Annotated in this window: 49 protein-coding genes and 6 pseudogenes (2 of these 55 only partly in view); 33 read left to right on the top strand and 22 right to left on the bottom strand. The window is 61.0% G+C overall.

The window, feature by feature from the left end; translation table 11 throughout:
* The 4 genes from hydA to R9B84_RS20985 form a co-directional block, all read left to right on the top strand.
* Nucleotides 1-1,180 carry the 3' portion of a dihydropyrimidinase gene (gene hydA / locus R9B84_RS21000; RefSeq protein WP_423760271.1) on the top strand. It extends 278 nt beyond the left edge of the window, so the window shows 1,180 of its 1,458 coding nt (coding positions 279-1,458); its start codon lies beyond the left edge, outside the window; the stop codon is at nucleotides 1,178-1,180.
* 348 nt (nucleotides 1,181-1,528) lie between these two features.
* Nucleotides 1,529-2,803 (top strand): NupC/NupG family nucleoside CNT transporter, encoded by a 1,275-nt coding sequence (locus R9B84_RS20995; RefSeq protein ID WP_423760270.1) that lies wholly within the window; start codon nucleotides 1,529-1,531, stop codon nucleotides 2,801-2,803.
* A gap of 39 nt (nucleotides 2,804-2,842) precedes the next feature.
* Nucleotides 2,843-4,159, top strand: coding sequence for a thymidine phosphorylase (gene deoA / locus R9B84_RS20990; RefSeq protein WP_423760269.1), 1,317 nt, complete (start codon nucleotides 2,843-2,845; stop codon nucleotides 4,157-4,159).
* Nucleotides 4,160-4,288: 129 nt separating this feature from the next.
* A complete protein-coding gene (locus R9B84_RS20985) occupies nucleotides 4,289-4,678 on the top strand; it encodes a cytidine deaminase (RefSeq protein ID WP_423760268.1) in 390 nt (129 codons plus the stop codon).
* A gap of 49 nt (nucleotides 4,679-4,727) precedes the next feature.
* On the opposite strand, the gene R9B84_RS20980 is transcribed toward R9B84_RS20985, so the two are convergent.
* The 4 genes from R9B84_RS20980 to msrB all read right to left on the bottom strand — a co-directional run bounded on the left by R9B84_RS20980 (nucleotide 4,728) and on the right by msrB (nucleotide 9,304).
* Nucleotides 4,728-5,843: a Rieske 2Fe-2S domain-containing protein gene (locus tag R9B84_RS20980; RefSeq protein ID WP_423760267.1), complete on the bottom strand. Its 1,116-nt coding sequence runs from the start codon at nucleotides 5,841-5,843 to the stop codon at nucleotides 4,728-4,730.
* A 221-nt stretch (nucleotides 5,844-6,064) separates the two neighbouring features.
* Nucleotides 6,065-6,808 carry a peptide-methionine (S)-S-oxide reductase MsrA gene (gene msrA, locus R9B84_RS20975; protein ID WP_423760266.1) on the bottom strand — a complete coding sequence of 248 codons (744 nt, stop codon included), beginning with the start codon at nucleotides 6,806-6,808 and terminating at the stop codon, nucleotides 6,065-6,067.
* A 73-nt stretch (nucleotides 6,809-6,881) separates the two neighbouring features.
* Nucleotides 6,882-8,738: a cytochrome c biogenesis protein DipZ gene (locus R9B84_RS20970; RefSeq protein ID WP_423760265.1), complete on the bottom strand. Its 1,857-nt coding sequence runs from the start codon at nucleotides 8,736-8,738 to the stop codon at nucleotides 6,882-6,884.
* 35 nt (nucleotides 8,739-8,773) lie between these two features.
* Complete coding sequence (gene msrB, locus R9B84_RS20965; protein ID WP_423760264.1) at nucleotides 8,774-9,304, bottom strand: peptide-methionine (R)-S-oxide reductase MsrB; 531 nt, start codon at nucleotides 9,302-9,304, stop codon at nucleotides 8,774-8,776.
* A 974-nt stretch (nucleotides 9,305-10,278) separates the two neighbouring features.
* Here msrB and R9B84_RS20960 point away from each other — a divergent pair.
* Together R9B84_RS20960 and R9B84_RS20955 are read left to right on the top strand one after the other, a co-directional pair.
* Nucleotides 10,279-11,312, top strand: a pseudogene (locus R9B84_RS20960) (PDDEXK nuclease domain-containing protein).
* A complete protein-coding gene (locus tag R9B84_RS20955; protein WP_423760263.1) occupies nucleotides 11,312-11,740 on the top strand; it encodes a hypothetical protein in 429 nt (142 codons plus the stop codon). Before R9B84_RS20960 ends, R9B84_RS20955 begins: the two are co-directional and overlap by 1 nt.
* Here R9B84_RS20955 and R9B84_RS20950 read toward each other — a convergent pair.
* Together R9B84_RS20950 and R9B84_RS20945 are read right to left on the bottom strand one after the other, a co-directional pair.
* Nucleotides 11,671-12,402: pseudogene (locus R9B84_RS20950) on the bottom strand (IS3 family transposase); the annotation flags it as partial. The gene R9B84_RS20955 and the pseudogene R9B84_RS20950 sit on opposite strands and share 70 nt — an antisense overlap.
* Nucleotides 12,403-12,459: 57 nt before the next feature.
* A pseudogene (locus R9B84_RS20945) lies at nucleotides 12,460-12,891 on the bottom strand (transposase); the annotation flags it as partial.
* 299 nt (nucleotides 12,892-13,190) lie between these two features.
* Between R9B84_RS20945 and R9B84_RS20940 the strand changes: the two are divergent.
* The 15 genes and pseudogenes from R9B84_RS20940 to R9B84_RS20870 all read left to right on the top strand — a co-directional run bounded on the left by R9B84_RS20940 (nucleotide 13,191) and on the right by R9B84_RS20870 (nucleotide 30,015).
* A complete protein-coding gene (locus R9B84_RS20940) occupies nucleotides 13,191-14,141 on the top strand; it encodes an IS110 family transposase (RefSeq protein ID WP_423761012.1) in 951 nt (316 codons plus the stop codon).
* A 588-nt stretch (nucleotides 14,142-14,729) separates the two neighbouring features.
* The gene (locus tag R9B84_RS20935; protein WP_423760262.1) at nucleotides 14,730-15,191 is read left to right on the top strand and encodes a cupin domain-containing protein; all 462 of its coding nucleotides are present in this window, start codon (nucleotides 14,730-14,732) and stop codon (nucleotides 15,189-15,191) included.
* Between the two features lie 46 nt (nucleotides 15,192-15,237).
* Nucleotides 15,238-15,402, top strand: coding sequence for a hypothetical protein (locus tag R9B84_RS20930; RefSeq protein ID WP_423760261.1), 165 nt, complete (start codon nucleotides 15,238-15,240; stop codon nucleotides 15,400-15,402).
* A gap of 140 nt (nucleotides 15,403-15,542) precedes the next feature.
* A complete protein-coding gene (locus tag R9B84_RS20925) occupies nucleotides 15,543-16,004 on the top strand; it encodes an MEKHLA domain-containing protein (protein WP_423760260.1) in 462 nt (153 codons plus the stop codon).
* A 276-nt stretch (nucleotides 16,005-16,280) separates the two neighbouring features.
* Nucleotides 16,281-16,914, top strand: a pseudogene (gene folE / locus R9B84_RS20920) (GTP cyclohydrolase I FolE).
* Nucleotides 16,871-17,170 (top strand): transposase domain-containing protein, encoded by a 300-nt coding sequence (locus tag R9B84_RS20915; RefSeq protein ID WP_423760259.1) that lies wholly within the window; start codon nucleotides 16,871-16,873, stop codon nucleotides 17,168-17,170. The pseudogene folE and the gene R9B84_RS20915 overlap by 44 nt, the downstream one beginning before the upstream one ends.
* A 211-nt stretch (nucleotides 17,171-17,381) precedes the next feature.
* Nucleotides 17,382-18,551 (top strand): LacI family DNA-binding transcriptional regulator, encoded by a 1,170-nt coding sequence (locus R9B84_RS20910; protein WP_423761011.1) that lies wholly within the window; start codon nucleotides 17,382-17,384, stop codon nucleotides 18,549-18,551.
* Nucleotides 18,552-18,692: 141 nt separating this feature from the next.
* A complete protein-coding gene (locus R9B84_RS20905) occupies nucleotides 18,693-20,525 on the top strand; it encodes a hypothetical protein (RefSeq protein WP_423760258.1) in 1,833 nt (610 codons plus the stop codon).
* A gap of 50 nt (nucleotides 20,526-20,575) precedes the next feature.
* Entirely contained in the window at nucleotides 20,576-22,666 is a 2,091-nt protein-coding gene (locus tag R9B84_RS20900; protein ID WP_423760257.1) for a hypothetical protein, read from the top strand.
* Between the two features lie 45 nt (nucleotides 22,667-22,711).
* A complete protein-coding gene (locus R9B84_RS20895) occupies nucleotides 22,712-23,863 on the top strand; it encodes an ABC transporter ATP-binding protein (RefSeq protein ID WP_423760256.1) in 1,152 nt (383 codons plus the stop codon).
* Between the two features lie 43 nt (nucleotides 23,864-23,906).
* Nucleotides 23,907-25,145, top strand: a complete 1,239-nt coding sequence (locus R9B84_RS20890) for an ABC transporter substrate-binding protein (protein WP_423760255.1) — start codon at nucleotides 23,907-23,909, stop codon at nucleotides 25,143-25,145.
* Between the two features lie 25 nt (nucleotides 25,146-25,170).
* The gene (locus tag R9B84_RS20885) at nucleotides 25,171-26,085 is read left to right on the top strand and encodes a carbohydrate ABC transporter permease (RefSeq protein WP_423760254.1); all 915 of its coding nucleotides are present in this window, start codon (nucleotides 25,171-25,173) and stop codon (nucleotides 26,083-26,085) included.
* The gene (locus R9B84_RS20880) at nucleotides 26,086-26,937 is read left to right on the top strand and encodes a carbohydrate ABC transporter permease (protein WP_423760253.1); all 852 of its coding nucleotides are present in this window, start codon (nucleotides 26,086-26,088) and stop codon (nucleotides 26,935-26,937) included. It begins immediately after the preceding gene.
* 4 nt (nucleotides 26,938-26,941) lie between these two features.
* Nucleotides 26,942-29,083, top strand: a complete 2,142-nt coding sequence (locus tag R9B84_RS20875) for an alpha-galactosidase (RefSeq protein ID WP_423760252.1) — start codon at nucleotides 26,942-26,944, stop codon at nucleotides 29,081-29,083.
* A gap of 239 nt (nucleotides 29,084-29,322) precedes the next feature.
* A complete protein-coding gene (locus tag R9B84_RS20870; RefSeq protein ID WP_423760251.1) occupies nucleotides 29,323-30,015 on the top strand; it encodes a response regulator transcription factor in 693 nt (230 codons plus the stop codon).
* 93 nt (nucleotides 30,016-30,108) lie between these two features.
* Here R9B84_RS20870 and R9B84_RS20865 read toward each other — a convergent pair whose 3' ends face one another.
* Nucleotides 30,109-30,264 (bottom strand): transposase, encoded by a 156-nt coding sequence (locus tag R9B84_RS20865; RefSeq protein ID WP_423760250.1) that lies wholly within the window; start codon nucleotides 30,262-30,264, stop codon nucleotides 30,109-30,111.
* A gap of 429 nt (nucleotides 30,265-30,693) precedes the next feature.
* Between R9B84_RS20865 and R9B84_RS20860 the strand changes: the two genes are divergently transcribed.
* The gene (locus R9B84_RS20860) at nucleotides 30,694-30,978 is read left to right on the top strand and encodes an H-NS family nucleoid-associated regulatory protein (RefSeq protein ID WP_423760249.1); all 285 of its coding nucleotides are present in this window, start codon (nucleotides 30,694-30,696) and stop codon (nucleotides 30,976-30,978) included.
* An 81-nt stretch (nucleotides 30,979-31,059) separates the two neighbouring features.
* On the opposite strand, the pseudogene R9B84_RS20855 reads toward R9B84_RS20860, so the two are convergent.
* The 15 genes and pseudogenes from R9B84_RS20855 to sctU form a co-directional block, all read right to left on the bottom strand.
* A pseudogene (locus R9B84_RS20855) lies at nucleotides 31,060-31,170 on the bottom strand (IS3 family transposase); the annotation flags it as partial.
* A gap of 14 nt (nucleotides 31,171-31,184) precedes the next feature.
* Nucleotides 31,185-31,304, bottom strand: a pseudogene (locus tag R9B84_RS20850) (IS1096 element passenger TnpR family protein); the annotation flags it as partial.
* Between the two features lie 151 nt (nucleotides 31,305-31,455).
* Nucleotides 31,456-35,376, bottom strand: coding sequence for a hypothetical protein (locus R9B84_RS20845; RefSeq protein ID WP_423760248.1), 3,921 nt, complete (start codon nucleotides 35,374-35,376; stop codon nucleotides 31,456-31,458).
* Nucleotides 35,377-36,009: 633 nt separating this feature from the next.
* On the bottom strand, nucleotides 36,010-37,125 hold the full coding sequence (locus R9B84_RS20840) for a hypothetical protein (RefSeq protein ID WP_423760247.1): 1,116 nt from the start codon (nucleotides 37,123-37,125) through the stop codon (nucleotides 36,010-36,012).
* 264 nt (nucleotides 37,126-37,389) lie between these two features.
* Nucleotides 37,390-37,845, bottom strand: a complete 456-nt coding sequence (locus R9B84_RS20835; protein WP_423760246.1) for a CesT family type III secretion system chaperone — start codon at nucleotides 37,843-37,845, stop codon at nucleotides 37,390-37,392.
* A 110-nt stretch (nucleotides 37,846-37,955) separates the two neighbouring features.
* Entirely contained in the window at nucleotides 37,956-38,243 is a 288-nt protein-coding gene (locus tag R9B84_RS20830; protein WP_423760245.1) for a hypothetical protein, read from the bottom strand.
* Nucleotides 38,244-38,368: 125 nt separating this feature from the next.
* Entirely contained in the window at nucleotides 38,369-38,617 is a 249-nt protein-coding gene (locus R9B84_RS20825; protein WP_423760244.1) for a type III secretion protein, read from the bottom strand.
* Nucleotides 38,618-38,672: 55 nt separating this feature from the next.
* Complete coding sequence (locus R9B84_RS20820) at nucleotides 38,673-39,722, bottom strand: secretion protein (RefSeq protein WP_423760243.1); 1,050 nt, start codon at nucleotides 39,720-39,722, stop codon at nucleotides 38,673-38,675.
* Between the two features lie 141 nt (nucleotides 39,723-39,863).
* Nucleotides 39,864-40,784, bottom strand: coding sequence for a hypothetical protein (locus R9B84_RS20815; RefSeq protein WP_423760242.1), 921 nt, complete (start codon nucleotides 40,782-40,784; stop codon nucleotides 39,864-39,866).
* A 37-nt stretch (nucleotides 40,785-40,821) separates the two neighbouring features.
* On the bottom strand, nucleotides 40,822-41,085 hold the full coding sequence (gene sctS, locus R9B84_RS20810) for a type III secretion system export apparatus subunit SctS (RefSeq protein WP_423760241.1): 264 nt from the start codon (nucleotides 41,083-41,085) through the stop codon (nucleotides 40,822-40,824).
* A gap of 22 nt (nucleotides 41,086-41,107) precedes the next feature.
* Entirely contained in the window at nucleotides 41,108-41,758 is a 651-nt protein-coding gene (gene sctR / locus R9B84_RS20805; RefSeq protein ID WP_174418844.1) for a type III secretion system export apparatus subunit SctR, read from the bottom strand.
* Nucleotides 41,742-42,821, bottom strand: coding sequence for a type III secretion system cytoplasmic ring protein SctQ (gene sctQ, locus R9B84_RS20800; RefSeq protein ID WP_423760240.1), 1,080 nt, complete (start codon nucleotides 42,819-42,821; stop codon nucleotides 41,742-41,744). Before sctQ ends, sctR begins: the two co-directional genes overlap by 17 nt.
* A 221-nt stretch (nucleotides 42,822-43,042) precedes the next feature.
* Nucleotides 43,043-43,717 carry a type III secretion system protein SctP gene (gene sctP, locus R9B84_RS20795; protein WP_423760239.1) on the bottom strand — a complete coding sequence of 225 codons (675 nt, stop codon included), beginning with the start codon at nucleotides 43,715-43,717 and terminating at the stop codon, nucleotides 43,043-43,045.
* Between the two features lie 9 nt (nucleotides 43,718-43,726).
* Nucleotides 43,727-45,844, bottom strand: coding sequence for a type III secretion system export apparatus subunit SctV (gene sctV / locus R9B84_RS20790; RefSeq protein ID WP_423760238.1), 2,118 nt, complete (start codon nucleotides 45,842-45,844; stop codon nucleotides 43,727-43,729).
* A gap of 15 nt (nucleotides 45,845-45,859) precedes the next feature.
* Nucleotides 45,860-46,918 (bottom strand): type III secretion system export apparatus subunit SctU, encoded by a 1,059-nt coding sequence (gene sctU, locus R9B84_RS20785; RefSeq protein ID WP_423760237.1) that lies wholly within the window; start codon nucleotides 46,916-46,918, stop codon nucleotides 45,860-45,862.
* Nucleotides 46,919-47,204: 286 nt separating this feature from the next.
* Between sctU and R9B84_RS20780 the strand changes: the two genes are divergently transcribed.
* The 11 genes from R9B84_RS20780 to R9B84_RS20730 form a co-directional block, all read left to right on the top strand.
* Nucleotides 47,205-47,774, top strand: a complete 570-nt coding sequence (locus R9B84_RS20780) for an HrpB1 family type III secretion system apparatus protein (RefSeq protein WP_423760236.1) — start codon at nucleotides 47,205-47,207, stop codon at nucleotides 47,772-47,774.
* Between the two features lie 35 nt (nucleotides 47,775-47,809).
* A complete protein-coding gene (locus tag R9B84_RS20775; protein ID WP_423760235.1) occupies nucleotides 47,810-48,196 on the top strand; it encodes a type III secretion protein HrpB2 in 387 nt (128 codons plus the stop codon).
* 36 nt (nucleotides 48,197-48,232) lie between these two features.
* On the top strand, nucleotides 48,233-49,057 hold the full coding sequence (gene sctJ / locus R9B84_RS20770) for a type III secretion system inner membrane ring lipoprotein SctJ (RefSeq protein ID WP_423760234.1): 825 nt from the start codon (nucleotides 48,233-48,235) through the stop codon (nucleotides 49,055-49,057).
* Between the two features lie 14 nt (nucleotides 49,058-49,071).
* Nucleotides 49,072-49,839 carry a type III secretion protein HrpB4 gene (locus R9B84_RS20765; protein ID WP_423760233.1) on the top strand — a complete coding sequence of 256 codons (768 nt, stop codon included), beginning with the start codon at nucleotides 49,072-49,074 and terminating at the stop codon, nucleotides 49,837-49,839.
* A 20-nt stretch (nucleotides 49,840-49,859) separates the two neighbouring features.
* Nucleotides 49,860-50,693: a type III secretion system stator protein SctL gene (sctL, locus tag R9B84_RS20760; protein WP_423761010.1), complete on the top strand. Its 834-nt coding sequence runs from the start codon at nucleotides 49,860-49,862 to the stop codon at nucleotides 50,691-50,693.
* Nucleotides 50,690-52,039 carry a type III secretion system ATPase SctN gene (gene sctN / locus R9B84_RS20755; protein ID WP_423760232.1) on the top strand — a complete coding sequence of 450 codons (1,350 nt, stop codon included), beginning with the start codon at nucleotides 50,690-50,692 and terminating at the stop codon, nucleotides 52,037-52,039. The genes sctL and sctN overlap by 4 nt, the downstream gene beginning before the upstream one ends.
* Nucleotides 52,039-52,566 (top strand): type III secretion protein HrpB7, encoded by a 528-nt coding sequence (locus tag R9B84_RS20750; protein WP_423760231.1) that lies wholly within the window; start codon nucleotides 52,039-52,041, stop codon nucleotides 52,564-52,566. Before sctN ends, R9B84_RS20750 begins: the two co-directional genes overlap by 1 nt.
* Nucleotides 52,567-52,583: 17 nt before the next feature.
* Complete coding sequence (sctT, locus tag R9B84_RS20745; RefSeq protein WP_423761009.1) at nucleotides 52,584-53,381, top strand: type III secretion system export apparatus subunit SctT; 798 nt, start codon at nucleotides 52,584-52,586, stop codon at nucleotides 53,379-53,381.
* Nucleotides 53,382-53,555: 174 nt separating this feature from the next.
* Complete coding sequence (locus R9B84_RS20740; RefSeq protein WP_423760230.1) at nucleotides 53,556-55,007, top strand: helix-turn-helix domain-containing protein; 1,452 nt, start codon at nucleotides 53,556-53,558, stop codon at nucleotides 55,005-55,007.
* A 42-nt stretch (nucleotides 55,008-55,049) separates the two neighbouring features.
* On the top strand, nucleotides 55,050-56,816 hold the full coding sequence (gene sctC / locus R9B84_RS20735; protein ID WP_423760229.1) for a type III secretion system outer membrane ring subunit SctC: 1,767 nt from the start codon (nucleotides 55,050-55,052) through the stop codon (nucleotides 56,814-56,816).
* Nucleotides 56,817-57,089: 273 nt separating this feature from the next.
* Nucleotides 57,090-57,671, top strand: partial view of a hypothetical protein gene (locus R9B84_RS20730; protein WP_423760228.1) — the 5' end (the start) only. The gene runs 762 nt beyond the window's last position; only the first 582 of its 1,344 coding nucleotides appear in the window; its start codon is at nucleotides 57,090-57,092; its stop codon lies off the right edge, out of view.

Below are 57,671 nucleotides of genomic sequence, written 5' to 3'. Positions count from 1 at the left end.
CATCATCGACTTCGTGATCCCGAGCCCGAAGCAGCCGCTGATGGACGCGTTCCGCGAATGGCGCGGCTGGGCCGAGAAGGCGGCGGCCGACTACGGCTTCCACGTGGCCGTGACGTGGTGGGACGAAAGCGTGCACCGCGACATGGGCACGCTCGTGCGCGAGCATGGCGTGTCGAGCTTCAAGCACTTCATGGCGTACAAGAACGCGATCATGGCCGACGACGAGGTTCTCGTGAACAGCTTCTCGCGTTCGCTCGAACTCGGCGCGCTGCCGACCGTGCACGCGGAGAACGGCGAGCTCGTGTTCCAGTTGCAGAAGGCGCTGCTCGCGCGCGGGATGACGGGGCCGGAGGCGCATCCGCTGTCGCGGCCGCCGGAGGTTGAAGGCGAGGCCGCGAACCGCGCGATCCGCATCGCGCAGGTGCTCGGCGTGCCCGTGTATATCGTGCACGTATCGTCGAAGGACGCGGCCGATGCGATCGCGCGCGCGCGCAGCGAGGGGCTGCGCGTGTTCGGCGAAGTGCTGCCGGGCCATCTGGTGATCGACGAGGCCGTCTATCGCGACCCGGACTGGACGCGTGCGGCCGCGCACGTGATGAGCCCGCCGTTCCGCTCGGCCGAGCATCGCGAAGCGCTGTGGCGCGGGCTGCAGGCGGGGCAACTGCATACGACGGCGACCGATCATTGCGTGTTCTGCGCGTCGCAGAAAGCGATGGGCCGCGACGATTTCACGAAGATCCCGAACGGTTGCGGTGGCGTCGAGGATCGCATGTCGGTGCTGTGGCATCACGGCGTGAATCACGGCCGCATCACGCCGAACGAGTTCGTGCGGATCACGTCGACGAACGCCGCGCAGATCTTCAACCTGTATCCGCGCAAGGGCGCCGTGCAGGTGGGCGCCGATGCCGACCTCGTCGTGTGGGATCCGGCCGCGACCAAGACGATCTCGGTGAAGACCCACCACCAGCAGGTCGACTTCAACGTGTTCGAGGGGATGACCGTGCAGGGCATCGCGACGCACACGCTCACGCGCGGCGCGCTCGTCTGGGCCGACGGCGACCTGCGCGCGGTGCGCGGCGCGGGCCACTATCTGAAACGGCCGCCGGCGGCCGGTTACTACGAGGCCGCACGCATTGCGAACCGGCTGCGCGAACCGCATCCGGTCGAGCGCGCGGGCTGAACGGCGCGTGTCGCGCGGGGCGTGTCCGTTCCAACGGTACGCCCCGCGCGCTTGCATTTGTCTTCCCATGCGTACGGGCACCGCTTCTGCGGGATCCCGCCTCCTCTCTGCATCTCGTCAATTCTCTTAATATTTGGGACTGCTCGTAGCGCGATCTCGTCTTTTCGATCTCCAGGTATGTAGAAGAACTGAGCAAGTCGACGAAAAACGCCACGTCGCTCGAACGCGGCCATTTTGTTTGCGTTGTCGGCGTGCATGCCGACGAGTAATATCCACCGACGGCGTTTCGCAGGCGTGCCGGGCCTGCCCGCCGAACAGTCCAATAACATTGAGAGAAAGGAGCACAAGGTGGATATTCTGCGCAGTCTCCTGGGCATGTCGTTCCTGCTGCTGGTTGCCTATCTGCTGTCGAACAACCGGCGTGCGGTGAGCGGCCGGACCATGATCGCCGCGCTGCTCACGCAGCTCGCGATCGGCGCGCTGGTGCTGTTCGTGCCGTCGGGTCGCGCGGCGCTGGCAGCGGCCGCGAACGGCGTCAATCGCGTGCTCGACATGGGCAATCACGGCATCGCGTTCGTGTTCGGCGGGCTGGTCGACAGCCGGATGTTCCAGCTGTTCGGCGACGGCGGGTTCGTATTCGGCCTGCGCGTGCTGCCGATGATCATCTTCGTCACCGCGCTGATCGCGGTGCTGTACTACATCGGCGTGATGAAGTGGATCGTTGCGATCCTCGGCGCCGGGCTCGCGAAAGTGCTCGGCGTGAGCCGGATCGAGGCGTGCTCGGCCGTCGCGACGATCTTTCTCGGGCAAAGCGAGATGCCCGCGCTCGTGAAGCCGTTCGTGAGGAACATGACGAGCGCCGAGATCTTTACGGTGATGGCGAGCGGCATGGCGTCGGTCGCGGGCTCGGTGCTGGTCGGCTACGCGGGCCTCGGCGTGAAGATGGAGTATCTGCTCGCCGCGTCGTTCATGGCGGTGCCGGGCGGGCTGCTGTTCGGCAAGCTGTTGTTTCCGACCGTCGAGCCGAGCCGCGTCGTGGTCGACGGTCTCGATTTCGACGACAAGCGGGCCGCCAACGTGATCGAGGCGGCGGCGTCCGGCGCGTCGGTCGGCCTGCGGATCGCGATCAACGTCGGCGCGATGCTGATCGCGTTCGTGGGGCTCATCGCGCTGATGAACCTCATCGTCGGCGGCGTGGCCGCGTTCGCGGGCTTTCCGCAGATCACGCTGCTGGGCATTCTCGGCCACCTGTTCGCGCCGCTGGCGTGGATCATCGGCGTGCCGTGGCACGACGCGACGCTGGCCGGCAACTTCATCGGCGAGAAACTGATCTTCAACGAGTTCGTCGCGTACGGCGACCTGTCGCCGTACCTGAAGGGCAGCGAACACGTCACGGCGGCCGGCCTGCAAGTGCTCGACCCGAAGACGCTCGCGATCGTGTCGTTCGCGCTGTGCGGCTTCGCGAATTTCTCGTCGATCGCCATTCTCGCGGGCGGCTTCAGCGCGGTCGCGCCGGAGCGTCGGTCGGAAGTCGCACGGCACGGCTTGCGCGCGCTGACGGCCGCGACACTGTCAAACCTGATGAGCGCCGCGATTGCCGGCCTGTTCTTCTCCCTGCATTGAACCGCGCAGCGGCCCCTGACCGATCGAGGAGATGCAACGATGTTTCTACCGCAGGAATTCATTCGCCAGAAGCGCAATCGGCAGCCGCTCGATCGCGACGGGATAACCGCGTTCGTGCGCGGCGTGACCGACGGCAGCGTGACCGAGGGCCAGGTGGCGGCGTTCGCGATGGCCGTGTATTTCAACGACTTGAGCGTCGACGAGCGTGTTGCGCTGACGATCGCGCAGCGCGACTCGGGCGACGTGCTCGACTGGCGCGCGCTCGATCTCGACGGACCGGTGATCGACAAGCATTCGACCGGTGGCGTCGGCGATGTCGTGTCGCTGATGCTCGGGCCGATGGTGGCCGCATGCGGCGGGTACGTGCCGATGATCTCGGGGCGCGGGCTCGGCCATACCGGCGGCACGCTCGACAAGCTCAGCGCGATCCCCGGTTACGACGTGACGCCCGATACGGATGCGTTTCGCCGCACGGTGCGCGACGTCGGCGTCGCGATCATCGGGCAGACCGCGCGGCTGGCGCCTGCCGACAAGCGCATCTATGCGATTCGCGACGTGACGGCGACCGTCGAGTCCGTCGCGATGATCACCGCGTCGATCCTGTCGAAGAAGCTTGCGGCAGGACTCGACGGGCTCGTGATGGACGTCAAGGTCGGCTCCGGTGCGTTCATGCCGACTGTCGAGCAATCGGCGGAACTGGCGCGCAGCATCGTCGACGTCGGCAACGGCGCCGGCATGAAGACGACCGCGATTCTCACCGACATGAGCCAGTCGCTCGCGCCGTGTGCGGGCAATGCGCTCGAAGTGGGATGCGCGATCGACTACCTGACGGGCACGTCACGTCCGGCCCGGCTGCATGACGTCACGATGGCGCTTGCAGCGCAGTTGCTCGTCACCGGCGGGCTGGCACGCGATGCCGCGCAGGCGCGTGCGATGCTGCAGCGCTCGCTCGACTCGGGCGCGGCGGCGGAACGCTTCGCGAGAATGGTCGTGGCGCTCGGCGGCCCCGCGGACCTGGTCGATGCGCACGGGCGTCATCTCGCGCGGGCGGCGGTGATCGTGCCGGTTCCGGCGCACGCGAGCGGCGTCGTGCAGCGGGTCGATTGCCGCGCGCTCGGGCTGGCGGTCGTCGCGCTCGGCGGTGGCCGCACGCGCGTGGCGGATGCGATCGACACCAGTGTCGGCCTGTCGGAGCTTGCGGAGATCGGGCAGCGTGTCGAGGCCGGCCAACCGCTCGGTTGCGTGCACGCCCGCGACGCCGCCGCGGCGGCGCGCGCGGTGGACGCGGTCCAGCGCAGCTACGTGCTGGGCGAGACGGGCGATGCGCCGCCGACCATTCACCAGCAGATCGGTTGACCGGTCGCCCGTGCCGGCACGGACGGAGCGTGCGGGCATCGGCGGCCGCTTCACATTACGGGAGTATCGTGCGTGCCGGGATGCGGTCGCGTCGATGCATCCCGGCACACCACCGGAGGCACCATCGAGATGGAACGAGACGAATTGCTCGAACAGGCAAAGGCGGCGCGCGAACGCGCGTATGCGCCGTATTCGCGCTTCAAGGTCGGCGCGGCGCTGCAGGCGCGCGACGGGACGATTTTTCACGGCTGCAATGTCGAGAACGCGTCCTACGGATTGTGCAATTGCGCGGAGCGCACGGCGATGTTTTCGGCCATCGCCGCCGGCTATCGTCCGGGGGACTTCGCGCGGCTTGCGGTCGTCGGCGACACGGACGGGCCGATCGCGCCGTGCGGTGCGTGCCGTCAGGTGATCATCGAGCTCGGCATGCCCGACATCGAAGTGATCCTGGGCAACCTGAAAGACGATGTCGAGGTCACGACGGCACACGCGTTGCTGCCGGGCGCGTTCCGGTTGTAGCGGAGCGCGTCGCGGCGCGCCTGCGACGTCGTGCGGCGCGCCGTACGTATCACGCGCCGTCGCGCGCTTCGCGGATCGGAATCACGGTGCGCGCGCCGCACTGGCGCAGCAGGTCGCGCAGCTCGTTGATGACCGGAAACACCTCGTGGTTCCAGTCGGCGCCCTGGCGATCGTGCGCTTCCTGCTCGCGTTCGACGATCCAGCGATCCTCGCGGAAGATGCGTTCGGTGAACCACACGAGCAGCGGCCACGCGAGATCGAGCGCGAACGGTATGCCGGGCTTGTGGATCGACAGCAGTCCGAACGTGCGGTTGGTGCGCTGCTCGGCGTCGAGCGGCACGTAGACGATCCACAGGTCCATCACGAGCGTGCCTTCGCTCGAACGAATCCGCAGCGTCTGGTACGGATAGCCGGTGCGCACCGTCATCACGCTCTTGTCGGACTGGTCGGACGCCTTCTTGCTCGCGCCGAACACGAGCGCCTCGCCGACCGGCTGCTTGCCCTCCATCCGCGCGAACGTGTAGTCGACCTCGACCCAGTCGTCGCCGCGGCGCCGGCCCACCGAGCGCGCGCGCATCTGTCCCATCTGCTTGCGGTGCAGGAACTGATGGTTCATGTCCATCAGGTTCTCGTGCATGAACGAGTAGTGGCACTTGACCTCGCGGCCGAAGCGGCGGGTCTTGTACGCGGGGTTGTCCGCCGATTCGAGCGCAGGGAAAGGCCGCGTGTCGGCGAGCGTCGCGTCGCCGGGGAACACGAAGATCAGCCCGTGCGCTTCGCGGCACGGATACGCGCGCACGCCGTTCGGCAAACGCTCGCGGCCGAGGTAGGGCACGTCGACGCAGCGGCCGCTGTCGCACGCGTAGGTCCAGCCGTGATAGCAGCAGCGCAGCGTCTCGCCGCTCACGACGCCCGCATGCAGCGGCACCTGGCGGTGCGCGCAACGATCTTCGAGCGCGTACACGGCGCCCGATTCGGTGCGCACGAGCACGATCGGATCGCCGGCGAAGCGCACGCCGAGCGTCTTGCCGCGCTTGAGCTCGCGCGACCACGCGAGCGGATACCAGTGATCGGGGTGAATGGGCACGCGGCGCAGGTCGCGCACGCCCGTGCCGGAAGAGGGTTCTTCGAGGGTGCTGCTGTCAGGCAAAGGCACTGCGAGCATGCGTGACGTCTCCTGGCTGGGCAGAAAGTCCGGGCGCCGCAAGAAGCGGCGGGGATCTAGAGAAGTCTACGCGAAGTTGCCCGTTGCGGCGGACGCGATGCGGGTTTGCCCCGGCATGACGGCCGGGGTTTCGTTGATGCGGCGCAAACCGGGCCGCGGGCGGTGTGCGCCGGCCCCCGGCCGCGCGGCGGGCGGCATCCCGTCACGCGGCCGGCTGCCGGTCACGAGCCGGCATCGCGCCACAGCACCGCGTCCGTGCGGTACAGCGCCGGGAAGCGCTGCTTCAGCCCGGCGACCTTCGGCAGGTCGTTGAACGCGATATACGGCGCGTCGGGATGCAGTTCGAGGTAGTTCTGGTGATACGCCTCGGCCGGATAAAACCCCTTGTATGCCTCGACGCGCGTGACGACGGGCGCCGGAAACACGTGCGCACTGCCGAGCTGCGCGATGTACGCGGTCGCGACCGCGCGTTGCTGCGCGTTGGTCGGGAAGATCGCGGACCGGTACTGCGATCCTTCGTCGGGGCCCTGCCGGTTGAGCTCGGTCGGGTCGTGCGCGACCGAGAAGAACACCTGCAGCAGCCGGCCGTACGTGATCTGCGTCGGGTCGTAGACGATGCGAACCGATTCCGCGTGCCCCGTCAGCCCCGAGCCGACGAGTGCATAGTGCGCGGTTTCGGACGCACCGCCCGCATAGCCTGCCGTGACCTGCTTCACGCCCTTCACGTGCTCGAACACGCCCTGCACGCCCCAGAAGCAGCCGCCGGCGAGCACGGCCGTTTCGTCGTGCGACGCGCCGGGCGTTTCGTCGAGCGTCGGTGCGGGTACGGTGCGCATCGGCTCGGCCGAATTGACGATGCGCTGGAAGCCGAACACGGCGGTGGCCGCGACGGCGATGGCGCCGATGCGGCGCAGCATCGCCGCGCGCCGTCGCGGCGCGGAATCGCGAGTGGGTGTCGGGTTCATCGTTTGCTCCTTCGGAATGCGTTGTGGAAGACGGTGCTCGGGTGGCGGCGTTGCCCGCGTGCGGCGCCCGCGTTCAACCGAACGTGAATGCGTACGCATCGACGCCGGGATCGAGAAACTCGATCGCGAACGTGCGGTCGGCGATCGCGCCGGGCTGCCGGACCAGCTGGTACAGGCGCTGCCCGGTGACCGTGCCGTAGCCCTGCGCATCGACGTCGGCGCCGTGCGCGGCACCGGGCGCCGCGCCGTCGAGCGTCACGCGAAAGCGCACGGGCTGGCCGTTCGCGCCCGGGCCGAGCACGAGGTGCAGGTCGCGTGCATGGAAGCGGTAGACGATCCGGCCGGACGGCGCGGCGAGCGACGCACGCTCGGCGCCGACCTGCCAGGTGCCGGCGAGGCCCCAGTCGTTGAGATCGGGGCGGGCCGGCGCGTCGTAGCGATGCGCCGCGTCGCGCACGACGCCGCCCGGCGATGAGAAGTCTTGCGCGCGCGCATAGCCGACATAGGTTTCGGGCGAGCGGACGTCCGCGCTATCCGCTGCCGCGAGCGCGCCCTTCGCGGGCGCACCGGCCAGCCCGAGCGGCACGTTCAGCGCTTCCGGATGGCCGGCCTCGGCGAGCAGCGACTGGATCGCGCGTTCCGACTGGGCGTATTCGCCTTCGCCGAAGTGGTGATGGCGGATGCGCCCTTGCGCGTCGATGAAGTAGTGCGCGGGCCAGTATTCGTTGCCGAACGCGCGCCAGATCGAATAACCGTTGTCGATCGCGACCGGGTAGTCGATGCCGAGGTCGTGCACGGCCTTCTTCACGTTGCCGATGTCGCGCTCGAACGCGAACTCCGGCGCGTGCACGCCGATCACGACGAGCCCGTACGGCGCGTACTTGCGTGCCCATGCGTTGGTGTACGGCAGCGTGCGCAGGCAGTTGATGCACGAGTACGTCCAGAAATCGACGAGCACGACCTTGCCGCGCAGGCCGGCCGCCGTCAGCGGCGGCGAGTTGAGCCACTGCACGGCGCCGTCGAGCGACGGCAGCGTGCCTTCGACGGGCAGCGCGGACGGCGTCGTACCGGCCGCGCGCATCATCGCGCCGCCGGCCTGCGCGGCATCGGCGGTCGCGGCCATCATCGCGCCGCCGCTTGCGTTGCCGGACGTGTTGTCGGCAGCGTTGCCCGTGGCGGCCGTCGTTGCGGGCGCACCGTTCGACCGCCCGCCGAGCCGGTCGACGAGCTTCGTCTCGAGCCCGCCGGTGGTGACGGTCGACAGTTGTGCGAGCGCGCCCGTATCGAGGCCGAGCGCGATCGCGCCGACGCCGGCCAGGAGCGCCGCGCCGATCCCGCGCCGGATCCATTCGCCGGCGCCGAGCGAGCGCTTCATCGCGGCGAACACCTTGCCGCCGATCACGAGCGCGACGGCGAGCGACGTCGCCGCGCCGGCCGCATACGCGACGAGCAGCAGCGTCGTGCCGACGCTCGCGCCGCGCAGCGCGGCGCCGGTCAGCACGAGCCCGAGGATCGGGCCGGCGCACGGCGCCCACAGCAGGCCCGTCGCGACGCCGAGCAGCAGCGACGACGCGGGGCCGGCCGGGCGGCCGTCGCGCTGCGCGAGACCGGTGAGCCGGTTGCCGGCGGCGACGAGCGGGCGTGTCAGGTGTTCCGCGAAGCGCGGCATCAGCAGCGTCAGGCCGAACACCGCGAGCAGCACGATGGCGATCCAGCGGCCGGCCTGGTTGGCCTGCGCGACCCAGCCGCCGCCGACGGCGGCGAGCGTCGCGACGACGGCGAACGTGAGCGCCATGCCGGCCAGCAGAGGCAGGCCGGTGCGCACGAACGGCTGGTCGGCGCGCGCGAACACGAACGGCAGCACGGGCAGGATGCACGGGCTCAGGATCGTGAGCACGCCGCCGAGATAGGCAAGGACGATGAGCAGCATGGTGCGTTCTCCAGTCGGTCGGGAGCGGGGCCGGATCAGGCGGCGGCCGGGTGGAAGGTGAGCGCGAGCCCGTTCATGCAGTAGCGCAGGCCGGTCGGCGGCGGCCCGTCGTCGAACACGTGGCCGAGATGGCCGCCGCAGCGGCGGCAGTGCACTTCGGTGCGGACCATCCCGAACGACGCGTCGGCGTTGGTGCCGACCGCGTGGTCGAGCGGCTTCCAGAAGCTCGGCCAGCCCGTATGGCTGTCGAACTTGGTGGCCGACGCGAACAGCGCCAGATCGCAGCCGGCGCACGCGAACGTGCCGGCCCGGTGCTCGTCGTTCAACGGGCTGCTGTACGGCCGCTCGGTGCCGGCTTCGCGCAGGATCGTGTACTGGGCGGGCGTGAGCCGGCGATGCCATTCGGCGTCGCTGAGGGTGATTTCGTATGGGGCGGCTGTCCGCGGGGCGGCCGGCGGCGCGGCGAACGCGCGGCCGACCAGCGCGCGGCGGCCGGCGGACGACAGCGCCGCGAGCGTGGCGAGGCCGGTGGCGCCGGCGAACAGCAGATGTCTGCGGGTGGGCATGATGGGCTCCTGGAAGCAGGTCCTGAAAACATGCGCCTATCGTAGGCACCGGCCGGTGTCGAAGTCCTCACGGAAAGTTAAATGAATTGTGATGTCTGTGGTGTTCCGTGGGGGTGCGGTGGAATCCATCGACGCTCCAACTGGAAAGAGCCTTCGAACGGGTGAGCCGCCGATATTTACCGAGCACCGGTTCGCGCCACGATTTTTAGTGTTTTTTTAGTGTTCGTCGAGTTGCGTGGCGAATCCGGACTTTGGCTTGCCGATCAAATCGGACTGGGAAACGAGCGTTGTTTGACTGCGGTCGCGAATCACACCGAGCGTCTGATGCGCATTGATAGACGGATAAGTTTGCAAGCTAGTGCGACCGACGTGTGGTGCGCGTGTGGACGCGGAAGTTTGACAGTTTTTACGTAGAAACTTCAGGGGGCGAGTTAGGACGTGCGCGGTTGTGCAGTGAAAGAGGGGCACGATGCGCTCCGCCGAAGTGGTCCATGTCGAGGTAGGATCCGGCGGAATGAAGGGGAACATAGTAAGGGCTATGTTCCCCTTCATTCCGGGACATAGGCGAAGCCTCCGCGTGCGCGGCACACCCCTTGGGGAATTGAGCGCTCCCACCGCGGCGATTGAAAAGCGGGGCCGGCACTGTTCCGGCGCCTCTGTATTTCTGGCGCGGGCGACGACGTGCCGGTGGGCGGGTTCATTGGGCATTGCGCTGCACGCGGGCCTGGAGGTTCTTCGATCCGGGCGCGGCGACTGGAGGGTGGCTTTGCCTCTGGCGGCGCTGAAGCTCAATTGCGCGCGCGCACATTTAGCTCGGTGACAGACGAGGGCCTTGGCGGGCCGGTGGCTGAATTCTCTCCGCGGTGCGGAGAGAATTGGGGGAGCGCCTGGCAGGGTTCCGCCGTTGCTGAGATTCCGGTAACGTGGCCACTGCTGGCGCGCGCCGGCCCGCCGATTCCTCCGTTCCTGACAAGATGACCGAACTCGTCCCCGCGTCCCTCTTGACCGACATCCGCCGCATGATTGATTCGGCACGCGCCCAAGCGGCCGCGGCAGTCAACGCAGAACTGACCCTACTTTATTGGCAGGTTGGTCGGCGCATTCGAGATGATGTGCTGGGCGGTGAGCGCGCGGGCTACGGACAACAATCCTCCCCGCGCTCGCACGTCAACTGAGAGGCGAGTACGGCAGGGGGTGGAGCGAGCAGCAATTGCGCCACTGCATCCGGGCGGCCGAGGTGTTTCCGGATGAACCAATTCTCTCCGCACTGCGGAGAGAATTGAGTTGGACCCATCTGAAGATGTTGATGTACGTTGAAGACCCGCTCAAGCGCGACTTCTACATTGAACTCTGTCGTCTGGAGCGCTGGTCGTCGCGGCAGTTGCAGGAGCGGATGCAATCGATGCTGTTCGAGCGCAGCGCGCTTTCGCGGCAACCCGACGAAGTGATCCGGCGCGAAGTGGCGCACCTGCGCGACGCGCAGCAGATGACGCCTGACCTCGTGCTGAAAGATCCGTACATACTCGACTTTCTCGGCCTCAATGATCACTGTCTGGAGCGCGATCTCGAGGATGCGATCCTGCGCGAGATGGAACAGTTCCTACTGGAGCTCGGCGCGGGCTTCACGTTTGTTGCGCGCCAGAAACGACTTCCTATCGACGATGACGACTTCTATCTTGATCTGCTGTTCTACAACCGCAAGCTCAAGCGTCTGGTCGCCATCGAACTGAAGCTCGGTTCCTTCAAGGCCGAGTGCAAGAGTCAGATGGAGCTGTACTTGCGTTGGCTCGCGAAGCACGAGCAGGAACCGGATGAAGCGCCGCCGATCGGCATCATCCTGTGTGCGGGCAAAAAGCAAGAACAGATCGAATTGCTGGAACTCGGCAAAAGCGGCATTCACGTTGCCGAGTATCTCACCGTGCTGCCGCCGCGTGAGGCACTGCAAGCGAAGCTACACCAGTCAATCGCGGCGGCCCGCGCCCGGCTCGATGACAAGCGGGAGTCGTGATGACGGACACCCCTTTATCGAATAGCGAAAGCGTTGAGACTCTGGATACGCCCGGTGCGGCTGATTCGTCGCCATCGATTGGGCAGCGCGTCGGCCACTATGTTGCGGCGCACGTGTTCGAGGCAAGCGCCCTCGCGCTGACCCTGGTCACCGGTCTTGCCTACGTGGTCGGCCGCTCCTACTTGAATGGATGGGAAGAGGCGGCCGGAGTACCCGGCCTGATGTTTCGGCGCGATCTATCCGACGTCATGCTCGGGGGCGCGACCGTGGCGCGCGTCTGGATGACGCCGGTGCTGCTGGCCGTGGCGCCATTTTTGATCATGTGGGTAATTGACCTGCGGTGGAATTTTGTAGCCAATCAGGCAGTGAGTCTCGCGTCGATATTATCGGAATCCAGCCAGGCTCGACGGACCGTGGCAGGAGGTTGATAGCGATGCGCGCTATGGGGCCGGCGCTCGTTGTAGAACTGCCGCCAGCGTTCGATGAGCACCTTGGCCTCCGCGCGGCTGCGGAACCATTCCCGGTTCAGCAATTCGTCACGCAGCTTGCCGTTAAAGCTCTCGACGAATCCGTTTTGCCACGGACTGCCGGGCGCGATGAAGGCCGGACCGATTGCAGCGTCTCGTAGCCAGCGCATGACCTTGGCAGCGGTAAATTCAGCGCCGTTGTCAGACCGAACGAACGCGGGCTTGCCGTACAGCCGCATCAGTCGCGACAGCGTCAAGATCACATCCTGCGACCGTAAGCTGGCGCCGACTTCGATCGCCAGGCACTCGCGGGTGTATTCATCGATCACGCAAAGCATCTTCAACGCCCGCCCGTCCACCAACTGGTCGTGCACGAAGTCGTAGCTCCATACCGAATTCGGCTGTGTCGCACCGGGCAAGCGAATGTCGTTGCCACAACGACGACGGCGAGGACGCCGCCGCGGAATGTTGAGCTGCAAGGCTCGCCACATTCTCCGCACGCGCGATTCGCCCAGCGCCGGCCAGGCCGACATCCGCCGGTAGCCGAAGCGCGGCACTCCCTGCGCGGCCGCCATCAGTTGCTCGCCCAGACTCCGATCCTTCTCTGGTTGCTTGAGCGTATAGGCCGCCACCCGGCGGATGCCGGCCAGGCCGACATCCGCCGGTAGCCGAAGCGCGGCACTCCCTGCGCGGCCGCCATCAGTTGCTCGCCCAGACTCCGATCCTTCTCTGGTTGCTTGAGCGTATAGGCCGCCACCCGGCGGCTCAGCCCCAGATAGCAACATGCCTTGCGTTGCGAGAGACCTCGCCGGGTCAGGACTTCCAGCGCTTCGCGCCGGCCCGTTGGGGTGCTCATTTTTTTCCGCTGAATTCCTTCAGGCCGTCGATAACCAGCAATTGGCAATCAGGCGCTTGAGTCGCTCGTTCTCCGATTCCAGATCCTTGAGCCGACGGGCGTCGGGCACATCCATGCCGCCGAACTTGTTGCGCCAACGATAGAACGTCTGTTCCGAGATGTTGTGGCGCTTGCACAGATCTTTCACCGGCTCGTCCCGACTCTCGGCCTCGCGCAAGATCCGAATGATCTGCTCGTCGGTAAATCGCTTCTTCATCGAGTTCTCCTTGCCTCTAGGATAAAAGAGAACTCACTTGCCAAATGGCTACAAGAATCGTCTTGTATGTTTAAACCAGATCAGCGCGGTACAGTCTGGTTACCGCTAAGGTGACCGGACCGGGCCGTGTAGCCTGGAATCGTCTAGAGTCGGCGAGTCTGCTTGCCAGTTCGTACCTGAGTCGATTGCGCACGTCCTCCGTGCTGGTCTTCCCGATGCCCGAACGGTTAGTCGAGCGGTTTGATACCAGCTCGCATGCACAAGAAAGGGATATGAAGACCATGTCTGGATCATCCGTAATGGTGGGCATCGATGTGGCGAGTACCCATGTCGATGTGGCGTGTCTCGGGGCAACCTTGCCAGCCGAACTGACGCATATCAGCAACGACACCGAGGGGCACGTCGTTCTGGCCGACGCTCTGGCGAAGCTGCAACCCGGACTCGTGCTGATGGAGGCCACGGGTGGCTATGAGGCGGCATTGGCGTGCACGCTGCAGGCAGTCGGGCTGCGCGTGGCGGTGATCAACCCGCGCATGGCTCGTGACTTCGCTCGTGCGATGCAGCGCCTGGCCAAGACCGACCGCATTGATGCCGCCACCCTAGCCGAATTCGCTGCCGTACTGGCCCAACGTCCTGACTGCGAGCGCTTCGTGCGTCCGCTGAGCGATCCCGCGCAGCAGGATCTGGCGGCTCTGGTCACCCGACGACGCCAGCTTGTGGCTATGCGACTTTCCGAGCGGCAGCGCCTGCGCCTGGCTCGCCCGGTCACACGCCCGAGCATTCAGGCATTGCTCGAAGCCATTGCGTGTCAGCTTAACGACGTCGACGCCAAGATGCTCAGTCACGTCGAGCAGCACCGCGCCGTCATGTCCAAGCTGTTGCAGGACGTGGCGGGCGTGGGCCGTGTCGCCGCGACAACCTTGATTGCGGAATTGCCTGAACTGGGTCATCTCAATCGGCGCCAAATCTGCGCCTTGGTCGGCGTGGCACCTTATGCCAAGGACTCTGGTTCCATCAGAGGCCGTAGACGCATCGCCGGCGGGCGCTTTGAGGTACGACGTGCGCTGTACATGGCGACGCTCACCGCGACTCGATTCAATCCGGCCGTCCGCGCTTTCTACGAACGTTTGGTTGCCGCAGGCAAACTCAAGAAAGTGGCCTTGATTGCCTGCATGCGCAAGCTCATCACGCACCTAAATGCCATCGCCCGTAACCACCTGAATGCTCAAAATCAACCTCTCACAGCTTGACATTCAACACGGTTACTCAGGTCACGTGGATTCGGGGCAGGGTCAATGCTCCTCGTGACAATCGTTGAGAATTTTTATGATTCAAGCTGAGTAGCATAGCCCTGCAGACACCATCTACAGATGGATAACTATGCGTCGCGTCTTCGAATTCGATACTTGGTGACTCGATATCCAGAGGCTATCTGTCGTATGTGCCGCGCTTGTACTCGCAGGAGGCGGCCGTGACGATAGCCTCGCTCCGTCCGCTGCCCGTACGTTTGCACAGGTGACGGCATCCCGATCCGTACGGTCGATGGCGCGGCAGCAGGCCACGACGCCCGTGCATTGACGTGGACAGCGCGACGAGATGAACGGCGCCCGGTGAGGGGGCGCGCGGCAGCCAGGTGCGGTGTTCAATCCATAGGGAAATCCGCCATGTGCATGAAAATGCAAGAAGTGGGACCAGTATGCGAGAAAAACGTGCCTCGATTGCGACGAATTATTTCGTCGTTCTTAGCGTTGCAAGCTGCCTTGTCGGCAACGACGGCGATGAGTCTACCAATCAGCGTTTACCGAGCAACCTCATTATTCAGCGAAGGAGCTTGATTTATGCTTTACCATCCCTCAGTCCGAACGCGCGTTATAACTATCGTGGCATCTGCGCTGCCTTTGCTTGCCAGCACCATGTATATTCCGACGGCGGCGGCGGTGGAGCCCCAGGTCGAAGTGACACAGTTGCTGAAAACAACGCGCTCGTGGGACGGCGTTCAATATCGAGCGTATCCGGATGGCCAGCCAGAGGTATCGGTACTGCGCTATAAGATCGCGGCACATAGCGAACTGCCGTGGCATATCCATCCGGTAATCAACGTCGCCTATGTTCTTTCTGGCCAGCTGGCGGTGATCCGAAAGAGCGACGGGAAGACAATAGCGATCGGGCCGGGAGACGTGCTACCTGAGATGGTTAATGCACCGCATCGGGGCCAAAGTGGCGATGAACCGGTTGAACTGATCGTGTTCTATGCTGGTACCCCGGACGCTTCGTTAACGATCAAGTCCGAGCCGGACTAATAGCGACCTGCACAGGCCGCCCGGAAAGAACAAGTGTCCAGTCGCGTTGTTCATCGGCGAAACTCGCGACCTGAACGGCAACCCGTTCATCGGGCGGAAGCATCTGATGGCGCTGGTCGAAGACTGCGACAATCAGCTTGCGGCCGTGGCCTTGCCCGACAAAATGCTGGTCGGCCGTGCTGCCAATCTGAACAGCGTCCAATGTCGGTGATCCGGATTCTCGTATCCCGACAGTTACAGTTATTTGACCCGAAGACGCGCCGATTGCAGAGGGCAAGCCACTGTCAGAGGTCTACTGCAGCCATATTCTGACGAGCACCGCATACCGATGACCTTCATGAGCACAGTCCAATGCCAATTTCTCCAGCCACGGATTTCCTCTTTTTCGATCTCCTGGCGGATAGCCACCTCCGACTGACCGGTGCGCCTCTATTGAGCCAGACAATACGTGGCACGGATGCCGCCCGCTGGCTATACGAAGACGCACCATTTTGTGTAGTGGCTCACAACACGGATGAGGATCCGCGGTTCATCTATGCAAACAAAGCAGCACAACGTTGCTTTGAATACAGCTGGGCCGAGATGACAGCTTTACGTTCACGGCTTTCCGCTGCTCGCCCTAACCGGCACGAGCGTGAACAATTGCTCGAAGCTGTACGAACCCGCGGCTTTGCAACCAACTATCGTGGATTGCGCATTGCCAAGTCGGGAAGACTGTTCTGGATCGTGAATGTGACCGTCTGGAATTTAGTCGATCGCGATGGCATATATCGAGGGCAGGCCGCAACTTATCGCCATTGGACGGACGTCTGATCCATGTGTCAGGGCTATCGCGTCGAGGATCGTGCGGATAGTTTGTCGCTAGGCCGACCGTAAGCATGCAGCGTATGGGCACTTTCGCGCAAGCTCTTCGCTACGGTTGCTGCCACCACTACTGGAGGCATTCCGGTGCCGCTATTCTGGCATCGAGGTGTACGTCATTGAAAAGGTAGATGTTGAATTCTGGCAGGATCTAATGGAACGGAGAATGGCATTTCAACAGGATAAGGACATTTTGAAAATTTTTCGACGTTTATAAGAGAAGGCGGCATGATTAAAAATGAGAATGAAAGCGAATGCGATACGCACAATCAATCGCCTATGGAAATTCGGCGTACCCGTCAGTTCGATCCCGGCGCATTCGAAATGGCGATCGGTAGAATGCTCAAAGCTAGCGGCATTGAAATAGACGCTTCACATACAGGCCGCACGGCACAACGTGTGTGCGAACTCTGGCAGAAGCGTTTACTCGACGGCTACGATGTTGATCCTGCGGAGGCGCTGGGCGCGGGCTTCGATGATCACCGGAAAGATATGGTGATCATCCGCAGCATCGCTGTCCATGGTGTTTGCCCCACATTACTTGCTGCCATTTCGCGGTGTAGCCCACGTGGCCTACCTGCCTGGAGGGCGCCTGCATGGCTTTGGACGTATCGCTCGGATGATAGATGCGATCAGCCACCGTTTCACGTACCAAGAGTGGATTGCAAACGAGATTGCAACAGCACTTGTTAATTTCGGTAAAGCGCTGGGAGCAGCGTGCATGATCGAAGCTGAACAACTGTGCTTGCTCATGGGTGAAAATCGTCGCGGCGACGAGCGCGTAATCACGCAATCCTTCGTTGGCGAATTCGACCAGAATGTCCAAGCTCGCAACGAGTTTCTTCGTGTCATCAATCAATAGTAGCCATTTTGAGCGAGACTTAGTTCAAGCATGGCGGCATGCCGCCGTGGTTGGCCGGTCTTGGTTGTTCGTTGGATCGCTGCGTGCGGGTCTGTGCGCGGCCACCATTACGAGCTTGATCCGCTCGGCGCAACGGAGGGGACGCGATCCACTCGCCAATCTGAAGCACGTCCTGACACGCACGCCGATGCACAAGGGCAGTGACATCGACGCGCTGCTGGCGCATCACTGGCTGCCTCTCTCGACCGCGACCTAAGCTCGCTCGTCAAGACGAGCTGGCTGGCCGCTTATGGGTCTAGGGAAGATACCTATGGCAATCTGCTTGCCCTAACCATGGGAGTTGCCTAGTATCTAACTCGTGTTAGTAAATCAGATCAATTTCCGAGAGGGCCGTGCAGCGAGAGAGCGCTTCGCTTCCGAAGTGGCTATAAAACCAATATCCGAAAAGGATTGATGCGCCCCGGTTGATGATCGTTTCCGCGATCGCCCACGCAGGAGATGTAACAGTCGAATTCGACTCACTTCACGTGACAGACGATCTTCCGACAAGCGCATGTATCAAGGAATCGCAAACCAATATGTTCCGACCCAAGCCAACGAAACGCGTAACAAGTAGTCAGGTAGCAAAGCTGGCGGGCGTGTCGCGTACCGCCGTTTCGTTCGTGCTGAACAATGTGCCCGACACGGGAATCAGCCTCGAAACGCGCGAACGCATATTGCTTGCTGCTAACCAGCTCGGCTATGTGCCGAACGCCATGGCCCGCTCGCTGGTTAGCGGTGCAACACGAACCGTCGCACTGCTGATCCCGCAAGGCGACCACGCGAACGTCAATGTAGACGCATACATTCCGAGGTTTCTTGCGGGCGTCAACCTGACGTGTCACGCGCACGGCTACAAGGTTCTGCTGGAACCGGTCGCGGAGACGAGCCGCGCCGGCGAGTTTCTCGATCTCGTCGAAAGCGGGCGGATCGATGGTCTGATCGTCCTGAATCCTCGCCGCCTCGACGAAGCGTATATGTGCGAGCTGGGTGCGAGCGGCTTTCCGTTGGTCGTCTTCGGTTCAGGCCTGACCGAGCACAAGGACGTCCATAGTATCGAGGCCGACAACCGGGACGCAGCACGACGCGCCACATCGCATTTGCTTGCGCTCGGACATTCGAGGATCGCGCATATCGGCTTTGCGTCGGAAGATTGCCAGATCGCAAGGGAACGTCTGCTCGGGTATCGCGACGCGTTGGAGGCCGCTTGCGTTGATGTCAATCCCGCATGGATCGCATATGGAAATTACAGTGCGCAAAGCGGCTTTGACGCAATGCGCGTCATGCTTGCGCACCGGCTGGGCTTCTCCGCACTCTTTGCCGGCAACGATACGATCGCGTTTGGCGCAATGGCTGCGCTGAGGGATGCGGGGCTAAGAATTCCGGAAGACGTAGCGATTGTCGGTTTTGACGATATTCCGCTTGCTGCATATGCAGCGCCGCCACTCACGACGATGCGTACCGAGCCGTGCAAGGAGGGGGGCGCTGCGGCATCCATGCTCCTCCAGCTGATTAGTGGCAAACATCCGGCACCAGATCGAGTGAAGGGAACTGTGCCGTTGATCGTGCGGCAATCCTGTGGCAGCGGTATTCCCTGAAGTTGACTGGCTTGGCAAGCAACATCGATCGCGCGCTATTTGATTTGTACAACTGATTAATATCCAGATTTACACCGCCATTTTGACAGCACTTCGGCTTGCGTTTTCCTGGCATGTCTCTTGATCGGAGGAGATCGAAATATGGATGCTGATTCAAAGACGTTACAAGAATGCGAGTCTGCCGGACACGATGGTGGCACCAGATCGGTGGCCGACCTTTGGCCCCAAAGAAAGCGCAAATCAAGACCCAGAACCCTGATTTTCGCCCTGGCTGTCAGTAGCTTGCTTTGCAGCCGTATCGAGGCGGCTGCCGCAGAATTGACCGCGACCTCCAGTGAGCCGACACCGAATGCTGATCAAACAACGGTGGCGGATGGATTCAACAAGGCTGTAGCTCTGGCTCGCAAGCTAAACTTCATTGCCGACAACTGGGCATTCTTCACCACACCGTCCCCGAATGGGCTCGGATGGCCGAGCGCACAGAGCGATCCGCGCTGTCCGTCGTCGACCCAGGACCTCAGTCCAGGCTATCTTGCGGCCATTCAGAACCGCTGCGCCTATTACTCGCGAGACTACGTCCACCAGGCGACGGGGGCGTACTACCTCGGATATTACGAACAGAACTATCAAATGGCGGACCATTTCGTGACGCCCCTGCATGACAACGGCGGTGTCAAGGCACCCTATTGGGCGATCGGCGCGAACGGCAAGATCTACGAGCAGAACGACGAGTCGCCAGCGCCATTCGAGATCGGCGAAAATATCGCAAAAATGTATCGCTTGACTGCGGATAACCGCTATCTCGGTGTGGACTTCACGAACTATACGAACAACATCAACAATGGCTTTACCAACGTCAGCAACAATAAGTACATCAATTCCGATGGTTTCCGGATGGCGCGCGTCCAGAACGGCGAGGCAGCCACTTATAACGAGTTCGTCCACGATCGCGGAAACAACCTTCCGACCAATCTCGCGATCCTCCTCGGCGGCGACATGGCGTCGAGCGAGATCGCCTATTACCGCGCGATTTCGGCCTACACAGCCTTGAAGTCGGCGAGCGACACGACAAACGTTACGAACAAATACGATACGTTGTCGAATAATTTCAACGCGAATTGGTATTTGTCGAATTCAAGTCATTTCTCCGTTGGACTCGTTGGTACGACGGATAACACCTATGACTCGTCGAATTATAATAGTCTGAATTATTACGATTATTACGCTCAGGAGCCGAATATCTTTCCGCTTTACAAGGGCGTGATTACCGACTCGGCAAGGCTGGCGAGTCAGGCGAACTACGTCGATACCCAATCGGAGAACCTGTATAGGACAAAAGGCGATCTTGCTTACCCGGGGATCGAGTCGCATACCTATCTTCCGACGGCGTTCTACAACGCAAACCAGCGTGATACGGCCTGGAAATGGCTGACAAGATTGGCTAAATGGCAGGTTGACCATGGCAACAATACTTATCCGGAAGTAGCGTTTGCCATGGTTTCCGACGTGATCACAAAAGTCCTTGGTGTCGATTACGATGCGCCGAACAGCGTTCTCTCTACGCTCAGCGGCCTTCCGCCCACGTTCACGAAGGGCAATTTCGTTAAGGTCGACAATATCCCGATTTATAACAAACAGAAGAATGTAACGATCAATGTCGCCGTCACCCAGAAGGTACTCGACGCCAACGGGATGACCGAAACCGACTTGGGGTTCGATACCGATCTGGCCACGGTGGCAAGCAACCAGGGCTTCCATTGGGCACCCGGATTTCGCAACGCAGGCACGAATACGCATTGCACCGTGACCCGGACATTTGCGAATGGTTCGAGTGATTCCCTGACTTATTCGCTCAGGCCGAATAGTGCGACCGGTATCTCCACTTGCGTGGATAGTAGCAACATTGGGATCTGGGTCTATACAGGCGACTCGAACTCCAACGTGAGATCCCTCGCCGCCGTTCTCGCCCCCTGAAACAGTAGTCAAGCGCCACTGACGGGCGCCCTGAACAGGAGGCGGAAGCGATGTTGCATAACTTTCAGCGGCTGCCGCGCCGCTCTCGTGCTGGCCTGGTGGCCGTCCCCGTCGCGTTGGCGATGCAGGTCGTCGTGCCCGCATTCGCATGCGCTGCCACGCTGCAGTTCAATGACCCGGGTTTCGAGGCCGGCTCGAGTCGCGGTTGCTCCGGCTCGTGGGGCGTATCCGGCGCTGGATGCGCAACGAACAACACGCACTCGGGCGTGTATGCCGCGTACTTGAACGGGAGCGACGGAAACTCGATCTCACAGACCATTACGTCGCCGGTCGATGGCACCTTCGACTTTTCTGCATGGATCTCGGTTGCTACCGTGGGCTCGGACGGGTCGACAGCAGGCAGCGGCGGAACGTTTTCTATTCAAGTAGGCAACAATAGCGCGCAAACGATCACGATACCGTCGGCGGTATCCACGACCAACTACATCAAGTACACGCTGCCGCGCCTGGCCGTGAAAACGGGTGACTCCGTCAGGATCGGCTTCAACTCGTCGAGCGGCCGTCAATGGATCAACATCGACGACATCGAGATCGTGCCATCCGCACCGAACGATCCACAGATCTCGTCGGACGGTTCCACCGACGGCAATACGCTCGTTGCAATGTTCAACTGGGCAAAGGTGAAAGCGAATTCGTGGGTCCGTTACACCGGTGCGACCGGCGTGATCAATATGGACGAAAACAACAAAAGCGGGACCACGACGGCGACCTACGCGTCCAGCTATTGGGCAGGCTATCCATTCCGTTCGGACTTCTACTCCCGAGATTTTGCGCACCAGTTCGTCGGCGCGCACATCCTCGGACTGGATGAGCAGAACAAGGCCATGTTGAATGCCTTTGCGGGCTCGGTGAAGGCGGACGGATATCCGGTCTGGTCGCTCAACTTCGACGGCGCCACCCCCGGCTCGATCGACTATACAAGCGATTCGTCATTTGTCCGCGAACTGCCTGCACCCTTCGAACTTGCGCAGCGGGTGAGCGATGGCTATAAGTGGACCGGCGACGCCGGTTACACCGACAAGAACGGTAAGCTGTACCCGTTCGTCAGGAATACGGTCAGCACCTTCGTAAGCAACCACTACGGAACGCTTAAGGACGGCACCGCCAACGGCCGGCAGGTCAATATCGCGCAAGAGAGCGGCAGCGACATATTCAAGGGCGTCGCCAGCTACAACGAAGGCACCGGGGGCAGCCCGGTGGAGGCGGCGGACGTGCTGTCGAGCCAATACCAGGCCTATCTGGCCATGGCAGCGTTGGCCACGGCCAACGGCGATCCAACGACGGCAAGCGACTACGCGCAAAAGGCCGGCGATCTGCAGACCTATTACAACGCCGGCACCTGGAGTGGTCTCGATTCGAGCACCAGTTCGGCGAACTCGACGAACGTGATTCGAAGTTACGATTCCAAGGCGGCCTCGTCGACAGCCTGGGGCGCCGAAATGAGCTGGTTCCCGCCGATGAAAGGCATCATGAAAGCGGGCACGCCTCGCAACGACTACATGAGCTGGCTCAACACCACGGCGCTCAAAGCCGGCTCCACGCCGCCCAACCTCGAGGCGATCACCTATTTGCCCGACGCCTTCTTTGCCGTTCACGACGGCACGACCGGCTGGGCTTGGATGCAATACATCTATAACCGGATCAATAGCGTGCATGGCGGCTATGGCGCCAACTTTGTGAACGGTGACTATCCTGAGGTGTCCTTCACACTCATCGGGCAAGTCGTTCAGGGCTTGCTCGGCGTGCAGCCCGAAGCCGCGGACAATAAGATCACGACCGCTTCGCAGTTGCCAAGTTCAATAGGCTGGCTTCAGGTCACCAGTATCCCGGTCGGCAACGGCAAGATCACGCTTCGGCACGACGGCGCGACCAAGAGCACGCTCTCCAACACCAGTTCGTCCGGCGGTCCGACGTACTCGTGGCATGCACGTTTTCCCGGAACGTATCGCAGCATTGTGGTCAACGGCGCGAATCAGGCACTGAAGACCGAGCAGCCGGAAGGAAGCAACGGTCCTGCATATACCTACGCGGACGTCTCTGTCGCGCCGGGTAGCAGCGCTGTGGTTCAGGTTTCGCCCTGAGGACAATCGGCCTTCTTTGGCATTAACGGTTTCGCAGAGGTACCTATGTCAAGCATCGCGCTCAAGGGCGTATTCAAATCCTATGGCAATCACGAACCAATCATTCGAGGCGTCGACCTGGATGTCGCACAAGGTGAGTTTTGCGTGTTCGTCGGCGCCTCGGGCTGCGGCAAGTCGACTCTGCTGCGCATGATTGCCGGCCTGGAAGACATCACCGGCGGCGAACTGTTCATCGGCGACCGGAAGATGAACGATGTGCCGCCAGCGCAGCGCCGTGTCGCAATGGTATTCCAAAGCTACGCGCTCTTTCCCCACATGACGGTCTACGAGAACATGGCCTTTGGTCTGACGCTGGCCAAGGTCGACAAGGGTGTGATTCGCGAAAAGGTGGGACGGGCTGCGCGCATTCTGCAACTGGAGCATCTGTTGGGCCGTCTCCCCAAAGCGCTGTCCGGCGGACAACGGCAGCGGGTGGCGATCGGTCGCGCGATCGTCCGCGAGCCGGGTGTGTTTCTGTTCGACGAACCGCTTTCGAATCTGGATGCGGCCCTGCGGACGCAGACGCGTTACGAGATCGCGAAAATACATCGCGACAGTGGTTGCGCCTCCACCATCTACGTGACGCACGACCAGGTCGAGGCCATGACCCTTGCCGATCGGATCGTGCTCTTGAATTCGGGCAAGGCCGTGGATCAAGAGGGCAGCATCGCGCAATGCGGTGCGCCGCTGGAGTTGTATCACCGACCTCGGAATCTGTTCGTGGCGGGTTTCATCGGATCGCCGAAGATGAACTTCGTTTCAGCCACCCTTGTATCGGCATCCGAACGAATTGCCAGGGCCAGGTTATCTGGAGGCGAGATGCTTGACGCGTGGGTCGACGCGCGACGTATACCGTTGGGCGAGACGGTGACGCTCGGGATGCGTCCGGAGGATACGGGACTGGGAGGCGATACCCAGCATCTGGTCCGGGAAGTCCAGTGGCAGGAGCGGCTGGGGGATGTCACTTACGTCTATCTGCGCAGCGGCAACGAGCATGCCCCGTGGGTGGCCAAGATGCCGGGCACAGTGCATGTTCGAGCCGGGCAGCGTCTCGCCGTGCCCGTTCCGCCGACGGCCGTGCATGTTTTCGACTCGCGCGGCGAATCGGTGCCTCGCTGTATCGAAGACTCGGCACTGGTTGCCCCTCTCGCTGCCTGATTTACAGCTGCGTCGCACACGGCGCACATTGGAGGAGATTGGAATGAGCATTCGTGTATGCGGGCTCGCCATAGCCATGGCGACGTTGTGCACGGCGGTTGCGGTATCGGCGAGTGCCGGGACGCTGGTACTCAATTCGGACACGTCGGATCCGGCTGCGAAAGCGGCCTTCGAGGCGATCGTGAAGGGCTTCGAAGCAGAGAACCCGGACGTGGACGTAAAAATGAACACGTTCGATCACGAAGGCTACAAGACCTCGATCCGCAATTTCCTGACGGCGAATCCCCCTGACGTGGTGACCTGGTACGCAGGGCACAGGATGGCCCCGTTCGTCGACGCGGGACTGTTCGACGATGTAACCGATCTGTGGACGCAGAACGGATTGAGCGAGAAGCTCAAGACCGCGGCTGACTCGATGACAATCGACGGCAAGAAATGGGGCATTCCCTACCTCTACTACCAATGGGGCATCTACTATCGCAAGGACATTTTCGCGAAACTGGGTATCCAGCCGCCGACCACCTGGAAAGCGTTGCTCGACGCATGCGCGAAGCTCAAGGCGAGCGGCATTGTGCCGTTTGCGATCGGCACGAAGCAGACGTGGACTACCGCAAGCTGGTTCGATTATCTGAATCTCCGCGTGAACGGCTATGCGTTTCACATGGATTTCACAAGCGGCAAGATCCCCTACACCGACAAACGCGTGCAGGCCGTATTCGATCGGTGGGATGAACTAACGAAGCCAGGATACTTCCTTCCTGATCATGCATCCTACACGTGGGAGGAAGCCGTTCCGGCGCTGGTGAAGGGCGACGCTGCAATGTATCTGATGGGGAGTTTTGCGGTCGCGCCCATGCAGGAGGCAGGCCTCGGTCCTGACAAGCTCGGTTTCACGCCGTTTCCGACCATCACCCCCGATCTGCCTCGTTCGGAAGAAGCACCGATCGATACGGTACATATCCCCTCAAAGGCGAAAAACAAGACGGACGCGCGACGCTTGCTGGTCTATATGTCCCGTGCAGATGTCCAAAGCAAGGTCAGCCAGATCCTGAAAGAACTGCCGGTCAACAAGGATGCGGCGCCGCCGGCCGATCCCTATCTGAAGGCGGGCCTCGTGCTCCTTGCGAACGCCAGCGGACTCTCTCAATTCTACGACCGCGACGCACCCGCAGAGATGGCAAAAGCGGGCATGGATGGATTTCAGCGCTACATGCTGAAACCCGATGCTCGCCAGACAGTGCTGGAGCGTCTGGAGCAGGTGCGCAAGCGCGTATACAAGTGAGTTTGGGCCACCAGGGGAGAGACTAGTGAACACGACCTTTCGACCGGATCGCGTATCGGCCTGGCAACGCCATCAGCGCGGCATCGCACCGTGGCTCTTTCTTGCCCCGGCGCTGATCGTCTTCGCGATCTACGTGATAGCACCGGTATTCCAGTCGATCGGGCTTAGCTTCTACGAATGGGACGGACTGGGCAAAGCCCGGTACATCGGTTTCGCCAATTACGTGGAGCTGTATCGCGATCCGGATTTTCTGAGCGCGCTGAAGAACAACCTGATCTGGCTGATCGGCTATCTTCTCGCGATTCCCGCCGGATTGTTCATGGCGCTGTTTCTCAATCAGGCGGTATTCGGTGTGCGCGTCATCAAGTCGCTGTTTTTTTTCCCGTTTGTCATCTCGCAGGCAGTGATCGGCCTCGTCTTCAGCTGGTTCTATGATCCGAGCAATGGCTTGCTCTTTCACTTCCTTCATTTTTTCGGCGTCGTTCCGGTTGCCGTGCTGTCGGACGACAGATTCGTCACGTACGGCGTCGTGGCAGCCGGTCTTTATCCGCAGATCGCCTATTGCATGATTCTCTATCTGACCGGGCTCAACAACGTGCGGGCCGACCTCATCGAGGCGGCTCGCCTGGAGGGGGCGGGGGGCTGGAAGATGTTGACGCGGGTCGTATTGCCGCAGTTGCGCTCCGCGACGTTCGTCGCTGTAGTCGTGACCGTTGTCGGCGCACTGCGTAGCTTCGACATGATCTCGGTCATGACCCAAGGCGGTCCTTACGGATCCTCCCGAGTACTTGCCTACTACATGTACGAGCAGGCACTTAGCGAATATGGCTATCGAATGGGCTATGGCTCAGCCATTGCGACAGTGTTGTTTCTGATCATGCTGGTCTACATCGGATTCGTGCTGATGCGTATCCACCGACGGGAAAAGGAGCATGACTAAGTGTTTCCGATGCCGATTGATCGAACGAGCAAATCCGTTCAATACCTGTATCGAATTGCACTCCCGTTGGCGCTGGCGATCTGGCTTTTGCCGCTGATTGCCATCGCACTCACATCGATCCGAGGACCGGCGGACCTGCGTGCGGGAAACTATTGGGGACTGCCGAACCAGTGGCAACCGATCGAGAACTATGTTGCGATTTTTCAGTACACGCCACTCGCGCGCTACATCCTCAATAGTTTCTTGATCACTGTTCCCGCCGTTGCTGGCGCGCTTGCGCTGAGTTGCCTTTCCGGTTTCGCGCTGGGAATCTACCGGTTCCGGTTGAATCTGCCGGTATTCTTCCTATTCGTTGGGGGAAATTTCGTGCCGTTCCAGATCCTCATGGTTCCGGTACGTGCACTTAGCCTGCGATGGGGATTGTATGACTCGGTGCCAGGCCTGGTGTTGTTTCATCTCGCGTTTCAAAGCGGCTTCTGTACGTTCTTCATGAGGAGCTTTATCCGCGAACTGCCTATCGAATTGATCGACGCGGCCCGCATTGAAGGCGCGACCGAGTTCAAGATCTTCCTCAAGATCGTGCTACCCCTTGTGAAGCCGGCCGTCGCAGCGTTGTCCGTGCTCATCTTTACGTTTGTCTGGAACGACTATTTCTGGGCGACGGTGTTGATCCAGGGTGACCATGCAATGCCGGTTACTGCAGGGCTGAAAGCGCTGAATGGGCAATGGGTGGCGCAATGGCAACTTGTATCCGCCGGTTCCATTGTTGCAGCTCTTCCGCCGGTACTCGTGTTCTTCCTCAGGCAAAAACACTTTATTGCGGGCCTCGCGATGGGCGCCACCAAGGGATAACCGAATGCCCGAAACCCCGTTTGTCCACCTCGCGAGCGAAGGCATCAGCCTGCTGCTGGAACCGGTCGCCGACGGAGTGCCTATCTTGCGCCATTTCGGAGCACGTCTTGGCGAATGCGACGACATCTGGCCTGCTGCCGGAATGCGGCCGCCGCCACCGACGCTGCTCGACGGTGATCCCCCTCTGAGCGTGCTGTCGACACACGGCTTTGGCTGGTTCAACCAACCGGCGATCGCAGGGAGCCGTCCGGGTAATGAGGGAGATCTTGACTGGGCGCTGAATTTCAAACAGGACAGTATCGACAGGAGCGGACACGCGCTGCTCATCACGTTGAGTGACGAACTTGCCCGACTGAGGGTGAAACTCGGCTATGCGTTGGAATCGGGATCGGATGTCGTAAGTACGTGGGCTGAAGTCGAAAATTTTGGCGACACGGAGTTCAGGCTCGATTGGCTGGCGGCGGCCTGCATTCCGTTACCGCCCCGAACCGATCAGGTACTGGGTTTCTCGGGGCGATGGACGCTGGAGTTCCATGAGGCCCGCGAACCCCTCGGTATCGGCACATGGCGTCGCGACAATCGGCGGGGGCGCACGTCACACGATTCGTTCCCGGGCGTGATGACCGGTACCACGCTGGCCGATGATACGGGGGGCGTTTTCGGCGCCCACCTGGGTTGGAGCGGAAATCACACGATACTCATCGAACCGTTGTCGGACGGTCGTCGTCAGTTACAGATGGGCGAATGGCTCGCGCCTGGCGAGGTCGTACTTCGCGCCGGAGAGCGCTACCGCACGCCGACTGCGCATCTGTCGTTCAGCTTATGCGGCCTGAATGGCCTGAGTGCCAATTTCCATCACTTCGTTCGGCAACACGTATTGAGTTGGCCGGGCAATCAGATGGCACCCCGCCCAGTTCATCTCAATACCTGGGAAGCCGTGTATTGCAACCATGATCTTGTCGGCCTCAAAGCACTGGCGAGCGTCGGGGCTGAAGTCGGCGTCGAACGCTTTGTGCTGGATGATGGCTGGTTCCACGGACGAAGCAGCGACCGCGCCGGGCTCGGTGACTGGCAGCCGGATACGCACAAATATCCGCACGGCTTGACTCCGCTCGTCGATCACGTGCGCGCCCTCGGCATGCAGTTCGGCTTATGGGTGGAACCGGAGATGGTGAACCCGGATAGCAATCTCCATCGCGCTCACCCGGAATGGGTATTGCGGCTCGAAGGGCGTCCCGTGGTGACGGGGCGCAATCAACTGGTCCTTGATCTCGCCAATGGGCAGGTTTTCGAATGTGTGTTCGATCAACTGGATGGGTTGCTGCGCGAATACCCGATCAGCTATCTGAAGTGGGACATGAACCGCGATCTCGCCGCTGCCGGGCATGATGGCCGTGCTGCCTACCGGCTACAGACGAATGCCCTCTATCGACTACTCGCACGCCTGCGTGCGGCCCACCCGGAAGTGGAAATCGAAAGCTGCGCGTCCGGTGGCGGGAGAGCCGATTATGGCGTGCTTTCGCACATGCATCGCGTATGGACCAGCGACTGCAACGACGCATTGACGCGTATCGATATTCAACGGGGCTTCCTGCGTTTCTTTCCCCCTGAAGTCATGGGCGCCCATATCGGGCCGGCGCTTTCCCATACTACCGGCCGTCAGCACATGCTGGCCTTCCGAGCGGCGGCAGCACTGTTCGGGCATCTCGGCCTGGAAATGGATGTTAGGCTACTTGACGTTACCGAACGAACCGAACTTGCATACTGGATCTCCGTTTACAAGGAGTGGCGCAATGTCGTGCACGGAGGCACGCTGCGGCAGGGTGGGTCAGAAGGGCCTTGTGCGTGGCTGCAGGTAACGGCCAAGGATCTCGGATCAGCGCTCATTGCCGTTTACCGGCGCAATGAAGAGCGTGCTCGCTATATGCAGCCGCTGACGGTCAATGGCCTCGATCCGGAACGGCGCTATCGGCTGCAAGCGATCAGCGTCCCGGTTGCGCCTCATTTCACGCAGCAGACAGATCTGCTCCGCGACCTCATTGAGGGCAACGTCGTCCTTTCTGGTGCGACACTGCGCGGAGTCGGGTTGCCGCTGCCGCCGATGCCACCGGAATCGGCGGTCGTTATCAGCTGCAGAGCGGTATAAGTGGCGCGGAGATACAACCCGTACGTTCGGACGGTATCTTCGCAATTGAAGGGGGCTCCGCCGGTCGTCGTGCCCGCGTTCTGATCGCAACATCGCGCAAGGTTGGCTTCGGCGGAGTCGGGTTTGCAGAGCTGGCGTGTGGCCTCGCCGCGGCCAGCGCACAATCTCGGCTTGCCCCTTCCTGCGGACCGAGGCTGGCTCGTCGGTTTGCTGCGAAGGCGCTGGAGTCGAGACGGAAAATGATGATCTACCTGATTGAGGACGACGAGATTCAGGCCCGGCAATATGCGGCCATACTCGAGCATGCGGGCTATGAGATGCGCATTCTGCCGGACGGTGAACGCGCGTTGCGCGAGATTCAGCGCGTCGTCCCTGACGTGATCGTGCTGGATCTTCGATTGCCAGACATCGACGGATTGGAAATCATCGCCTGGGCGCGCGCTCGCTACACGTTTCTTCCGATTCTCGTGCTGACGAATGCGGTGCTCGAGTCCGACCTCGTGGAGACGCTCGAGGCCGGCGCCGATGACTTCCTTGTCAAGCCACCCCGCGAACGCGAGCTCGTCGCGCGCGTCAACGCCCTTCGTCGCAGGACGGGCATCGATAGACAATGCCCTGACATCATCGAAATAGGGCGTTACCGCGTCTCGACTGTCGAGCGAGCGGTGTATCTCGCCGACGAACGGATTCCCCTGTCTCCGAAGGAATATGACGTCGTCGAGCTTCTGGCGAGAAATGTCGGACAAGTCGTGCCACGCAAGACCGTCATCAACCGCATATGGGGACAAGCGTCCGAAGACGAGGGCTCCCGGTCGCTCGACACGCACATTTATCGAATTCGGAGAAAGATGGACCTTTCGCGCCGAAATGGTGTGATGTTGCGCGTGATTTATACGCATGGATACAGGTTGGAAAATTTAATCGGCATGTGAAATGAGTCCGATTTTTTAATATCGATGAGCGCGCTCGCATTGTCGAGCTGCTCGCTGGCAGAAATTAGTCCCGGTGCGACCACGCTTCCGCGGTTACCGCCGCCGCCAAGCGGAGACGGCATGGGTGTCGATGTCATGCCGGCGCACCACAATCGAAACCGACGCTTCCGGTTCCAGGGCCTCCTTGATCACCTGCGGTTTGAATTCTCGCGCGTACGTCGAGCGGACGGAGCGCTCCGCATTCAACATGGCTCGCGGCCTCCGGCAATCTCACCGTGTCGATCATGCAGGCAGATACACATCAATTGGAACCGGCCACGCCAAGATGCTTACCTTCCGCGTGCGTCAATCGATTCAAGGTAAATGGCAAGCGATCATTGGTTAACGATATTTATTATTTTTGTCCATGAATGTTCAGATTTCGGATCGTCAGTGCGAAATAAATTCTCATTGCAACGCCATGATTCAAGAATTTGTTTTCATGAGGACGGAAATGCACGGAACTTATCGTGTTGACTGGAGCGAGTCGCGGGGAAAGGTCATTCTCGAATCGGTGCTCTGGCATCGGTCGATGACGCTACTGCACCAGACGACGCAAGGCAATTGGCGACCGGTCATCGACAGGACGACCGACGCGCTGAGTAGACATCAGGTGCAACGACATGAGAGGCGCGCGTCATGAACAACGACCCACAATTGAGTGAGACGTGGCTGGAGATACATTCGGAAATCGAAGCTTTACGTCAAAAGGCAAAGGCAGCGGCGATCCTGCAGATCAGGCTGTTGATGACGCAATATGGAATCCTGCCGAGCGACCTGAGGGGCGTCGGCAGCGTATCGCCATGTCGCAACTCGAAACCCGAATACTGGAATCCGCAAACTGGTCAGACGTGGACGGGACGAGGCAGGATGCCAAAATGGCTGGTCGGGAAGGATCCGGAGTCGTATCGGATTGCGAGGTAATCCGGGATCCAGCAGGAGAGGCTGGAAAGGCCGCGAGAGATCGGCGAATGGTGACCTGCGGCGGAATTTTGTGACCGGTCGGGCAGTGAGACTCGCGTCGATATTATCGGAATCCAGCCAGGTTCGACGGACCATGGAGGGAGGTTGATAGCGATGTGCGGTATGGGGCCGGCGCTCGTTGTAGAACTGCCGCGGTAATGTTCAGCCTCTTCGCTAGTTTCCGCTTTCTCGACGACGATGGCGTGTTCCCGGCCGTCCCCGAAGTCGTACCGGTATAAGAAGCGCGAGCCAGGTTTCAGGACCTTCTGCAGTCGAACCTTCCGGTCCAGTAGTGTTAACCGGCCTAAGAGGTGCCGCGTGTCCTGAGATTCAAGGGGCGGCTTCATCGACAACCATGCCGCCCGCCAATGTTGCGACCCATGACCTTCAACGACTGCCGCAACCCTGCCTTGAGTACGACAGTCGCAGCGCTTTTGTTCAATCCTCCGTAGGGGCGGAGCGGCGAGCCGATGGCTGATTCTGCACTGTTTCGCTCACTTCCCGGATGATTTCGCCTTGCAGCTTGTTGATGCTGGCCGCAGCGCGTGCATCTGAGGGCGCTAGGGCTTTCAGAGCGAATTTTGCCGAGTTGAACGACTCTCTGAAGGCTTTTCCCACCTCGCCGGCAATGCGCCGTTTGGCAGAGCGTCCTTCACCAGCTTTTGCCTGCGATTCGATTTCATCGTAGCGTGCGCCTGCGTTGGGGTCAGCGACCTTCGGCATGCCCAGCATCTTGCCTTGGTGGGTCGGATGCGGCAGCGTTCCATGGCGGTCGAAACTCATGGTCTTGTGGGTTGTCTTGCCCTGGAGCAGTTGGAGCAGAAACTCGGCAGTAACGTTGTCCATCCGACGAAGCGCGCCAGCCATCCCTTGCTCTCGGAACGTGAAGGGAGCGTGGCCTTCCCTGTTCCGCAGATCGTCCGGCTTCAGCAACGGGCGTTCTGCAGCACGGGTCCGGGAGGCCGGCAGGTAGGGCGCTTGCATCGGGTTGAAGACCTGGGCGATTTGCCCACCCATGGCCATTGCTGCGCGGAATCCGTCATGGTTGACGGGGTTGTCTCTGCCCAACAGGGTCTGCGTGGCGGACGACACGCCGGTCGTAACACCGCCTGCTGCAGCGGATACGGTACCCACGCTTGCCGCCATGGCCAAGCGTGCTCCTGCACGAGCCAAGCCGGGGCCGCTGACTTCAGAATAGCTGCGTGCCTGCATTTGCGACGAGTCATAGCCGACGTTCGCGCGGTGGTAGATATTGAAGCGATCAGAAACATGATCAAATTGATCCTGCCTGTAGTGGAAGTGATCGGTGGCCAGTTGCGCGATGTCTGACTCGCAGGCAGTGATCTGGGTTTGGTGCTTCCTGATCTCTTTCCGGATCGCATTGAAGTCGTATGTCTGTTCTGTCCGCAACATTGATAGCTGCTCGACGAGAGACGGGCCGCGAGCGTGCGAGTTCGACAATACATTGCCCGCTTCCAGACGCTGCCGGAAATGATTCAGGTCATCCTTGCTTAGCGTGGCATTCGGATACATCAACGAGGTCACGAGGTTGGTCAGCGCATCCTCGTCCATGCGTATCTCATGGGTCTGATTCAGGACAATCGCGGCTTGCGCAAGATCGTCGAGCAGTCGCCGGCCCCGTTCGGCGGCTTCTGGCAGCTTGCCCAGTTGGGTATGCGCACCTTTGATCTTTTCTTCGAGGCGCTCGGACTTCGAGGATTTGCTCGAGCGAATGCTGCGGGTTGTGAATGCCAGGTCGGAAGCGTTCTCCGGCGGGTTTGCGCCAAGTGTCGTCGCGACACCGTGAATCGCGGCGACGTTGTCTTTCGCTTGCTTGATGACTGGCGCGATGGTCGCGGCCCGGCTGATGGTTCGTTCGGCGGCGTTGATATCGGCAACGTCTTTCTCATGCCGGACCATCAGTTCGAGGGCTGCCATCCTGTGTTCAATATCCGGGATGCCCATGTTGAGCAGCAGTCTGGCTTCAATGCCGCCGATTTGAGCGCGGTGCTTTGCTACGGAGTCGGCCAAATCGTCGATTCGGCTGATGACCACGGCATCGATCTGTGCGTCATGCTGCTTCTGCAGACTGGGTGCAAAGGCTTGCTCGATATTTTTGGCGATGGCGTCGGCTGTCTTGGTGCCTTCGCCGGGCAAGATGGACTTGGACAATCGGGCGTCTACGGCTGCCTTGGCGTCGTGCTTCACCACGGCTTCTCCAGCCATAAGCGCGCCCAGCTTGCCGAAAATATGGTTCGTCACAAGACCCACGGCGGCGCTCACGCCTGCGGTTCCCACGCCCGGTGCTGCAATCGTTCCTGCGACCGCACCCGGGACGGCGGCCACGAAGCCGCCTGCCGTGGGGATCGCGGCGTTGATAATCGCTCCCCGAACCGTGCTTCGGGTCGAGGAGTCCGTGGCGGTGTGGTCCAGAAATTGGGATTGTGCCGAAGACTTGATGGCTTCCAGCCCCTTCAGCTCCTCGCTGATGGACACGAGCATTTCGGCCGCATGCCCTGGATGAGCGATGATGTTGTCATTGAGCGTGTGCACTGTGGTATCGGCTGACGCACTGAGTCTGTTCTGCAAAGTACTCCGCTTGTCGGCTGATCGAATCTGGCTGATTATGTCCGCCGCGAACCGGGTCAGCGTGTCGCTCGGCTGCGCCGAGCTTTCATCTGAACCGAACAAGATTTCAATGACGGCAAGCCGAAGAAAGGCCGCCTCATTGGACATCTTCCCGAAGGAACTTTTTGCAACTACGGCGTCCAGGCGTTGGAGCTGGTAGCCTTGTGGATCCTCTGACTTCAGCGCCGCGCATGTATCTCTCAGAACGCCGATCAGGTGGTGGTTGTCCCTGAGGAACTGCGTGGCCTCGTCTGCAGAGGTGAACCTTGTCTGCAAGTGATGGAGGAGCAGGCTGGTGACCTCGGCGAGTTCGTGAACCACGCGAGGTGGCGAGTCGGATCGCATGCGGTCGATGGCCTCTTCGCAGGTCTTGATGATCTCCCGGTTGGCCTTGAAGTGGGTGCTCTTGATGACGTTCGACCACAGCGGCGGCGCAATATCCGCGTCGGCATAGCGCCGCAACATCCTGGCGTTGGAGACGACGTCTCCTGAAAGTTGCTGCGTGGCCACGGCCATGGCGTTGGTGGCGATGGAAGACGCGAACCTCGCCGTGCCTTTGACCACATGCCCCGCATAGGGAGCAAGCGCAAGGGCTTTGATGGTGGCACCATCCAGCAACTGAGTGGCAATGCTCGCAAGCGCGAGTGTGTTGCCCGCAGTAGCGGTCATGCGTCCCACGCCATAGTTCAGGTCGGAGAACTGCTGATTCATGTGCTTCAGCATCCGGCTCTGTTGTGCGTCCATACCGACGTACTGGCCGCAGCGGTCATGAATCTCGGCCCAGGCCTCCTTGCGCGCAGCCTCCAGACTGGGCTTGACCTGCAGGTCGAATTCAGGGTCTTTGGATTCGTTCAGCGCTGCACCGACCTTGCTCGCATATTTGGTCAGCGCAGCCTCGAAGACCTGAGCCTGCTGCTGCACGACCTCGGGACGGGGGCACATGAACGCGTCCACAAGCTTGAGCGCGGTCTTCAGCGTCAAGGCATCGCGGGCCAGCTCCTGGCCGGGAGTTAGGTTGCCTCCGGCAAGATGCCGCATTACGTCACTTTTCACCAGCAGCTTGTTCGAGACCCGGTCGATGGCGGCTTGGACGTTATTTGATTCTGCTCCGGCCCGGTTCTGAACCGCCGCCTTGACATCCTCTGCGAATGCCTGGCAATCCCGCGCGATCATCCTGCCAATGTTCTCGTGCGACATGACGGACCTGATGATCTCCGCCCGGCCAGAGGGCATCGAGTCGTGACCGAACGCGTGCCGTCGGTCCATGCCCCGTCGCGCGTCCATCGATTGGACGGGTTTGCTGTCGACGATCGCGTTGTTGATGGCGCGCGAGGTCGAGAAATCCATAATGCCGCAAATCTTGGCGTGAACATCGTCTTTATGTTCCTGCAGGATCTTGCCGATCTTGTCTACTGCAGTGGAAACGACGGCGTCGGCGATCTGCCTTGCATCGACCTCGCTGATCCCGCAATCCTTTTGCAGCTGAGCAGACAGTTTCTCTTTGGCCAGGCCCAGCGACGAATCCGGTTTTTGCAAATCACTTGTCAGCAGCACGGTAGTTGACAGCCGAACGTCTTCGGCGGAAGGCCGACTTTCATGTTGGGCACCAGCCTTGATCTTCTCGAATAGGTTGTTGGTTGCAAACCGAGTGTTCTGGACAACTCCGACGAAGCCACTTTCCGCGGCCGTGGCATGCCCGTAGTTTATGCGGTGCTCCAGCTTGTTCAGCATGGATGCGCTTTCGCCGGGGCGATTCACGGCAGTGTCGACCACGGCTGCCACTCGCGCCGACTGTTGCGGGAAAGCCTGGAGAACCGGGTGGGTTGCAAGCTGCGATGACGTGCTGGCTGACGAACTCGGCATACCCGGCTGTGATGGCGTGCGCGGCGTCAACGGACTGATTGCCCCCGAGGGAGTCGGCGGGCTACGCAAATTCGTAGGGGAGGGCGTCGAATTCTGCGGGGAATTATCGGGATGCGAGCCCGAGTTGTTGTACTTGTTGCTAACGTTTGATGGCATGGAGACCGTCCTTGGCCAAAAAAGGTGTTTCGGGCACATCACGCAACCCGCACGTCGGATTCAAAATACTAACGCACGGATCGACATTTATCGTCTGCAATGCGAAATGATTTCATGATAGGCGAAGCTGGTTTCACATATGCGGGCGCGCTGTAGGCCCAGGACTCTGCGGTTCTGTCGCGATGAAGCGCTGCAGTAAAAATCGGCGGAAGGAAATTGATGAAGCCCGAGATCTGGACGTGATCCTGCTGTGTGCGGCGGTGTGTGGCATGTGCAGTCGGCAAGCGCTGGCGGATGGACGAAACCCATATCAGGGTCGGCTGCGACTGGAAGCCTGGTTCCACGCTACGCCCTGAGCGCATTCGAAAATTCCGGCCGCCATTTTTCCTTCAGTACGACGCCGTGCTGCCGGTAGAACGCCTCAAGTGCCTCGGGCGTTTCGATCACGCTCCATGTTCCGCGATCGCACATCGCGAGTGGGAACGACGCTTGCACCGCAGCTTTGTTGATCACGGCGCCTTGCTCGTTCAACCGCATATGCGCGATGTAATTGTATTGCGGGCCGTGCTGTATCAGCCTATGTGAGCTTGACGACGCCTTGCGCACAGGATCGATCGCGCCGATGGCGGCATTGAGCGATTGCATGATGCGATGTTCGTCGCGACTGCCGCTCGCCACAGGAGCGCGATGTCCCGCCATATTGAGCATGTCATGCATGTCGTAGTCGCCGGTGTAGGGCAGGCTCTTCCAGAAAGGCCCGGTCAGCCCCGACGGATCTCGCGTATTCTTGAGCAATGCCAGGCTGCCTTCGAGATCGTCGTGATCGACGGGATAGTAGCGCTGGCCCGAAGGTGTCGATTTCAGCGCGTGGAGCAACGCCGGTGTGTCGCGCTCATTCACAGCTGGGCCCACATAGAGGCCGAGCAGTTTGTCGTTGGCCCAGTGTCCGACATAGCCATCGATGTCCGCTCGTTCAATCTGCGCCAGCCTGCGTTGGGCATCTGCGCCGTAGACTTCTTGCAGGGAACCGGGCTTTATCGTCTTTTCGAGGATGTCGTGGCCTTTGGCGGGCGCACCGTAAGCCAAGCGCTTCAGGGTCAACTCACCGCTTGCCCGGAAGCTGACGGCAAAAGCCCCCGATCGGGCCGCTGCCGATATTGCACGAAGATGCTCTGGCCTGACAAACGTTCTAGCAATTTCGGCTTCGACGGGTGCCTGTTTGCGGCTTGCGTCAAGTTGCACGCGGCTCGTCACTGCCCGCGCATTCGTGGCCGAGAGTTTGGGTGGTCGAACCGACACGCGCCGTACCACATCCGTGTTGAGCGCGCTCAGTCCGGACAGCGAACCAGTGTCCCGGTCGACGTTGGCAACCTGCGGTGCTACGCGTGCGGTGTCATCGGGGGAAACGGATTCGGGCGTAGATGCATGTGCGATCACGCCACGATTAGACGCGGTTTTCATGTTCCAGTTTTCCCTGGCAGGTAGTTGAAGTACTCCCTCGGGACGCGGCAGTGGCCATTCCGAGGGCCGCCGCGCCGGCTTGCTGCCCTGCTCGATCGTGAGACTGCCATGCCATGAGCGAATTGACACCGCCGAAGGGCAGAACAGACTATTCGGAGGCGGCCAGATAGCACCGGCCGCACGGCAGCATGGTCGCAACTTCCGAATGCCGTTGCCTGCGGGCGATGCCTGCACATGACGCGGACCGCAGCGGCTGGCGGCACGTCAAGCGCGCAGCCAGAAATATTCGCCTGAAGCGATGCCCTCGAACATTTCATCGCTCGATTCGATGATGTTCTGCCGCCAGTAGCGGCCATGTTCCGCGTAATGGGCGAGCAGGTCGGCCAGTTCCTGACCGTCAATACCGCTGCTGAACGGCAACCGAATAATCAGTATGATGCCGCCCGTGTCCGTATCGATGCCGAGTTGGGCCTGATCCTGCGCATAGATGAGCAGGTTCGCCTCGAGCATCAACCTGAATACTGTCAATGTCCGACCAGCCGTTACCGTGCCGAAATGAAAATTGGCGTACATCGCCTCCGTGTCGTTGTCGAAACAATCGAAGCGGACATCAAAGCCTTCAACTTCAATCGTGCGGGCTTCCAGTACGTTGTCGACGTTGGCGAGTCCGACGATCGCACACAGATCCTGAATCAATCGGATATAGCGCTCGGTGCTCATGCCATAAAAATTCGATGGCCGATAGGCGTGACAGAACAAAAGCCGGCCAATGTCCTGGAAGTTGGCCGGTTTCCGGAGCCCGAAAGGACGGGCATCCGGAATTCAGTCGATTAGCCGCCTTGCGCCGCGCTCTTGACGTTACTGGCACCGCTTTTCATCACGTTGGTGAGCGCCGCGGTCATCGCCTGCTGGAGCTGCATCTGCGCGGAAGCCAGCGTCATCGTATTCATCTGGTTGCTGATCGATTGCATCTGGGCCTGGGTTGACGCCGCGTCGGTACCACCCTGCGCCGTGCTTGCCCCTCTGGTGGCGATATTTGATGCGGTGCTCGCCGCACTGTCGACCACGTCGAAACCACTCTTGAGGTTACTGAGAGTATTGCCAAGTGAAAGTGCCATAATGACCTCGCTCTAGTTTAAGACTACTTAGATCAATGCCGATTCTCCTGCGCTGAAACGTCGTCACCCACGCAGCAAGACAGGCTCGTGTTGCAGGCAGGCATGACACCTGCACGTGGCGCGTGTCAGGTTGTCGGCGCCTTTGCTGCTTCCTGCAATCCGGTGAGTACACGGGATGTCGCGAGAAACCCGCGATACAGCTTCGCGAGATTGCTTCGGTCGAAGTCGGTCAACGCAGGTTCGGTGCCGAGGCGTTCCGCGACCGCTTCGATTGCGGTGCACAGTTCGCGGAGCCGGCCATCGCCGGCTGGGTCATTCAGCAGAGTACGGACTTCGTTGAAGTCTCGTGCAAAAGGCTCCAGTGGTTCATACATGGAAAGATTCTCCAGAGAGTGGGTGGGGCAGCGGTGTACGATTGGCCGCAGATGATCAACCCGGCATATTGGGCGGAAGCGGGGGCACGCCATGGCGCACAGGAGGCGCGTTGCCGCGGATGGGCGCGTTGTCTCCCATCTTGGTCGGTGTCTCGGTCACGTAGATGTGTTTTATGCCGTCCGAAGTCTGCGCGTATTGCACGTCGTCCGCCGAGACCATTTCCGCATACGACGTCGAATTGGCCGCCGCCGCCTCCGCGACCGATTCCGGCGCGGTGACGATGACTTCCGTGACGTTCGGGTCGAGATCGGAGCGGACCCGTGCGACGGCTGCTTCGAGCGCTTCACGGCTGCCCGCCGATCCCTTTACCACGAAGCGGCCACCACCCGCATACTCGACCTGCACACCAGGAACGCCGAGCGAATCCTCGATGTTGCGCGAAACCTGTTGCGCGATGTCGTATCGGCTTACGATGCCGGAAGTCGCGATGCTGGCGAGCAGCGTGCGCACCACCGCGGCGTCGGTCGCGCGCGCGACCATCCCGGTTACGACGACTGCTTCGCCGACCGGGTGCGCTTGCAGCCCGTCAATGTGAGCGGCCGCGAGTGCCCCGACGATGCGCTGAGCGCGATAGCCGACGTTCGGCGGTGGCGCGGCCCGGCTCGTTTGTGACGTCGATATCGCAACCACCGCAAGCGCGAGCGAGACGAGTGCAATGCATGCCGTCGCCGTGCGCGCATAACGACGACCCCAGGCAGGCTTGCTCTCACGCCGTAAAATCAGGGTCGACAGCAGGTCGAAGTCGGACGGCCATACGGTCGCATCGGGACCTACGCAGAGGACCGTGCCATCGAATTGCATCGGAACCAGGTCGACGAACTGAATCGCCTCGGGCGCGCCCGCCGCAGCCGTCGCCTGTTCGACATCCGGCTCGACGAACCGTGCGTGCACGACGTCGTCGGCGACGTGCAGCAAAAGATCGGCGACATGCCAGTCGGTCAAACGGATGTCGGCACCGTCGTCAGAACCGATTCGATGCGTGCCGATCGCAAGCTGCAACTGCGCACCCGCATGGACACCTGTCAGAATCCGTAACAGCTTCATGGTCTCATTCCAGGGCAATGATGGAAAGTGGCGGCGATCCGCTCGTGGGTATCCACCGACTAATCGACAGTATAGGTACTCGTATCGGTTCTTTTGACGCAAACACGAAAGCGATAAGGGCTATGCGAAATGATTAATTCGCTATCCTAGCGATACGTCATGAGCGGCCGGTTTCAGCGCTGTCGTCGCCTCGCTTGCTGCCGTCGAGTGGACTGGAAGTCCATTTCGGATCGCAAGCAGCGTGGCGATCCCGCGATCGAGACGGCGCGTTGTCCTCGGCATGCCCGCTTGCAACCACGCCAACGGAAAGAGTAGGTTGAAGCGCCGCATGTCGTCATGCGTCGTTTGGTCAGGCAGGCGATCAGCTCCGGCAGCAACCTGAGCGTCGGGGGGGGAGTCGCGCAGCCGGGCGAGCGTGGTGACGAGAATCGGCCCGATGCGTCGCTGGACGAGAAGAAAATCCAACGATAACTCGAGCATCTCTGCCGCGCGCGGTGCATTTGGGGGCAGCGTGCGGAGTCCATGCATTGCGCATTCCCACGCTTTGGAAATTGCATCCGCGCGCTCGGCTTCCTGACCGGGTGCCGCGTGCAGTTCGGCGATCGTATCGAAGCGACCGCGTAGTGGGGGTAAGACGCGTGATTCGGCGGTCCGTATGCGAGGTAGTGGCTGGCGAGGTGCCAGGTCCGTAGGTTCGTCGTGCGGCTGCTCTCGCCCCCCGCGTCCGCCGCGATCGCGGTCCACACCCAGTCCGGGATCGAAATGAGGAACGGGCGCGTCGTCGCCGTCGTCGCCACCGCCATTGCCGGCGATGTTCCGGCGCGACCGGTTCGCGATCTTGCGCTTTCTCGCGAGGGCATTCATCTTGGAGGGGCTCAGAGGCCTGCCGCCGGGTACCGGGTCTTTGCTGTACGTGAAATTCGTCGTGCCGCGATATAGCGCTGCGGTCAGCGCGCTGTTGCGCGCAGCCAGCCGATCAGCGGTGCGCTGTTGTGCGTCTGCCGACTGTTGCAGCTGGGCTGTCGAGGACAGATTATTGGATATGCGAAATGATTGACTCATGCGAACCGCTTCGGGCGGCTCTCCCGCGGGTAAGCATTCATTGCGGGACGGCAAGCTGCATCATCTGAATGGCGAAATGCAGAATGGCCGCGCAGCCTGTTGGCGCGGCGACAAAGATCGTGATCGTGACCGCGATCAGCTTGACGACTTGTGGCAAGGTCTGATCCTGCAATGACGTGATCGCCTGCACGAACGATACGCCAAGCCCGACCAGCGCGGCAACGATCACGGGCGGCAGCGAGACGGTCAGGCATAGCAGCATGGCCTGCGTGGAGAAACGGATCAGCGAGTCGATTTCCATGGCGATTGACGGTCAGGCGCGCTCATTTGTAAGTCATGACCAGGCCGTGGATTAGCGCGGACCAACCATCCATTGCAACGAACAGCAGCAGCTTGAATGGTATGGCGACGTTGGTCGGTGTGATCTGATTGAGCCCCAGCGCGAGGAGCACATTGGCGATCACCAGATCGACGATGATGAACACGACGTAGAGCAGAAAGCCGATCTTGAACGCGTCGGTCAACTCCGATAGCGCGAACGCCGGGGCGAGAACGATGAGGTCGCGCTCGTTCAGGAGCGATGCTTCTTCCTTCGGCCAGACAACGGACGCGGAGCGAATGAAGAAGCGCTTTTCGCGTTCTCGGGTGTGCTTCTCGAGAAACGACCGAAACGGCTCGCGTGCCGCACCGAGCGCCTGGATCACGGCCTGGGAGGATTGCGAGGCGAGTTGTTGTTCGTCGAGCGCCTTCGCCGCCTGCATGCCGACAGGCGCCATCACGTAGAGCGATACGAGTATCGCGATACCGTTGAGAACCATATTGGGTGGAACCTGCTGCACGCCAAGGGCATTGCGCAAGAGTCCCAGCACGACGACGATCTTCGCGTAGGACGTAACGACCATCGCAATGAATGGCAACAAACTGATTGCGATGACAACTAGAAGTAACCCGGTGATGTCACTGAACTGTACCATGACGATGCGCCATCCGGATGATGCGAACGCCGAGATGCTCGCCGACTGCCACGAGTTCCCCGTAGCCGACAGTCTGACCATGCACGACGAGCTTCAACTGTGCGTCCCTTACTGCCGTGGGGAGTTCGATGACGTAGCCGGGTTCGAGCACCGACAACTGCTCGATTGGCAGTGAAACAGTATCGATCTCGAACTGCACCGGGAGCTCGAGTTCGCCGATTCGGGTTGGTTCTTCGTGCGAGGCGACGTCGATCCCGGCACTTGCCTGACTCACTTCTTCTGACATGGAAAATTCCTTTTCGATGACGAACGATTCATCGTGAATTCGCACTGCTACTTGAATGCGTATGTGTCCTCTCGCGCCCCATGCAGCTACCGCGCACCGGGATTCCGTGACTGGCATGTCTGTCGAGAACAGCGTCGCGTCGAAGTGAGGAAAGAGGCTTCGCAGGAGGACGTCGCCAGCTTCCAGCGCGTTGAGCGTGTCGACGGACAGAGTCCGTACGCCGATGATCAGCGCACCAGGTATGACCAGTGCCGGCCTGCGAGCCGCGGGCAGCGTCCGCAGCAGTGTGTCGACGATGTCGTAGCCCCGCATGGGCAGGCTGATCGCACAGTCGATGCGGCGTTCGTCGAACGCCAGCGACAGTCCGACGGCCGGTTGACCGGCCCAGTCGTCGGCGCGCTCTGCAGCGCACCGTCGCGTCACCGACACGACACACGGCGACGGAAGTCCGAAGTGATCAAGGCACTTGACGAGCGGTTCCAGCAAGATACCGGCGATGGTTCGCCTCATCGCCATCTCCTCGGATGTCGCCGTGCGTGTGCACGCGTTGTCACGCTCCGGGTAAGCCGCGATATCAAGATCGGGGTGAGCGTCGAGATCGATTGCGACGAAAACGGAAAATGCGATCGCACCGCCGGGCGCCCCAATCGACAGTTCGATCACCGCCGCGTCGACGAGACGATTGATGAAAACAAGCAAGTTGTCGACTACCGTGACGTTGCATGATGCGAGCCCGGGTACCGACGCGGCAAGTGCTCCGATACGGGTGTCGAACACGGTCCTCGATGCGCGTGCGACTGCGGGTTCAATCCGGACCGGCGAGAACGGTGCAATGGCGGGCACCGCATCTTGTCGCGCAGGAGGTTGCGGCGACGCGGATCGATCTGCCGGGCCGCCGGATGCGTTTGATGTTTCACCAGGCCCGAGGGCAACGAGGCCGAGGGGGCGGAAGGCAGTTGGATCGACGTGAAATGGAGAGGCCATGCGTTGAGAGCTGGTTACCATACGGATAGCTGAATGTCTCGGGCTTCGCCCCAAGAGCGCATCACTTTGTCGAGTTCGCGTTCGAGCAGCACGCTATGCTTCAAGAGTAAATCACGCGTCTCGCCGTCGGGAACGTCAAACCGAATTCTGATGTTGAAACGCGAAAGTGCGACATGCAGCGTCGTGTGTGGTAGCAGCTCAGGATCGAGTGGCACTTGTACTTCCCAATTGCCAGCGGACACGATTGCACTGTCGCTGCAGAATGCACCGATCTCGCGCGTCAACAGGCCAGCGATCTTCAGGAAGCGCTCCTGCCGTTCGAAGATGACTGACACGACAGGGGCGATCGCATGACGGACGTGCTCGAACAACTCATGCGAATCGATTGAGCTTGCGGCGGGCTCCGTGACGGGATTACCGTCAGGCGGTTCGTCGAACGACGCCGTCGGTGCGATTGTCGCGTTGCCGACATGGGGGGCTGCATCCGAACACGAGTTGGATTGGTGGGCGGGTGGCGAACCGGCATCCGAGTCGGGCACGGCCGGCGTGTCGCCTCGTGCATCCGAGCCGCGATGCTTTCGGCTGCGCGCGAGTGCGGCAAAGTTGAATCGACGTTCGCATGTTGTGCCCGGTGCCGCGGTCGCGCTGCCCGGGATGATGCGCAATTGACGGAAAGTGATATGCGCCATGCTGCACCATCAACTCGAGAGCGACACGCGGCCCATCGGGCGCAACTCGACGTGTTCGCCGAGTTCCTGATACGAATATACGGATAGCCAGTCAAGCCGTTGCTCGATCATTCGGCGTACATAGCGGCGGATGTCCATCGAAGTGACGAGCGCAATATCAGTGCGGGGATCCGTGCCGACAAACGATTGAACGCGATCGACAAGCAGTGTCGCCTCGTTGGGGGGCAGCGCGAGGAAATTGCCTGTCGGCGTTTGCTTGATCGCCTGGCGGATGTGCTGTTCCACCTGCAGGTCAAACAGGACGGCGGACAACACGCGTTCGCCTTGCGCTGCACGATGGGCGAGAAAGCGCGACAGGTCGCCGCGAACGTATTCGGTCAACATCAACATGTCTTTTTCCTTCGCTCCCCACGTGATCAGGCTTTCCATGATCGCACGCACATTGCGGATCGATATCTGTTCTTCGAGCAGGCGACGCAGGACGTCGGCAATCCGCGTAGACGGCAGGATCTTCAGCACTTCGGAGACGAGCCCCGGGGAGTCAGTCGCCATCTGATCGAGGATCCATTGAACCTCCTGGATACCAAGAAAAAGCGGCGCATGAGTGCGTATCGCAGCAACCGACGCGTACGCGATTATCTGTTCGGCGCGCCATACGATGTCTTTCGCCGCGACAGTCTGTTCGTCGATCCAATGGGTCGCCTGACCCCCTGCGTCGATTGGTGGGCCGGTTTCACCTTGTTCGATCAAGTGCCGGCGACGCTCCTTCTGTGCTTCTGTCAGTACGGTGTGAGCGGTCGAAAGGTGATGCTCTTGCGGCAGCATGGTCTTATGGGCCGGAAGCGTAACGGCAAGGTGCGGCACATCGTGGATCAGTACCTCGAAGGATGCCGCGGTGAGCGTTGGATGAATCCACATCGTCACGCCGGGAAAAGGAAGGCCGAGTTCGTCCTGCAGGCGTGCACGCTCGAGGTCGAGCGCTTCGTCGAGTCTCGGCAGCGCAAGACTGGACGCAAGATCCGGCGCGATCCGAACGCCGACAGCGCAAGCGAACTGGGGAGCACGAGGCAGGATCGGAGGGACGTCCGATTTTGCGCCGGAACGCTGCATCGCACGCAGTGCCTCCTGCCCTGGTCCGTGAGCCGCACCAGAAGATGGCGAGCCCTTTCGTGAAAGTCGATAGCCAGCGAATGCGAGCGCGACGGCGAGCACGACGAACAGCGCCGCGGGAAATCCCGGTACGGCGGCGAAGCCAAGCAGAAGAAACGCCGCAAAGTACAAGGCGCGAGCGCTCGAACCGAGCTGATGACCGATTTCGTCGCCGAGCGAGCGGCGCTTCGGGTCGCGCTCGTCCGTGACTCGCGTGATCATCACGCCTGCGGCGACGGACAGCAGCAATGACGGAATCTGCGACACCATCGCGTCGCCAATGGACAGCACGGAGAAGCGGTTCGCCGCATCGCCCGCCGACATCGCGTGATACGCAACGCCGACCGCAATTCCCGCGACGATGTTGATCATCGTGATGATGAGGCCGGCGATCGCGTCACCCTTGACGAACTTCATCGCGCCATCCATCCCGCCGTGCAATTGGCTTTCGACCGCGAGCGTCGCGCGCTTCTTCCGCGCCTCGTCGGCGGTCAGCAGGCCGGAACGTAAATCGGCATCAATGCTCATCTGCTTGCCGGGCAGCGCATCCAGCGTGAAACGGGCGCCAACTTCTGCAACACGCTCGGAGCCTTTCGCAATCACGATGAATTGCACGGTCGTGATGATTGCGAATACGACCAGGCCCACGACGAGGTTGCCGCCAACGACAAGCTGGCCGAAACTCTCGATAATGTTGCCCGCCTCTGCATGCAGCAGAATCGACTTGGTAGACGCGATATTGAGCGACAGCCGAAACAGCGTCGTGAACAGCAGCAACGACGGGAACGCGGACAGCGCGGCTATGTCCGGGACGTACATCGTCACCATCAGCAGCGTAACGCTGATCGTGATATTGATTCCGAGCAGCAGGTCGATCACGGCAGGCGGAAGCGGCAGTATCATCAACGAGATGATTGCAATGACCAGGGCGACGATTCCGATTTCGCCACCTGCGGGCAATTTCAACGATTTGAACATGGGCGCTCCGGCGAGTCAGTCCTGATCATTCCGACGCGGGGCGATCGCGTCGACCCAGCGCAGAATTGCCGCGACTATCTCGAACAGTTCTTCGGGTACCGGATCATCGACGCCGACTTTGAACAACGCGCGCGCGACAGGTGGATTGCCGATGATGGGTACGTTCGCGTTTTGCGCGGTCCGCCGCAATGCAATGGCCGCTTCGTCGACGCCCTTTGCGATCACGCGGGGTAGCGGATGTTCGTCGGGAGCGTAGCGAACCGCGACCGCGTAGTGGGTTGGATTGACGACGACGAAATTCGCATGCGCGACCTGACGCTGTGGCGGAGCAGTCGCCAGTTCGCGTGCAATCCGCTTGCGCTCGCCTTTGAGAAGCGGATCACCTTCGTCGTTTTTGGATTCGCGCTTTACTTCGTCCTTCGTCATCTTCATCTTTTGCATGAACATGAAGCGCTGGATCTTCACATCGGCCGCACCCACCAGAACGAATAGACCGGCCACTACCATCAGCAACTTCGCCACAATCTCCCAAAGTATTCGTGAAAGGTCGAGCGGCGATTGATACAGCGAGCCGGCGATGAGCGGGAACAGCCATACGATCGTTTTCCACCCCACGCAGAATACGATCATGGCCTTGATGACCATCTTGATGGACTCGATCGCGGTACGCGGCGAGAAAATCTTCTTCAGTCCTTCGGACGGGTTGAGTGCGCCGATATTCGGCATGACCGGTTTCAGCGATATCTGCAGTCCAACCTGCAGGACCGACCCGCCGACGCCTGCGAGCGCCGCGACGAACAGGAGCGGTATGATCGCCCATAGCGCGACGCCGCTGAGCTCGTAGAGTCGCGCGGTCATCTCGGCGAGCGAGTGATCGGCGAAAACGAACGCCAGCGCACCCTCGACGAGCGCGCGCATCGCATCGCCGAAATGACCGGCGGCCGCAACCAGGAATAGAACCGCGGCCGACATCGACGCGGCGTCAGAGAGATCCGTACTGCGGGATACTTCACCGTCCCTACGCGCGTCACGCAGCTTCTTGTCGGTAGGTTCCTCGGTCTTTTCGTCGCTCATGCGTCGGCTCGGCTGTCGAATACGGAATCTGCGCTCGGTGCGCCGTTCGAAGATACCTTACCAGTTGCAGGTTGGACGACGAATCGCCTGCACGAATTCGATGATCAATTTGCGAAGCACTGCGAACATCTATCACATGAAATGTGCATCGATTTCGCGTTTGCCGTATCCATTTCGCAATAGCGGTGACGTCGCGACTCGAAGATTGGTAAGGTTGAGTCGGGTATCGCGGCACGTCGGGCGCGCCGTGTCGATCAAATGAATTTCAGGTTCAGGAGGGTAGGAAATGAAAGCCGATGCGCCGGAATACATGCAATGCCGCCCCGAAATTGTCGGCGGGTTGATCGAGACGGTGTCCACCGCGCTTCTACGGACCTTTCCGAAAGTGACGGCGGACCCGTACGACATTGAACTGATTCTCGATGCGTTGCGGGTGATGCGACCGAATGTGGCCGAAATTCAGATGCTCGATGGTGTTCTGTGCATGGCTTGCGAACGATGGGATGATGCCATCCGCACGCTGTCCGACGTTTGTGCCACTGCGCCGCATTTCGGCTATGGGAAAGCCCTGCTTGCGTTCTGTCTGTCGACGAAGGGCGATGACGCGTGGAAACAGCACGCTGCCGAGGCGCTGGCGAACAATCCGAACGATGACACGTTGGTGCTCGTCAAGGCGCTTCAGGCGCGCGAGGATCTGGTGAAGGCAGTACAGGCGAATCGAAATGGTGGCCCGTTCGTTCCGCCGCAGTCGGTTCGCGAACTGAATGCCGAGCTTGAACAGTCGACGCAGGAGGAAGTGCAGCCGGTGACGGAGCGGATCGAAATAGCACAGTACGGCGCCACGTTGCGCGCATGAGCGGGCTCTGACACCCCCAATTTTCGAGATCAGATATGACCGTGGACGTCAGTCGTACCGCGCTGAAAATGTCGCTTGAGCAACTCACGAATGGAACTGCGGGAAATACGCAGACCCATTTGGCGGAGAAATTCAGCGCATTGATGCGGAAAGCGCCGATGGAACCTGTGCACGCGTCGCAGAACGCGGGGCTGGAGACGGTCTCAAGGCTTGCGGCAGCGCAGGACGCGGAAATTCAGCATAGCGTCAACGACGTCGCGGATGTCGAGCGACGAGCACCTATGCTCAGCCTGAGTGAGGTGAACGTCGAGACAATTCGCCTGACTTACGAGATCGCGAGTACCCAGCTTGACATGGAGGCGAAGATGAGTGTCGTCAACTCATCGAAAACTGCGATCGAGACGTTGATGAAAAACCAGTGACACCCGAGTCGGTGGCCGCCTGATGGACTGCAAAGAATGATATCTGGACGCATGTCGACTTACGGACTTGCTGCGCGGCTTCTCTGCGTGTTGGCGTTGAGCTTTCAACTCGCCGGTTGCAAGAAGGAGTTGTACACCGGCCTGTCGGAGCAGGACGTCAATGAGATGGTGGTCGCGCTCCTCGAGAATGGCGTCGACGCATCGAAAGAGACGATGGACGGCGGCAAGAATTGGAAGCTTGACGTCGATGGCGATCAACTTGTTCGGGCGATGGAGGTACTGCGCGCGCGCGGTTTGCCGCGCAGCAAGTTCGATGACCTCGGAAACCTTTTCAAAAAGGATGGCCTCGTTTCGACGCCGACCGAGGAGCGAATCCGCTTTATTTACGGGATGTCGCAGGAACTGTCGTCGACACTGTCGAGGATCGATGGTGTGCTGGTTGCGCGTGTGCAGATCGTGCTTCCGAATAACGACCCGCTTGCGCAGACGGTCAAACCGTCATCAGCAGCCGTGTTCATCAAGTATCGGTCGAGCGCCGACATCGGCGCGCTGATTCCGCAGATCAAGACGCTCGTCACGCACAGCGTGGAGGGTTTGACCTACGACCAGGTCAGCGTGACGGCGGTGGCCGCGGATTCTGTCGATCTTGCGCGACCGCATCCTGCGATGTCGTCCATACCGCTCTGGCTGGCCGTTCTTCTGGGGTTCGGAGCAGTGTCGGTCGTGGCGGCGGCGTTGCTCATTCTGCTGTTGCGCCATCGGGAGATGGCGGGCACACATGAGGTCGGCAGCGGACTGCAGTGGCGCGGGCGTGTTGCCGAACTTGCCGCGCACTTGCGCCGCCGTCAGCGGACAAACTGAGTGAGGCCCAGTGTATGGTCGCCGGATCGAGCTCACCGCCACAACAGCGTGCTGCGGCCTTGTTGAACAGCTACCGGCGCAATTTCGCGAAAGCCGTATGTTGTGCCGATCCGTCGTGGACTTGCACAGTCCTCGGCGTCGGCGACGCGCGCTACGCTGCCTGGCGGACGACGCTCGAGCAGGCTGGCGAAGGCACGCGCGACACATACTCGCAAGCGATCGCACGCGCTGCAGGTGTGACGCGGCCGTCGCTCGACATGCTGCTCGAGCCGGCCTTGCGGAAGCCGACACCGGGTTCGGTCGTTGCCGCGCGAATACCGAATCTGGCGCTGCTGGACGTGCTGCCGCACGAGCTCGGACTCGCCATACTGAGAATGCGCGCGCTGTCGCTGCGGAGTGCGGAAGTGCGGCTCCTGATCGATAAACAGACGCGATCGCAAATCTCGGCATGGACAGGCGTTCACCCGGACATCTTCATGCAGGACTCGCATTCGATTGGCATTGCGGATGCTGGATGGTTGAAGACGGCCATCAGGATGCCTCCGCTGGTGTCTCATGATGCACTGACGCTGTCTATCGAGGGTTGGATACTGCTGTTGCGCGATATCGGCGCGGACCCGCCCTCGGACACGATTACATTGAGGCGGCTTGCCTTGCCGCGCAGTCTGGTCGTACCTCGCTGGCTGGTCGAATTGCCCGCACGGTTCGACGCATTCGGCAGCGAGCAGCTCTTCGAGCGACTTCCTCGATTATTGCCGGAGTACGCATGGGTATTTGGTTGAGGCGTCCACAGGTCGCGGATATCGGGCAGCTCAAGCCGAGTAGCTGCGCTCGACTTGGTTTTTGCGGCGACGTCGTGCCGCGCGAACATTTCGGTGCATTGATGTCGATCGAGTCAGCTTACGCGGCGCTTGACGAGGATCGCGATGCGGTGCTCGCTGCCGCCCGTGAAGAGGCAGCGGGCGTCGTTGCGGAGGCGGCGGCGAGAACGGAAGAGATGATCGCCGCCGCACGGAGCGAATACGACGCGGCCGCCGAGCGTGGCTATCGAGACGGCTACGATCAAGCGTTCGGCAAGTGGCTCGACCGCCTTGCCGACGTCGCGGACGTACAGAACCAGCTCCAACTCCGGATGCGCGAACGGCTGGCGGACATCGTCGCATCGGCGGTCGAGCAAATCGTACGCGCCGAAAGCCGCGAAACGCTGTTCGAGCGGGCATTTGCTTCGGTCGAGCGAATCGTGGATGGTGCGACATATTTGCGTGTCGTCGTACACGAGAACGATTTTGAGCAAGCGACGGCGATATTTGCCACGTTCGAGGCGCGCTGGCGCGAGTTTGGCCGCCCGATCGCGATGTCGGTGGTGGCGGATAAACGGCTTGCTCCTGGCAGTTGCCTATGCGAGTCGGACTTCGGCGCAGTCGATGCCAGCCTGGATACCCAGCTGCGTGCGATGCGCGGCGCCGTTGCGCGTGCGCTCAAGCGCTCGATGGAGGAAGCCCGTGCGGATGACGTCGATACGATGCACGGCGACGGATCGATCGACACCACGCCGGATCGGGATGAAGGGTACGAAAGGCACGAAACCGGGCAGAGTGCGGCGGGAACGGACGCGAGTCGCGGAGCGCGGACATGAACGCGAGCGAATCCTTGAGCACGGCCGAGTTCAGTCGCCTGGCAGATGCGATCGAGCGGGAAATTCTCGCGGTTTCGGGTGTCGTGCGCACGGGCCGGGTTCTCGAAGTTATCGGCACCCTGATCAAGGTGTCTGGGCTCGACGTCGCACTCGGAGAACTGTGCGAGCTCAGAACGTGCGAAGGCAAGCTGCTGCAACGGGCGGAAGTCGTCGGTTTTACGCGTGACGTGGCCCTGCTTTCGCCATTCTCGCAACTCGAGCAAATTTCGCGCACTACTCATGTGATCGGGCTCGGCCATCCGTTGTCGATCCCGGTCGGCGACGCGCTGCTTGGCCGTGTGATCGACGGCCTCGGAGAGCCGCTCGACGGCGGTCCGCCACTTACCTCGGAAACGCTGCGGCCGCTGATCGCGGCGCCGCCCGATCCGATGAGCCGTCGAATGATTGACGCGACGATGCCTACAGGGGTGCGAGTCGTCGACGCGATGATGGCGCTCGGCGAGGGACAGCGTATGGGTATCTTCGCGCCGGCGGGCGTTGGCAAGAGCACGCTGTTGGGCATGTTTGCACGCGGCGCCGCGTGTGATGTCAACGTGATCGCCTTGATCGGCGAGCGTGGCCGAGAGGTGCGCGAGTTCATCGAATTGATTCTCGGACCTGAAGGCATGTCGCGTTCGGTCGTCGTCTGCGCGACATCGGATCGCTCGTCGATGGAGCGGGCGAAGGCGGCCTATGCGGCGACAGCGATCTCTGAATATTTCCGGGACCGGGGGCGACGCGTGCTGCTGATGATGGACTCGCTGACGCGCTTTGCGCGAGCCGGTCGCGAAATCGGTCTTGCAGCCGGCGAACCGCCTGCGCGGCGAGGTTTTCCTCCGTCGGTCTTCGCCGAACTGCCGCGCCTGCTGGAGCGCGCCGGAATGGGTAAAACGGGATCGATCACGGCGCTCTATACCGTGCTCGCGGAGGATGAAAGCGGCAGCGATCCCGTTGCCGAGGAAGTGCGCGGCATTCTCGACGGCCACATGATCCTGTCGCGGGAGGTCGCGGCAAAAAACCAGTATCCGGCAATCGATGTATTGGGGAGCCTGTCCCGTGTGATGCCGCTCGTTGTCGACGATGGGCACATGCGCGCGTCGGCACGGATTCGGGAACTGATGGCCAAACACCGGGAGGTGGAGGTTTTGTTGCAGATTGGAGAGTACAAGGCGGGTGCGAATCCAGTTGCGGATGAGGCGATCGCGAGAGCTGACGCGATTAGGTCGTTCTTTTCGCAACGGACGGACGAATATGCGGCCTCCGAGGACACCGTTGCCCGGCTGCATGCATTGTGCGGGACGAGTTGATGGCGGGGAGCGCGAAATCGATGATGCGTGACCGTCGCGCAGTGGCGTTTGCGCGGGCGAGCGAAAGGCGCCGCAGGCTGGACGCGACATTGCGCGAGGAGCTTGCCGCGCAGCGCGCAGAGTTGCAATCGCTCGAAATGATGCTGAAAGAAGCGGCATGTCAAGTCGAGCTGAAAGCGGCCGATGTGCATTGCCACGAGGCCCGAATCGACACGCTGACAACTGGAACCGACTCGTTCTCGCTTGACGAGCTGACGGCATATCGAGCGTATCTCGACGTCGCTGGGGCGTGTCTGCATGCGCTCGAAATCGAGAAGGCGCGGCTGCGGGCCGCGTTCGATGCGCTCGCCGCCGCTATCGAGGAAAAGAACCTTGAGATCGCACGCAATCTGGGCCGAATCGATGCTTGCGACGAGGGTATCGCCCGGATTCGCCGGAATGACGAGCGGGCCGGCGACGAGGCGCTCGACGAGGAGATGGAAGAGGCGGCTCTTGCGCGGCGCATGCGGAACAGGAGGGGGGCGTGACTTCCGCGCTCTTCACGCTGCAGGGTTGGGCCGGCGCGCTGCTCGATGACGTTACGCTGCTCTGTATCTGCTCGGTTCGTCTCTTCATCGTCATGTCCGTCTTCCCGCCGACGGCCGACGGGCTGTCGCAGGGCCTCGTGCGCAATGCGATCGTGCTCCTGTTTGGATCGTACGTCGCATACGGACAACCGGCCGGCTTCGTGCAGACGCTGCACGGCGCGCCGCTGATCGTGACCGGTCTGCGAGAGGCGCTGATCGGAACCGTCGTCGGAATCGCCGCGTCCACGGTGTTCTGGGCGGTCGAAGGCGCGGGCTGCTATATCGACGATCTGACGGGATACAACAACGTGCAGATTACCAATCCCTCGCGTGGGGAGCAGTCGACACCGACGGCGATGCTGCTGACCCAAGTCGCGACGGTTGCATTCTGGGTGTTTGGCGGCATGACGTTTCTGCTCGGTACGCTATATGAATCGTATCGTTGGTGGCCGATTACGCTTGCGCTCCCCCGGATGCCGGCGCTTCTCGAGGCGTTCGCGGTGCAGCAGACCGACAGCTTGATGGAAATGGTCACGAAGCTTGCCGCGCCGATGATGCTTGTCCTTCTGCTGATCGATCTCGCGTTCGGTTTCGCTGCGAAGTCGGCTTCGAAGCTCGATCTCATGGGCTTGAGTCAGCCTGTCAAGGGAGCGATAACAGTGCTGATGCTCGCATTGTTCGTCGGTATGTTCGTTGATCAGGCGCGTGAGCAGGTCACGCTGTCGACGCTGTCAAAGCAACTTCGCGAGTGGTCGCATGTCATGTCGCACGACTGACAAAAAATGGTGGCGTATGCCGTGCTCGGGCCCCAAGCGTGAATCATGCAGTCTTGTCAGATTCGTCTCTTGTTCAGAGAGGTTGAGAATCCACTGGTTTCACGGAGACTATATTGACGACTCGCGGTTCGGCTTGGCGAAAGCGTCACATCTGACTAGGCAAGGAGTCATGTCATGTTCTCAATGCTCTACTTTCCAATGGCATCGGCCTTGAATCCGTTTGGTGCGGACGCGTCGACGCGGTTACGGTCGCATCTGGCGTTGGTTCTCGAGGGCGAATTCGAGGCGGCGCTCGAGAGATCCAGCGAATGGCTCGACGAGACGGCGGCGTCGAAGCGGACATCATCCGATCTGCAATTGCACGCTGACCTACAATTGGTGCTTGGCTTCGAAGCCGAGGCCGAAGAAAACTATCGGCGGTCCCAGCGGAAAATTCGTGACTCGAACTACAAGATTCGCATCACGACCTGCCGGAACACCGCGTGGCAGGCGCTGTTCCGACACCGGGTCACCACCGCGCTCGCATGTTTTTACCGAATATGTGACGAGCCCGACATTCAGGCAGGCGAGTTGGCCGAGGCGCGTTTCGGGATTGCCTGTGCGCTGTATGAAATGGGACGGATAGACGATGCGTTTGACGTGATCGAGTCGATCGAGAAGATCGTCGAACGACAATTCGACGATACATGCGTGCGCTGGCGAGACTTTATCGCCGTATTGCGCTTCGATCTTGTCGTGCAGATCGAATTACGCCGAAATTCGACGTTCAGCGATCACGTGTACTGGCAATCTGCGCAGCCAATGAGCCTGGCGGATCGCGCGCGCGGTGTGCTGGAACCTGCCATCTCCGTCGAGGCGCCGCTGCTGCGCGATCGAGTCGCGTATCTGTTGAAGTTGAGATGCGTAGCTGCGGGAAATCGAGAAGCGCTCGCCGACTTGGTGCGGTATTGCGATGCCGCGGGAGAGCAGGGCTTCGTCGGCTTTCGGTACACGCTGCGCGTTGAAATTGCGCTCGCCTTGCTTGCAGGCAACGCGCCAAATCTGGCTCATTTTGCGTTGGAACCGATTTCCGAGACATTGCATGGCGGAGAATTGAGCCGCCGCTATCTGGAATACTTCTATTGCGCGGCCAAGATACGTCTGGCACAGGATCACGCTCAGGAGTCCTTGAGCTTATACAGGCGCTACGCCCTCGTGGCGATGCAATGCTTGCGTGAGGATGCGCTGATGAGCAAGCCGTTCCTTGTTGGTCAGGAACTGAAGCAGCCACCTCAATCCGACGACGTGACTGCGCGGTTGCCATTGAAATATCGTCGCGCCTATCACTATATTCTCCAGAATCTCAGTCGTAGCGACCTTTCGGTTCGGGAGATCGCGGCGGAGATCGGCGTCACGGAGCGTGCACTGCAGAATGCGTTCAAGATCTACCTTGGGCTTTCGCCACGTGAACTGATTCGCTCCCAGAGAATGGGGCGGATCCGCACGGAACTTGTCGATATCACGTTGACCGGCGAGCGGAGCGTAAAGGCGGCAGGCCGAAAATGGGGTGTTCAGAATGGGTCGACACTCGTCATCGCCTACCGGAAGGAGTTCGACGAGACTCCTTCGGAGACGCTCGCGGGCTGATCCTGTCCGATTCCTCTCTCCCAACCCCAACGCGAAATAATGATGAAAGCGAAAGCACTGTTATATGCGGCGTGGTGTGTCGCGACACTTTGCACCACCGGAATCAACGCTGCGAACGCGATGCCGGTGCGATGGCGGAGCACGATAGTGCACGTCGCGCTGGAAGGAAAGGATCTGAAGGACGTGCTGAGAGATTTCGCCGCGAGTCAAGGCGTCGCGACGTCGATCGCCGGCAACGTTCAAGGGACGGTCACGGGCCGATTCGACCTGTCGCCACAGCGATTCCTCGACACGCTCGCAGCGACTTTCGGATTCGTGTGGTTCTACGACGGCAATATCTTGTCTATAACAAATGCGAACGATATGACGCGGCAAGTCTTGCCGCTCGATCACGCCTCGATCGGTGAATTGCGTTCCGCTTTGCGCCAGATCGGCATAGATGACAAGCGATTTCCGGTCTACTACGACGAGGCATCCGGTACCGTACTCATCAGTGGCCCGGTGCAATTCGTTCAGATCGTCACCGATATCGCGCAGCGGCTCGACACGCTTACCGGACGTCGGAACGGTTCGACGATCCGTATTTTCAAGCTGAAGCACGCGTGGGCGGCGGATCGCAACGTGCAAATCGACGGAAACGCGGTGACCATGCCTGGGATCGCGACTGTGCTGGCGAATTTGTACCGGGTGCGTGGAAGGACGGGAACCAGTCAGCCGACCGCCGGCCCCGGCGTGCAGCGTGTGCAGTCAATGAACGACGTGTCGGGCGGCGCATACGGTGACAACCGGCTGATGCCGCCATTGCCGCCGAGCATGAAGGGAGGGGGGCGCGGCGACGCGTTCGCCAAGGGGATACCGAGTGGCGGTGACAGCGGGGGATCGAGGAGTGCCTCGGCGGGCGGCCCGCCCCAGACCGACGACCGGTCTGAGGGGAGCGACGAATTGCCGATCATCCAGCCCGACCCGATGACCAACTCGGTGTTGATCCGTGACATGCCAGATCGCCTCGCACAGTACGCGCCGCTTATTCGCCAGCTCGACGTACAACCCAAGCTCATAGAAATCCAGGCGCATATCATGGAGATCGACGATGACGTGCTTCGGGAGATTGGTGTCGACTGGAGCGCGCATAGCAGCCACGGCGATATTCAGACAGGCACGGGCAAGACGGCGCAAAACAGCTATTTGAATGGCCAGGTCAATCCGCAATTCGGCACGACGCAGCTCGCGGGCAACGCGATTGTCAATGCAACGCCGGTCGGCGCGTCAGTCACGGCAGTCGTCGGCGACGCGGCTCGATATTTGATGGCGCGCGTGAACGCGCTGCAGTCGACGTCGAAGGTGAAGATCGACGCATCGCCACTTGTCGCGACGCTCGACAACTCGGAGGCCGTGATGGACAACACGACGCGCTTCTTCGTTAGAGTGGCGGGTTATGCGTCGGCGGAACTTTACAGCGTGTCGACTGGTGTCTCGCTACGCGTTCTCCCGATGATCGTGAAAGACGGTCGCGAGACCCGGATCAAGATGAATGTTCACGTGATGGACGGACAGCTGACGGGCGACCAGGTCGATAACCTCCCGGTCATCACGAGCAGCGAAATCAATACGCAAGCGTTCGTCGGTCAGGGGCAAAGCCTGCTGATCGCAGGATACAGTACAGACAAGCGTGCAAACGGCGTGACAGGCGTGCCTTGGCTGTCAAAGATTCCATTGCTTGGCGCGCTGTTCCGATACAACAGCGACTCGCAAAATCACATGGAGCGCGTGTTCCTGTTGTCGCCGCGGATCATCGACCCGGACATGTGAGCTTTGTGCTCCGTAACCGTGTCGAGTCGGTGCGGCATGAAAGACGGGGCCGAGCAATGGAGGTGGCAGCATTTCGCAGGCACCGGAACAGTCGTTCATGTCCCCTTCGAAACGTGAGGTGGTCGATCCGGTTTCCATTCGTGTTTCGATGATGCGTTTCGGGTTGGCGGGTTCGTCAACGCCGCATCCTGACTAATATGGGTATCAGTCGCAAGAGCGGCATCGCAGTTGGGTTGGCGAACGATTGATGCATTGACTTTGACGGAGGCGGAAATGAGTGTAGGCACGGTAAATCGCAATTGCGTTGTTGTCGAGCTGGGTGGTCGGGCGGACGGTGCGGATGCTCGGTCGCAAATCTCCGGTCTGGATCAGCAGATCATGGGGCTTCTCGGGCAGCAGTTGCAGAAGCGAGACGGCGCCGGCGGTGGCTCTCGCGAGACGATGACCGCGCAGTCGGCTGCGGGCGCGCTCGGCAGTTACATGAGCCAGAACAACATGCACGCGGTTGATCCGGATCTGCTCTACAAATTCGCGATGAATCCGTCTTCGGGAACGCCTGAGGACGTATCGAAAGCCGCAAAATTCATGCTCGACCACCCGGATACTTACCAGAAAATCGAAACACATGACGTTGCGGGTGCCGACGGCATTTCGGGGATCGGTAACTTCCAATGGGCGGCGCAGGGCGGACTCGATTCGAGTTCGGCTGCGCGGACGGCCGATACGGGCTCGGCTGAGGAAGTCAAGCTCGGGAGCAAGGCGGAACTCAATGATGCGTCGATGACCGCACAGTCGGCCGCGGGTGCGCTCGGCAGTTACATGAGCCAGAACGGGATCAGCACGGTCGATCCGAAC

This window comes from Burkholderia sp. NLJ2 (genome assembly GCF_049487195.1).
Classification (GTDB): domain Bacteria; phylum Pseudomonadota; class Gammaproteobacteria; order Burkholderiales; family Burkholderiaceae; genus Burkholderia; species Burkholderia pyrrocinia.
This window is presented reverse-complemented; position numbering and strand designations above follow the sequence as displayed.

Excerpts from the sequence above, each read along its gene's own strand:
- deoA (WP_423760269.1), top strand. The coding sequence starts at position 2,843 with ATGTTTCTACCGCAGGAATTCATTCGCCAGAAGCGCAATCGGCAGCCG.
- R9B84_RS20985 (WP_423760268.1), top strand. The coding sequence starts at position 4,289 with ATGGAACGAGACGAATTGCTCGAACAGGCAAAGGCGGCGCGCGAACGC.
- R9B84_RS20980 (WP_423760267.1), bottom strand. The coding sequence starts at position 5,843 with ATGCTCGCAGTGCCTTTGCCTGACAGCAGCACCCTCGAAGAACCCTCT.
- msrA (WP_423760266.1), bottom strand. The coding sequence starts at position 6,808 with ATGAACCCGACACCCACTCGCGATTCCGCGCCGCGACGGCGCGCGGCG.
- R9B84_RS20970 (WP_423760265.1), bottom strand. The coding sequence starts at position 8,738 with ATGCTGCTCATCGTCCTTGCCTATCTCGGCGGCGTGCTCACGATCCTG.
- msrB (WP_423760264.1), bottom strand. The coding sequence starts at position 9,304 with ATGCCCACCCGCAGACATCTGCTGTTCGCCGGCGCCACCGGCCTCGCC.
- R9B84_RS20955 (WP_423760263.1), top strand. The coding sequence starts at position 11,312 with ATGACGGACACCCCTTTATCGAATAGCGAAAGCGTTGAGACTCTGGAT.
- R9B84_RS20940 (WP_423761012.1), top strand. The coding sequence starts at position 13,191 with ATGGTGGGCATCGATGTGGCGAGTACCCATGTCGATGTGGCGTGTCTC.
- R9B84_RS20935 (WP_423760262.1), top strand. The coding sequence starts at position 14,730 with ATGCTTTACCATCCCTCAGTCCGAACGCGCGTTATAACTATCGTGGCA.
- R9B84_RS20925 (WP_423760260.1), top strand. The coding sequence starts at position 15,543 with ATGCCAATTTCTCCAGCCACGGATTTCCTCTTTTTCGATCTCCTGGCG.
- R9B84_RS20915 (WP_423760259.1), top strand. The coding sequence starts at position 16,871 with ATGTCCAAGCTCGCAACGAGTTTCTTCGTGTCATCAATCAATAGTAGC.
- R9B84_RS20910 (WP_423761011.1), top strand. The coding sequence starts at position 17,382 with ATGATCGTTTCCGCGATCGCCCACGCAGGAGATGTAACAGTCGAATTC.
- R9B84_RS20905 (WP_423760258.1), top strand. The coding sequence starts at position 18,693 with ATGGATGCTGATTCAAAGACGTTACAAGAATGCGAGTCTGCCGGACAC.
- R9B84_RS20900 (WP_423760257.1), top strand. The coding sequence starts at position 20,576 with ATGTTGCATAACTTTCAGCGGCTGCCGCGCCGCTCTCGTGCTGGCCTG.
- R9B84_RS20895 (WP_423760256.1), top strand. The coding sequence starts at position 22,712 with ATGTCAAGCATCGCGCTCAAGGGCGTATTCAAATCCTATGGCAATCAC.
- R9B84_RS20890 (WP_423760255.1), top strand. The coding sequence starts at position 23,907 with ATGAGCATTCGTGTATGCGGGCTCGCCATAGCCATGGCGACGTTGTGC.
- R9B84_RS20875 (WP_423760252.1), top strand. The coding sequence starts at position 26,942 with ATGCCCGAAACCCCGTTTGTCCACCTCGCGAGCGAAGGCATCAGCCTG.
- R9B84_RS20870 (WP_423760251.1), top strand. The coding sequence starts at position 29,323 with ATGATGATCTACCTGATTGAGGACGACGAGATTCAGGCCCGGCAATAT.
- R9B84_RS20865 (WP_423760250.1), bottom strand. The coding sequence starts at position 30,264 with ATGTTGAATGCGGAGCGCTCCGTCCGCTCGACGTACGCGCGAGAATTC.
- R9B84_RS20860 (WP_423760249.1), top strand. The coding sequence starts at position 30,694 with ATGAACAACGACCCACAATTGAGTGAGACGTGGCTGGAGATACATTCG.
- R9B84_RS20845 (WP_423760248.1), bottom strand. The coding sequence starts at position 35,376 with ATGCTGAACAAGCTGGAGCACCGCATAAACTACGGGCATGCCACGGCC.
- R9B84_RS20840 (WP_423760247.1), bottom strand. The coding sequence starts at position 37,125 with ATGAAAACCGCGTCTAATCGTGGCGTGATCGCACATGCATCTACGCCC.
- R9B84_RS20835 (WP_423760246.1), bottom strand. The coding sequence starts at position 37,845 with ATGAGCACCGAGCGCTATATCCGATTGATTCAGGATCTGTGTGCGATC.
- R9B84_RS20830 (WP_423760245.1), bottom strand. The coding sequence starts at position 38,243 with ATGGCACTTTCACTTGGCAATACTCTCAGTAACCTCAAGAGTGGTTTC.
- R9B84_RS20825 (WP_423760244.1), bottom strand. The coding sequence starts at position 38,617 with ATGTATGAACCACTGGAGCCTTTTGCACGAGACTTCAACGAAGTCCGT.
- R9B84_RS20820 (WP_423760243.1), bottom strand. The coding sequence starts at position 39,722 with ATGAAGCTGTTACGGATTCTGACAGGTGTCCATGCGGGTGCGCAGTTG.
- R9B84_RS20815 (WP_423760242.1), bottom strand. The coding sequence starts at position 40,784 with ATGAGTCAATCATTTCGCATATCCAATAATCTGTCCTCGACAGCCCAG.
- sctS (WP_423760241.1), bottom strand. The coding sequence starts at position 41,085 with ATGGAAATCGACTCGCTGATCCGTTTCTCCACGCAGGCCATGCTGCTA.
- sctR (WP_174418844.1), bottom strand. The coding sequence starts at position 41,758 with ATGGTACAGTTCAGTGACATCACCGGGTTACTTCTAGTTGTCATCGCA.
- sctP (WP_423760239.1), bottom strand. The coding sequence starts at position 43,717 with ATGGCGCATATCACTTTCCGTCAATTGCGCATCATCCCGGGCAGCGCG.
- sctV (WP_423760238.1), bottom strand. The coding sequence starts at position 45,844 with ATGTTCAAATCGTTGAAATTGCCCGCAGGTGGCGAAATCGGAATCGTC.
- sctU (WP_423760237.1), bottom strand. The coding sequence starts at position 46,918 with ATGAGCGACGAAAAGACCGAGGAACCTACCGACAAGAAGCTGCGTGAC.
- R9B84_RS20780 (WP_423760236.1), top strand. The coding sequence starts at position 47,205 with ATGAAAGCCGATGCGCCGGAATACATGCAATGCCGCCCCGAAATTGTC.
- R9B84_RS20775 (WP_423760235.1), top strand. The coding sequence starts at position 47,810 with ATGACCGTGGACGTCAGTCGTACCGCGCTGAAAATGTCGCTTGAGCAA.
- sctJ (WP_423760234.1), top strand. The coding sequence starts at position 48,233 with ATGATATCTGGACGCATGTCGACTTACGGACTTGCTGCGCGGCTTCTC.
- R9B84_RS20765 (WP_423760233.1), top strand. The coding sequence starts at position 49,072 with ATGGTCGCCGGATCGAGCTCACCGCCACAACAGCGTGCTGCGGCCTTG.
- sctN (WP_423760232.1), top strand. The coding sequence starts at position 50,690 with ATGAACGCGAGCGAATCCTTGAGCACGGCCGAGTTCAGTCGCCTGGCA.
- R9B84_RS20750 (WP_423760231.1), top strand. The coding sequence starts at position 52,039 with ATGGCGGGGAGCGCGAAATCGATGATGCGTGACCGTCGCGCAGTGGCG.
- R9B84_RS20740 (WP_423760230.1), top strand. The coding sequence starts at position 53,556 with ATGTTCTCAATGCTCTACTTTCCAATGGCATCGGCCTTGAATCCGTTT.
- sctC (WP_423760229.1), top strand. The coding sequence starts at position 55,050 with ATGAAAGCGAAAGCACTGTTATATGCGGCGTGGTGTGTCGCGACACTT.